The sequence below is a fragment of the Brevibacillus sedimenti genome, assembly GCF_020923495.1.
Taxonomy (GTDB): Bacteria; Bacillota; Bacilli; order Brevibacillales; family Brevibacillaceae; genus Brevibacillus; species Brevibacillus aydinogluensis.
This window is the reverse complement of record NZ_CP064048.1, coordinates 1287501-1342545: the sequence shown is the minus strand read 5'-3', so window position 1 is coordinate 1342545 and position 55045 is coordinate 1287501. Positions and strand designations below refer to the sequence as shown.

Below are 55045 nucleotides of genomic sequence, written 5' to 3'. Positions count from 1 at the left end.
ACCAGCGCGGCGAACAGGATCACGAACAGCAGTTTGCTGCGGGGGTCGGTACGGTGGAGAAACGATTGTCCCGGCACGTACTGGCCGATCGCAATATGCTGCAGCATGGCCTATCGCTCCTTTGTCACGGACAGCCGGGCCAACAGTTGTTCGATCAGCGCTTCCTCCCGATAGAGGGACGAAGGCAGCCGCTCCGCTTCCGGCAGCCGTTGGTTCAATTGCGTGACCAGCGCCACTGTCTCCGGCACGTCCAGCGCCAGTTCCCGCAGCCGAACGGCGTTCGCGAACACCTCATCCGGGCTGCCTTCCAGCACGGCCTGTCCCTCTGCCATGACAATCAGCCGGTCGGCGTAGCGGGCCGCTTCCTCCATGCTGTGCGTGACCAGTACGGTGGTGAGCCGTTGTTCGCGATGAATCCGGTATATGCCTTCCAAAATCGCCTTGCGCCCGGCGGGATCAAGCCCTGCCGTGGGTTCGTCCAATACCAGCACCTTGGGCTGCATCGCCAATACGCCGGCAATCGCCACACGCCGCATCTGCCCGCCGCTCAGCTGAAACGGGGAGCGGTCCTTGACCCAATCATAGTCGAGTCCCACGATTTCGAGCGCCTCCCGGACCCGAATCTCCACCAACTCCGGCGGCATGTCAAAGTTGAGCGGCCCAAACGCCACATCCTTGGCCACTGTTTCTTCAAACAACTGGTACTCCGGGTACTGAAAGACGAGACCGATGTCGCGCCGGCGGGCATGGGGCATTTTTTCCCGCGGGGTCACCTTGACGTCCCCCAGGGTAATCGTCCCCGACGTCGGCTGCAGCAGACCGTTGAGGTGCTGGATCAGTGTGGACTTGCCCGACCCCGTCTGGCCGATAATGCCCACAAACGAGCCCGACGGAATCGTCAGCGAGACGTCGCGCAGCGCCAGCCGTTCAAACGGCGTTCCTCTTGCGTAGATGTGGCTTACCTGGTCAAAAGTAATCTGCATAGGTGCTCCACCAGCTCCTCTTGGTGCAGTACAAACGGAAGCTGTACCCCCTCGTCCGCCAGCGCACGGCGAAGCCGGACGGCAAACGGCACGTCCAAACCCAACTCCTGCAGACGCTCCGGCTGGGCAAACACCTCGGAAGGGGAACCGTCCAACTCGATCCGCCCGCCGCTCATGACGATGACCCGGTCGGAAAAGACGGCTTCCTCGGGAAAATGGGTGATATTTACCACCGTAATTCCCTCTTCCCGGTTGAGCCTGCGGGCCAAGGCCAGCACATCACGCCGTCCTTGGGGGTCCAGCATCGCTGTCGCCTCGTCCAGAATAATCACGGATGGGCGCATCGCCATGATGCCGGCAATCGCCACCCGCTGCTTCTGACCGCCTGACAGGTGGTGGGGTTGGTCGTGCAGGTGGCGCTCCATCCCGACGGCCGCCAGCGCCTCGTCCACACGGCGGCGCATCTCGTCCGGCTGCACGCCCATGTTTTCCAGGCCAAATGCCACATCATCCTCCACGGTGGCCCCCACAATCTGATTGTCCGGATTTTGAAACACCATGCCGACGTGGCGGCGCACTTCCCAGAGCAACTCGCCGTCCCTGGTGTCCATGCCGCTGACGATCACAGCTCCCTCGTTTGGAAGCAGGAGACCGTTTGACAGCTTGGCCAGCGTCGACTTGCCCGAGCCGTTGGGACCGAGTACGGAGACAAAAGTGCCTTTGGCAATCTCCACGTCGATCCCGTTCAGCACCGGTGCGGCAGCTCCTACCTCGCTCTCGTAGGCAAAAGAGACGCCCTGGAAAGCCAGCAGTTGTTCCTCCTTCATGAGGCGCTCACATCCTCCCAGCCTTGGACAGGGAATTGAACAAGAAAAGAAAAAAGGGCATGAATCAGAGTCCAGCCTAAGACCAGAGTCTGTCCCCACCCTTTTTCACAATCAATCTGTGTTATTACACGAATTCGATGTACGCCATCGGTGCTGCGTCGCCGCGGCGAGGACCTGTCTTCAGAATACGGGTGTAACCGCCGTTGCGCTCTTTGTAACGAGGCGCGATCTCATCGAACAGCTTTTGAACCGCATCGCGGCCTTCTTCATTCGCTACTTCCTTGCGAACGAAAGCAGCGACTTGACGGCGAGCATGCAGGTCACCGCGCTTGGCCAGCGTAATCATTTGCTCAGCGATGGAGCGCAGTTCTTTCGCCTTCATCTCAGTAGTTTCAATGCGCTCGTTAATGATCAGGTCGGTTACCAAGTCGCGGAACAGCGCTTTGCGCGCTGCGCTACGACGACCCAATTTACGGTATGCCATGTTCTTACCTCCTTTTTCACACTGACATCGCTCAGCTGTGGCTTTCGCGAGCCAGATCTGAAATCCCCTCTCCAGAGGGAATACCCGTGAGGACGGAGTTCAGGCGCATTCAGCCTGCCCTAGTCGTCGCTGCGCAGGGACAAGCCCAACTCAGCCAGCTTTTCCTGCACTTCTTCCAGGGATTTGCGGCCCAGGTTGCGCACTTTCATCATGTCCTCTTCGGTCTTCTGCGTCAGCTCTTGCACGGTATTGATACCGGCACGCTTCAAGCAGTTGTAGGAACGGACAGAGAGGTCGAGCTCTTCGATGGTCATCTCGAGCACTTTCTCCTTCTTGTCCTCTTCCTTTTCCACCATGATTTCCGCATCTTTCGCCTCATCGGTCAAGCCGACAAACAGGTTGAGATGCTCCGTCATGATTTTGGCGCCGAGACTAACGGCTTCTTCCGGACTGATGCTGCCGTTTGTCCATACTTCAAGCGTCAACTTGTCATAGTTGGTCATTTGCCCGACGCGGGTATTTTCCACTTGATAGTTGACACGCTTGATCGGCGTATAAATCGAATCAATCGGAATCACACCGATCGGTTGGTCTTCCGATTTGTTACCATCTGCTTGAACATATCCACGTCCACGTCCAGCTGTCATACGAATATGCAGACGACCGCCATTTGCTAACGTTGCAATGTGAAGATCAGGGTTCAAGATCTCCACATCGCTGTCGGCGCGGATATCTCCCGCTTTGACGACGCCTTCGCCCTCTGCGTCAATCTCGATGACTTTTTCTTCATCGGAATGAATCTTCAGTGCCAGGCCCTTGATGTTCAGGATAATCTCCGTCACATCTTCCACAACGCCTTCAACCGTAGAGAACTCGTGAAGGACCCCGTCAATTTGAACGGTGCGCACTGCCGCGCCTGGCAAAGACGAGAGGAGAATCCGTCTCAGCGAGTTGCCAAGAGTGGTACCGTATCCGCGCTCCAGAGGTTCAACAACGAACTTCCCGTACGAGTTGTCGTCGCTTACTTCCACAACCTCGATCTTCGGTTTTTCTATTTCTATCATTAAACAAACCCTCCTTCAAAACGTCGAAATTCTTGGGTGGGCTGATCCAGCCCACTCAGGAATTTCCCCGGCGGTTTACCGTTTGCGTGCATGACAAGCCATTGAATCAGAATTTACCATTCTAGTATGGACATGTTCTGAACGATATAAACCCGTTACACGCGGCGACGTTTTGGCGGACGGCAACCGTTGTGCGGAATCGGTGTCACGTCTTTGATCATGTTTACTTCCAGACCTGCTGCTTGCAGGGAACGGATCGCAGCTTCACGGCCTGCGCCCGGTCCTTTTACCAGCACTTCGCAAGAACGCATGCCGTGCTCCATTGCTGCGCGCGCAGCGGCTTCAGCAGCCATTTGCGCAGCGAACGGCGTGCTCTTGCGGGAGCCCTTGAAGCCGAGGGCACCAGCACTGGACCAGGAAATTGCGTTGCCGTGCGGATCAGTGATGGTTACGATCGTGTTGTTAAACGTGGAGCGGATGTGTGCTACGCCGACTTCCACGTTTTTGCGATCACGACGACGGGTACGAGTAGCAGTCGCTTGTTTTCTTTTCGCCATGTCCAATTACCCTCCTTTACTTCTTCTTGTTCGCTACAGTACGGCGCGGGCCTTTGCGCGTACGAGCGTTGGTTTTCGTGCGTTGACCGCGAACCGGCAGGCCACGGCGGTGACGGATGCCGCGGTAGCAACCGATTTCCATCAGACGCTTGATGTGCAGGGAGACCTCACGGCGAAGGTCGCCTTCCACTTTCAGGTTCTTGTCGATGTAATCGCGCAGTTTGCTGACTTCTTCTTCGGTCAGGTCACGAACGCGAGTATCCGGATTTACGCCAGTAGCGGCCAGAATTTTTTGGGACGTGGGACGGCCAATACCAAAGATATAGGTAAGAGCGATTTCCACGCGCTTTTCGCGAGGCAAGTCAACGCCTGCAATACGTGCCATGTGTTAAAAGCACCTCCTTGATTACCCTTGTTTTTGCTTATGCTTAGGATTTTCACAAATAACCATTACGTTGCCTTTCCGACGGATAACCTTGCACTTTTCGCAAATCGGTTTAACCGAAGGTCTCACTTTCATGGTTCTTGCCTCCCTCTTCTAGGGGTTTCGCTTATTTGTAGCGGTACGTAATGCGTCCGCGTGTCAAGTCGTACGGCGACAGTTCAACCGTTACCTTATCCCCAGGCAGAATGCGGATAAAGTGCATGCGAATCTTTCCGGAGACGTGAGCGAGCACCTTGTGCCCATTCTCTAATTCTACCCGAAACATCGCATTCGGCAAAGGCTCGATTACCGTACCTTCCACTTCAATCACATCGTCTTTTGCCATGGCAAGCTCTCCTTTCCTCTGTCTTCAGTCAGACCATGAGTTTTTGCGTTTGGCTCACACAACGAACTTAACGTCGACACGTTGGACGACAATTCCGAAGCGAAGCTGGGCATCGGCTACGCCCGCGTTAAAATCTCATAGCCTTCTTCCGTTATCGCGATGGTGTGTTCAAAATGAGCACAATTCTTTCGATCCACTGTCACAACCGTCCAATTGTCCTCCAAAGTGCGGACATAACGTTCGCCGGCGTTGACCATTGGTTCGACTGCCAACACCATTCCCGGTTTCAACCGTGGACCGCGTCCAGGCGGACCGTAGTTGGGAACCTGAGGGTCTTCGTGCAAGTTTTGCCCGATCCCATGCCCCACATACTCGCGAACGAGCGTGAAGCCGGCAGCCTCTGCGTGGATCTGTATCGCGTGGGAAATGTCAGACAGCCGCGCACCAGGCATGGCTTTCTCCAGCCCTTTGTACAGCGACTCTTCCGTCACTCGCAGCAAACGCTGATCTTCTTCCGAAATGTTGCCGACCGGATACGTCCAAGCGGAGTCTCCATGATACCCTTGGAACTGGGCACCGATGTCGATGCTGATGATGTCTCCTTCTTGCAACGTCCGTTTTCCTGGGATCCCGTGTACGAGTTCTTCATTGACTGAAGTACAGATACTTCCTGGAAAGCCACCGTAGCCTTTGAACGATGGAATGGCTCCCATGCTGCGGATAAAGGTTTCGGCGAGTTCGTCCAGTTGCTTTGTCGTCACGCCAGGCTTGATGGCCTTGGCCAGCTCTTGATGGGTGAGTGCGACGATCCGACCAGCTTCGCGCATAACCTCAAGCTCTGCTTTCGACTTCAGGATGATCATGCTCTCTTACCCTCGCAACACAGACGTAATTTCCGCGAATACGACCTGGATATCCTGTTCACCATTGATGTTTCGCAGGAGGCCTTGCTCAACGTAGTAGTCGATGAGCGGTTGTGTTTGGGCGATGTTGACATCGAGGCGCTGTGCCACCACTTCCGGCTTGTCGTCATCGCGTTGGAACAGCTTGCCGCCATCCTTGTCGCACACGCCTGCTTCCTTTGGCGGATTGAACAGCGTGTGGTAGCTCGCTCCGCAAATCGGGCAGATCCAGCGACCGGTCAGACGTTCGATCAGCAACTCCCGGCGAACGTTGATATTGATCACATGGTCGATCTCGCGGCCCAGCTCCTTCAAAGTAGCCGTCAATGCCTCCGCCTGCGGCACTGTGCGCGGAAACCCGTCGAGCAGGAATCCCTTTGCACAATCATCCATTGCCAGGCGCTCCCGCACGATCCCGATGACGATCTCATCGGGGACGAGCAGCCCTTTATCCATGTAGGATTTGGCTTCAAGTCCGAGCGGCGTCTCGTTTTTGACCGCTGCCCGGAACATGTCGCCAGTCGAGATGTGCGGGATGCCAAACTCTTTTACGATTCGTTCCGCCTGCGTACCTTTACCGGCCCCAGGCAAACCCATCAGAATTATATTCACGTCCATTCCCTCCGTCCCGTGCAAAAAGCTTCAACGCGGCATCACGCAGACACCAATCGGGCTGAAGAAAGCTTTTCAACACCTCGGTTACTTGATGAACCCTTGGTAGTGGCGCTTGATCATCTGGCTTTCGATCTGCTTCATCGTATCGAGTGCAACCCCGATCACGATCAGCAGCGACGTACCGCCGATGTAAATCGACTGCGGCAGGTTGGCCAGCTTGCTGAAGAAGAATGGCATGATGGAAATCACCATCAGGAACAGAGCGCCCGCCAGTGTCAAACGGTTCAACGTACGGGTAATGTACACCTCAGTGTTTTTACCGGGTCGGATACCAGGAATGTAACCGCCATTTTTCTTCATGTTCTCCGCCAGTTGTACAGGATTAATCTGTACAAAGGTGTAGAAGTAGGTGAACCCGATGATCAAGAACGCGTAGAGCGTCATCCCAAACGGTGCGCTGGGTTGGAAATGCGTGTAAATCCAGTTGGCGATTCCCGTTCCTGATGGATCCACCCAGAACTGTGCAATGGTTGAGGGGAAAATCACCAGCGAGACGGCGAAGATTACCGGAATCACACCGGCCGAGTTAATCTTCAGCGGGATGTGCGTGGATTGACCACCGTACATTTTGCGGCCGACCACGCGTTTGGCGTACTGTACCGGAATCTTGCGCACACCTTGCTGCATGAAAATGACCCCGACGATAATGGCGATGATCACCAGCAGAATGAGCAGTACCTTCACGATACTAAAGAACAAATTTTGGCTTGGATCGCTGAACTGGGACGTGTAAATCGTCGTGACGCCGGTCGGGATGTTGGCCACGATCCCGGCCACGATGATGATCGAAATCCCGTTGCCGATCCCTTTCTCCGTAATTTGTTCGCCCATCCACATCAAAAATGCAGTCCCTGCTGTAAGGGTGATGGCAATCAATGCATAACTGCCAATGGACGTGTCATTCAGCAAACCAGGCGCCATGTTGTTAAAACCGATGGTCATCCCCACCGATTGGATGAGGGCGAGGACCACCGTGAAGTAACGGGTCACCGTCGCAATCTTGCGGCGGCCCACTTCCCCTTCACGGGCCCACTGCGTAAACTTCGGCACCACATCCATGGACAGGAGCTGCATGATGATCGATGCCGTGATGTACGGCATGATCCCCATCGCAAAAATCGAGAAGTTTTGCAGCGCCCCGCCGGAGAAGGTGTTCAACAACCCCAGCAGGTGGTTCGTGTTCTGCTGAAACAACTCGACATTCACGTTGGGGACAGGAACGAAGCTCCCGATTCGGAAGACGACCAGCATCATCAGTGTAAACAGAACCTTACGACGCAGGTCGCCTATCTTAAAAATGTTAGTGAGCGAGGCTAACATTAGATCACCTCGGCTGTTCCACCGACTTGAGCGATCTTCTCAGCAGCTGCAGCGGAGAACTTGTGAGCTTTTACGGTCAGCTTCACGTTCAGTTCGCCGTTGGCAAGAACTTTTACACCGTCACGCAGAGCGGAAATAACGCCAGTTTCTTTCAGCAGTTCAGGCGTCACCACAGTGCCTTCTTCAAAACGGTTCAGCGCGTCCAGGCTCACAATCGCGTATTCCTTGCGATTGATGTTGGTGAAACCGCGCTTAGGCAGACGACGGTACAGCGGGTTTTGACCACCCTCGAAACCAGGGCGAACACCACCGCCGGAACGAGCGTTTTGACCTTTGTGACCTTTGCCGGCGGTTTTGCCGGTACCGCTACCGATACCGCGACCGACGCGTTTACGAGTGTGACGGGATCCTTCTGCAGGTTTCAGTTCATGCAATTTCATTCCTTGCACCTCCTAACCTTTTAAAAATGGTGATTACGCTTCTACTTCTTTTACTTCAACCAGGTGCTTCACTTTGAAGATCATCCCGCGGATTGCCGGATTGTCTTCCTTCACAACAGTTTGGTGAATTTTGCGGAGACCCAGTGCTTTGACGGTATCCTTTTGATCGACGGTGCGTCCGATCAGACTGCGCTTGAGGGTGATTTGCAGTTTTGCCATGTTCATTCCCTCCTTATTAACCCAGCAACTCGTCAACAGTCTTACCGCGCAGTTTTGCGACTTCTTCCGCTGTTTTCAGGCGGCTGAGGCCTTCCAGCGTAGCGTTGACCATGTTGATGGGGTTGTTGGAACCGAGAGACTTGCTCAATACGTCGCCTACACCAGCAAGCTCCAGTACCGCGCGGACAGGACCGCCGGCGATAACTCCGGTACCCTCGGAAGCCGGCTTGATCAGCACTTTGCCGGAGCCGAAATGGCACAGGACTTCGTGCGGAATCGTCGTTCCTTTCAGCGGTACGCGGATCAGTTTTTTCTTAGCGTCTTCAATCGCCTTGCGAATGGCGTCCGGAACTTCTTGCGCTTTCCCCATACCGGCGCCTACATGACCGTTGCGGTCGCCGACAACAACCAGGGCGCTGAAGCTCATGCGACGGCCACCCTTAACCGTTTTCGCAACGCGGTTAACGGCGACTACTTTTTCTTCCAGCTCTAATTTGCTAGGGTCGATACGCATTCCTTACCCTCCTTGTTGTTAGAATTGCAGGCCAGCTTCGCGAGCTGCTTCTGCCAGTGCTTTGATGCGTCCATGATAGATGTAACCGCCACGGTCAAAGACCACTTCGGTCAGGCCTTTTTCCTTAGCGCGTTTTGCGATCAGCGCGCCAACTGCTGCAGCAGCTTCCACGTTTGCGCCGTTTTTCAGGCCCAGCTCTTTATCCAGCGAGGATGCAGCTGCCAGTGTGTGACCGGCCACATCGTCAATCAGTTGAGCGTAGATGTGCTTGGAAGAACGGAATACGTTCAGGCGCGGACGTGCAGCAGAACCTACGACGCGCTTGCGGATACGCAGATGGCGTTTTTTCCGAGCTTTGTTTTTATCAGGTTTCGTAAACATTACGCGGCCTCCCTTCTCATGAAACTACGAAGCTTATTTACCCTTTTTGCCTTCTTTGCGGCGAACCACTTCATCGCTGTACTTGATCCCTTTGCCTTTGTACGGTTCAGGTTTGCGGATCGAGCGGATTTCGGCAGCAACTTGGCCTACGCGCTCCTTGTCGATGCCTTTTACCACCAGCGTGGTTTGGTTCGGTACTTCGATTTCGATCCCCTCTTCAGGAGTGATCTCTACCGGATGGGAGAAACCGAGAGAAAGAGTTACGCCCTTGCCGGACTTCGCGGCACGGTAACCGACACCCACCAGCTCCAGCGTACGGGAGAAGCCTTCGGATACGCCCGTTACCATGTTGGCGATCAGTGCACGCGTCGTACCGTGCAGGGAACGGTGCAGTTTGTTGTCGCTAGGACGTTCAACGATAACTTCATTATCGTTGATGTTAATTTTCATATCTGGATGGAATTTACGAACAAGTGTACCCTTAGGGCCCTTTACCGTCAGCTCGGAACCGTTCAGAGTGAGGGTAACGCCTGCAGGGACCACGATCGGTTTTTTACCGACACGAGACATGTGGTGCACCTCCTGTGCTTTTCAATCAGTAATTACCAAACGTAAGCGAGAACCTCGCCACCCACGTGTGCTTGACGTGCTTGTTTGTCGGTCATCACGCCGGCAGACGTGGAGATCAGGGCAATACCCAGACCGCCGAGAACTTTCGGGATCTCGTTGCTTTTCGCGTACACGCGCAGACCCGGTTTGGAGATACGCTTCAGACCAGTGATAACGCGCTCGTTGTTCGGGCCGTATTTCAGGAACACACGGATAATCCCTTGTTTGTTGTCTTCAATGAATTCCGCATCGCGAATGAATCCTTCTTCTTTCAGGATGCGAGCGATTTCCTTCTTGATGGTGGACGCCGGAATTTCCACTTTCTCGTGGCGAACCATGTTGGCATTGCGAATGCGGGTAAGCATATCAGCGATTGGATCAGTCATAACCATGAGAGAGAACCTCCTTCCCGTTTCAAATTACCAGCTTGCTTTTTTCACGCCAGGGATTTGGCCTTTGTAAGCAAGTTCACGGAAGCAAATACGGCAGAGCTTGAATTTGCGCAACACGGAGTGAGGACGGCCGCAGCGCTCGCAACGGGTGTAAGCGCGAACCTTAAATTTCGGTTTCCGTTGTTGCTTGACGATCATCGATTTCTTTGCCACATTCTTCCCTCCTTACGATGGGGTTTATTTACGGAATGGCATACCCATTTGAGTCAGCAGTTCACGTGCCTCTTCGTCCGTTTTGGCGGAAGTGACGATGACGATGTCCATCCCGCGTACCTTGTCGATCTTGTCGTACTCGATCTCCGGGAAGATCAGCTGTTCTTTCAGACCGAGGGTGTAGTTGCCGCGACCGTCAAACGCTTTGGAGGAAACGCCGCGGAAGTCGCGCACGCGCGGAAGTGCAACGTTCATCAGTTTGTCGAGGAAGTGATACATGCGTTCGCCGCGCAGAGTTACTTTCGCGCCGATTGCCATGCCTTCACGCAGTTTGAAACCGGCGATGGATTTTTTCGCACGGGTTACAACCGGTTTTTGACCAGCGATGGTTTGCAGGTCTTCTACTGCGGAATCCAGCGCCTTGGCGTTGCCTACCGCTTCACCCACGCCCATGTTGATGATTACTTTTTCCACTTTCGGAACCTGCATGACGGACGAGTAGTTAAACTTGCTCATCAGGCCAGGCACGATTTCTTTCAGGTATTTTTCTTTCAATCTTGCTGCCATCTAGGACATCCTCCTTTCCGATCTGACTACTTGTCGATAACTTCGCCAGATTTTTTCGCGTACCGAACTTTTTTGCCGTTTTCCAGTACCTTGTAACCGATGCGAGTAGGTTTGCCAGACTTCGGATCGATCAGAGATACGTTGGAAACGTGAATCGGAGCTTCTTGAGTTACAATGCCGCCTTGCGGATTGGTTTGAGACGGACGGGTGTGTTTTTTCACGAGGTTGATACCTTCAACCAGAACGCGCTCTTTCTTCGGATATGCAGCGAGAACGCGACCTTTTTTGCCTTTGTCTTTGCCCGCAATTACGATGACAGTATCGCCTTTCTTTACGTGCATCGCGTGGTGCACCTCCTATCGAACAAACTACCTGAGTATTTCCGTTCAGATTAGATAACCTCTGGAGCCAGAGAGATGATCTTCATGAAATCTTTCTCGCGGAGTTCACGAGCAACCGGTCCAAAGATACGGGTTCCGCGAGGAGATTTGTCATCACGGATGATAACCGCTGCATTTTCGTCAAAACGGATGTAGGAACCGTCCGGACGGCGAACGCCACGTACGCTGCGTACCACAACCGCTTTTACTACTTGACCTTTCTTGACAACGCCGCCGGGTGTAGCGGATTTAACGGAGCACACGATTACGTCACCGATGTTCGCCGTTTTGCGACCGGAACCACCCAGAACCTTGATGCACATGAGTTCTTTTGCACCGGAGTTGTCAGCAACAGCCAATCTCGTCTGAGTTTGGATCATTTACTGTTCCTCCTTTCGGATGTGTTTACCCGAAAATCTAGCTTATACAATTACTGCCTCTTCGACGATGCGTACCAAGCGGAAGCGCTTGTCTTTGGACAGCGGACGAGTTTCCATGATTTCCACGATGTCGCCCACTTTTGCCGTGTTGTTCTCGTCGTGAGCCTTGAACTTTTTGGAGTATTTCACGCGCTTGCCGTACAGCGGGTGCTTTTTGTAGGTCTCAACCAAAACCACAATGGTTTTATCCATTTTGTCGGAAACGACACGACCTACCATCGTTCTACGCATATTGCGTTGTGCGGTCATTGTTCAAACCTCCTTCCTTTCTTAGCCGATTCCCAATTCTCTTTGGCGCAGGATGGTTTTCGCACGAGCGATATCCTTACGTACTTGCTTGATGCGAGCTGTGTTTTCGAGTTGACCGGTAGCCAACTGGAAACGAAGGTTGAACAATTCTTCTTTCAAAGAGGCAATGCTTTGTTCGATCTCGGCAGTGGTCAAATTGCGGAACTCATTAGCCTTCATGTGCGTCACCACCCACTTCTTCACGCTTCACGAACTTGCACTTGATCGGCAGTTTGTGCATAGCCAAGCGCATTGCTTCGCGAGCGGTTTCTTCAGGTACGCCGGCAAGTTCGAACATGATCTTGCCAGGCTTCACTACCGCTACCCAGTGCTCAGGAGAACCTTTACCGGAACCCATCCGTACTTCCAGCGGCTTTTGCGTTACTGGCTTGTCAGGGAAGATTTTGATCCATACTTTACCGCCACGGCGGATGTAACGAGTCATCGCGATACGGGCAGCCTCGATTTGACGGTTGGTCACCCATGCCGGCTCCAGAGCTTGCAGACCGTATTCACCGAATGCAACCGTGGTTCCGCCTTTTGCGTTACCGTGCAATTTACCACGATGTTGTTTGCGGTGTTTCACGCGTTTCGGCATCAACATGATTACTTGCCTCCTTCCTCAGTAGCGGCGTTCTTTTTCGTCGGAAGGACTTCTCCGCGATAGATCCACACTTTTACGCCGATACGACCATAGGTGGTGTGAGCTTCAGCCGTGCCGTAGTCAATGTCAGCGCGCAGCGTGTGAAGCGGAACGGTACCTTCGCTGTAACCTTCGGAACGTGCGATGTCAGCACCGCCAAGACGACCGCTGACCAGTGTTTTGATCCCTTTCGCGCCTGCACGCATGGTGCGGGAGATGGCTTGCTTTTGCGCGCGACGGAAAGAAATGCGGTTTTCCAGTTGACGAGCGATATTTTCAGCTACCAGGGTAGCATCCAGATCCGGTTTTTTCACTTCGTTGATGTTGATGTGAACGCGCTTGCGAGGGTCGATCATTTTCGACAGCTCTTTGCGCAACACTTCAACTTCTGCACCGCCTTTACCGATTACCATGCCAGGCTTAGCGGTGTGAATCGTTACGTTCACGCGGTTCGCTGCGCGTTCGATTTCAATGGTGGATACAGCAGCATCTTTCAGACGCCCTTTAATGTATTTGCGGATTTTCAGGTCTTCGTGCAAGAGCGTAGCGAAGTCCTTGTCAGCGTACCATTTGGACTCCCAGTCGCGAATAATGCCAATGCGAAGACCAACCGGGCTTACCTTTTGACCCACACGTAATCCCTCCTTATTTCTCGTTTAGTACGACAGTGATGTGGCTCGTGCGTTTGTTGATGCGGGTAGCACGGCCCTGAGCACGCGGACGGAACCGTTTCAAGGTTGGACCTTGGTCAACGAAGATCTTGCCAACTACCAGATTGTTCGGGTCCATCTCGTAGTTGTGCTCAGCGTTGGCGATAGCCGATTTCAGGAGTTTCTCAACAACAGGAGAAGCTGCTTTCGGCGTGTGCTTCAGGATCGCCAGTGCTTCCCCCACCTGCTTGCCTCGAATCAAGTCAACCACCAGGCGAACTTTACGAGGAGCGATGCGAATATAGCGAGCAACTGCTTTAGCTTCCATCTTTGTACCTCCTCTCTGTCAAGAGAAAATTAGCGCTTCTTGGATTTCTTGTCGTTGTCGACGTGACCCTTGAAGGTACGAGTTGGTGCAAATTCACCCAGTTTATGACCAACCATGTCTTCCGTTACGTATACCGGTACATGCTTGCGGCCATCGTACACGGCAAACGTGTGTCCGACGAAATCCGGGAAGATGGTCGAACGGCGAGACCAGGTTTTAATCACGCGCTTCTCGTTTTTCTCGTTCAGCTCAACAACTTTTTTCATCAAGTGGTCATCCACGAAAGGACCTTTCTTCAAGCTGCGTCCCATAAGTGAACCTCCCTTCGCCAAAGGCGTTCGGTTAATTGTCTAAAGCCGACCTTACTTCTTGCGGCGGCGAATAATGTACTGATCGGATTTGTTTTTCTTCTTGCGGGTTTTGAGACCCAGAGTAGGTTTACCCCAAGGAGTAACAGGTGCTTTGCGACCGATCGGAGCGCGACCTTCACCACCACCGTGCGGGTGATCGTTCGGGTTCATTACGCTACCGCGAACAGTCGGACGGATACCCAGCCAGCGGGCACGACCTGCTTTACCGATGTTGATCAGCTCATGGTCGAGGTTGCCGACTTGACCGATGGTTGCGCGGCAGTTGTTGTGAATGCGGCGAGTCTCACCGGAAGAGAGACGTACGATAACGAAATCGCCGTCACGGCCGAGCAGTTGAGCGGATGCGCCGGCTGCACGAACCAGTTGGCCGCCTTTGCCAGGTTTCAGCTCGATGTTGTGGATCGTCGTACCAACCGGAATGTTTTCCAGCGGCAGAGCGTTACCGATTTTGATGTCGGCATCCGGACCGGAGATGATCTCGTCGCCTACTTTCAGACCCAGCGGCGCGATGATGTAGCGCTTTTCACCGTCCAGGTAGTTGATCAGCGCGATATTGGCAGAACGGTTCGGGTCGTACTCGATGGAAGCTACACGGCCTACGATGCCGTCTTTGTTGCGTTTGAAGTCGATGATGCGATATTTGCGTTTATGACCGCCACCTTGATGACGAACGGTGATTTTCCCTTGGTTGTTGCGGCCTGCTTTTTTGGTCAGGGGCGCCAACAGGGATTTTTCAGGAGTCGACTTGGTGATCTCCTCGAAAGTAGAAACCGTCATTTGGCGACGACCAGGAGAAGTCGGTTTAAACTTTTTGATACCCATGTAAATTCCCTCCTTTTCTGTAGCCGTCGGGGTTATACACCTTCGTAGAACGTCAGCTCTTTGCTGTCTTCAGTCAGCTTAACGATCGCCTTTTTCCACTCGGAGGTGTAACCGGAGTATTTGCCATAGCGCTTCGGTTTCGCAGGAACACGCATGGTGTTGACTGCCGCAACTTTCACGCCAAACACTTTCTCCACCGCTTGCTTGATCTCGGTTTTGTTCGCTTTGAGAGGTACTTCAAAAACGTACTTCTTCTCAGCCATCATGTCGGTGGTGCGCTCCGTAATGACAGGGCGCTTGATGATGTCGTGAAGGCTCTTCATTAGGCGAGCACCTCCTCTACTTTCGCAACCGCATCTTTCGTTACGATTACTTTATCGTGCGCCACCAGGTCGAGAACGTTAATGCCAGCAGCATCTACGAACTTCGCACCCGGGATGTTGCGGGAAGAGAGCGCTACGTTTTGATCGAATTCGGAGGTTACGATCAGCACTTTGCGATCTACTTTCAGGTTGTTCAGGACAGCCTTCATATCCTTGGTTTTCGGAGCCGGGATATTCAGCGCGTCCAGAACCAGCAGTTCGTTGTTTTGCACTTTCGCGGACAGCGCGGATTTCAGCGCCAGACGACGAACTTTGCGATTCAGTTTGTAGCCGTATTTACGCGGAGTCGGACCAAACACAACACCGCCGCCTTTCCATTGCGGAGCGCGAATGGAACCTTGGCGTGCACGGCCTGTACCTTTTTGGCGCCACGGTTTGCGGCCACCACCTCTTACTTCAGAACGGTTCTTCACATCGTGAGTGCCCTGGCGTTGGGAAGCTTGCTGCATCACGATTGCGTCGAAGAGCACAGCGTTGTTGGGCTCGATGCCGAACACGCTATCAGCCAGCTCGATTTCGCCCACTTGAGAACCAGCTTGGTTGTAAAGAGCTACTTTTGGCATGTCAGTTCCTCCTTTCCTTACTTGTTCTTCTTGACTGCCGTGGATACTACAACGTAGCTGTTTTTCGGGCCAGGCACGGAGCCTTTCACCAGAATCAGGTTGCGATCCGCATCTACCTTAACGATCTCCAGGTTTTGGATGGTTACGTTGTCGCCACCCATTTGACCCGGCAGGGTTTGACCCTTGAATACGCGGTTCGGAGCGATCGCACCGAGGGAACCAGGTCCACGATGGTAACGGGAACCGTGAGACATCGGACCGCGGGCTTGGTTGTGGCGCTTGATGGCACCTTGGAAACCTTTCCCTTTGGTTACTCCGGCAACGTCTACGAATTCTCCTTCGGCAAAAATGTCAGCTTTCAGTTCTTGACCAACCTCGTAATCTGCGAGGTTTACTCCGCGAATTTCGCGAATGAAGCGCTTAGGTGCAGTGTTTGCTTTCGCTGCATGTCCTTTTTCCGGTTTATTCGCACGCTGTTCTTTCTTGTCTTCGAAGCCGAGTTGGATCGCTTCATAGCCATCGTTCTCTTGATCCTTCTTTTGCAGAACGACGCAAGGACCAGCTTCGATAACCGTAACAGCGATTGCTGCTCCGTTCGGACTAAAAACTTGCGTCATGCCAAGTTTTTTCCCTAAGATTCCTTTGGTCATGTGTGCCACCTCCTGTACTTATCTCCAAAAAAACAATCATGTTGTATCAAGTCCCTGCCGATGCGCAGGGGTGCCGTTTACGGGGTTTGAAGACTTGGTATTTCGCGTTCGTTAAGACAACGCCCGCGCGTGTATCACATTTACTACCTTACAGTTTGATCTCGATGTCCACACCGGACGGCAGATCCAGGCGCATCAGCGCATCAACCGTTTGCGGCGTCGGATTCAGAATGTCGATCAAACGCTTGTGCGTACGCATTTCAAACTGTTCACGAGAGTCTTTGTACTTGTGAACAGCGCGGAGAATCGTGTACACTGCTTTTTCCGTCGGAAGCGGAATCGGACCGGATACGCTGGCACCGGAACGCTTCGCGGTGTCTACGATTTTCTCAGCAGACTGATCGAGGATTTTGTGATCGTACGCCTTTAAACGAATACGAATCTTTTGTTTTGCCATTTTAGTCCCTCCTTTTTCGCCCATTTTATAAACGGACATTTCTCCGTGGAAATATCCTGCACCCCGGTCATGGCAAAGGGGCCGGGTGTGTCAGCAACCTCCCACATCATCGCAAGTCCATGACCAACATTCAATATTGTACTAAAATGCACTGGGCAACGCAAGTTTTTTCTTGCTGCACAAGGGTTTTCCTGCTGTTCCCCCGCTTCCACCTGCGTGCCGATGCATTCTCGTACCATGTGAGCCCGGAGAGCGGCTCACTTTGCCTATCTTACCCAAAGTCCCCGTGCGATTGCAAGCGGGATCGGCTGGCAAATGAAATTCAGCATCGTCCATGGCGGGATCGGTTTTTATTTTTTCTTTGCCGGAATGAAAGGACTGCACGGCCAAAGCATCGCTGTATTGAGCTACATCGCCCCCCTCACGTCTTTAGTGATCTCGGCGCTGGTTATCGGTGAGCAGATGACCGTGCAGCAGCTTGTCGGTGCCGTCCTGTTATTAGGGGCAATCTGGATTGGAGAATCCGGCAGAGCGAAAGGGATTGAAACTCCTATAAAACTAAGAAGGGCAATTCGGATTTGGCTGCTCATGTGCTCCCTCTTCTTTATTTATTGAGGAAACGCGTTATACTGAAGGATGTACACGCATGTGTGCTGCTGCCATCTTGAACGGCAACACGCAAAGGAGGTAATCCGATGTTCCAACCGTTACAGACACCTTATGAGCTGATCGGCGGAGCGGAAACGCTGTCCCGCCTGGTGGATACGTTTTACGATTTGGTCAAGGAGCATCCCGATCTGGCCCCCCTGTTTCCGGAGGACTTTACCGAGATCAAGGAAAAGCAGTATATGTTTCTGACCCAGTTTCTCGGGGGCCGACGCTGTACAGCGACCGATACGGCCATCCGATGATGCGCGCCCGCCACATGCGCTTTCCGATTACGCCGAAGCGGGCGGAGGCGTGGCTCGCCTGCATGAGCGAAGCGATGGATCGCATTGGTCTGGAAGGAGAGGTGCGCCATCACATTTTCGAACGCCTCAGACTGACAGCCTACCACATGGTCAATCAATGGGAACCAGACGACAAACAAGCGTAGCAAATGCTCATACGCTTGCGTCGTCTTGTGTTGTTAGGTAAATGAAAAAACCCGACAGCCTACGCTGTCGGGTTTGTTTGTGAGTGGAATTACTCGATGATGGAGGATACTACGCCAGCACCAACGGTACGGCCACCTTCGCGGATAGCGAAGCGAGTACCTTGCTCCATCGCAACCGGTGCGATCAGTTCAACGGTGAACTCGGTGTTGTCGCCCGGCATTACCATTTCAACGCCTTCCGGCAGTTGGATGATACCGGTAACGTCAGTGGTGCGGAAGTAGAATTGCGGACGGTAGTTGGAGAAGAACGGAGTGTGACGGCCGCCCTCTTCTTTGGACAGAACGTATACTTCCGCTTTGAATTTGGTGTGCGGAGTAACGGAACCCGGTTTAGCCAGAACTTGACCGCGCTCGATGTCTTTACGCTCAACACCGCGCAGCAGGGCACCGATGTTGTCACCCGCTTCAGCTTGATCCAGCAGTTTGCGGAACATTTCCACGCCGGTTACGGTAGTGGATTTGGTTTCTTCAGCCAGACCCACGATTTCTACAGGGTCACCCACTTTAACAGTACCGCGCTCTACACGACCGGTAGCAACAGTACCACGACCGGTAATGGTGAATACGTCCTCAACCGGCATCAGGAACGGTTTGTCGGTAGCGCGTTCCGGAGTCGGAATGTAGTTGTCTACAGCTTCCATCAGTTCGAGGATTTTCTTAGCCCATTCGCCAGACGGGTTGTCCAGAGCTTCTTTTGCGGAACCTTTGATAACCGGAATTTCGTCGCCCGGGAACTCGTATTGGGAGAGCAGGTCGCGAATTTCCATTTCAACCAGTTCCAGCAGCTCTTCGTCGTCAACCATGTCGCATTTGTTCATGAATACAACGATGTACGGAACGCCTACTTGGCGGGACAGCAGGATGTGCTCGCGAGTTTGCGGCATCGGACCGTCAGCAGCGGACACAACCAGGATAGCGCCGTCCATTTGAGCAGCACCGGTAATCATGTTTTTCACGTAGTCAGCGTGGCCCGGGCAGTCAACGTGAGCATAGTGACGGTTTTCCGTTTCATACTCAACGTGAGCGGTGTTGATGGTAATACCGCGCTCTTTTTCTTCCGGAGCAGCGTCGATGCTGTCATACGCCATAGCTTTGGCTTTACCTTGTTGAGCCAGAACGGTGGTGATGGCAGCAGTCAGAGTGGTTTTACCGTGGTCAACGTGACCGATCGTACCAATGTTAACGTGCGGTTTCGTACGTTCGAACTTTTCTTTTGCCATGAGAGTTGAATCCTCCTTAAATGATAAGGGTTTTATAGGGTGAAGAAAGGTTTACCCTATCAACGGTTGTCCCCTCAATATTGTAAACCTTTCTCGTTTCAAGATAAAGTCAGTCCAACCGATTATTCACCTTTGGACTTCTTGATGATTTCATCGGCAATGAACTTCGGTACTTCTTCGTAGTGGTCGATCACCATGGAGTAAGTACCGCGGCCTTGCGTACGGGATCGCAGTACGGTGGAGTAGCCGAACATCTCGGACAGCGGCACCATGGCGCGGATGACTTGCGCGTTTGCGCGAGCTTCCATACCTTCGATGCGGCCGCGGCGGGAGTTCAGGTCACCCATTACGTCACCCATGTACTCTTCCGGCACGGTTACTTCCACTTTCATGATCGGCTCGAGAAGAACCGCGTTACATTTCTTCGCCGCTTCTTTCAGCGCGAGAGAACCAGCCACTTTGAACGCCATCTCGGAGGAGTCGACGTCGTGGTAGCTACCGTCAAACAGCGTCGCTTTGATATCGACGAGCGGGAATCCGGCAAGAACACCGTTTTGCATCGCTTCTTCGATACCTGCTTGTACCGCCGGAATGTATTCCTTCGGCACTACGCCACCGACGATCTTGTTCTCGAATTCGAAGCCTTGGCCCGGCTCGAGCGGAGAGAATTCCACCCAAACGTGACCGTATTGACCGCGGCCACCGGACTGGCGAACGAATTTCCCTTCCACTTTTGCGGTGCCGCGGAAGGTTTCGCGGTAAGCAACCTGAGGTGCACCTACGTTCGCATCCACTTTGAATTCGCGCTTCAGGCGATCGACGATGATCTCCAGGTGGAGCTCACCCATACCGGCAATAATTGTTTGACCGGTTTCTTCGTTTGTATAGGTTTTGAAGGTCGGGTCTTCCTCTGCCAGTTTGGCGAGCGCCATACCCATTTTGTCCTGGTCTGCCTTGGACTTCGGCTCGATCGCAACGGAGATAACCGGCTCTGGGAAGGTCATGGACTCCAGGATAACCGGTGCCTTCTCGTCGCAGAGCGTGTCGCCGGTCGTCGTGTCTTTCAAACCAACGGCAGCGGCAATATCACCGGAGTAAACCTGGCTGATTTCCTCGCGGTGGTTTGCGTGCATCTGCAGGATACGGCCGATGCGCTCGCGCTTGCCTTTGGTGGAGTTGAGCACGTAGGAACCGGAGCTCAGTACGCCGGAGTACACGCGGAAGAAGGTCAGTTTACCCACGTACGGGTCGGTCATGATCTTGAACGCCAGAGCGGCGAACGGACCATTGTCGTCAGCCGGACGGGTCACTTCTTCCTCGGAATCAGGCAGAACGCCCTTGATCGCCGGGATGTCAACCGGGGACGGCAGATAAGCTACGACTGCGTCCAGCATCGGCTGAACCCCTTTGTTGCGGTAGGAAGAACCGCACAGTACCGGAGTGATTTTGCACTCGATGGTACCTTTGCGCAGAGCCGCCTTGATTTCATCAACAGTCAGCTCTTCGCCTTCCAGATACTTCATCATCAATTCTTCGTCCTGCTCGGCAGCTGCCTCAACAAGTTGCATATGCAGCTCTTCGCACTTGTCTTTCAGCTCGGCAGGGATTTCCGTCTCGTCGGAGGTTTTGCCCAGGTCGTCGGTGTAGATGATCGCCTTCATCGTAATCAGGTCAACCATGCCGACGAACTGGTCTTCCGCACCGATCGGATATTGGATCGGAACCGGATTTGCACCCAGACGGGTCTTGATTTGCTCGACGCACATGTCGAAGTTGGCGCCGATGATGTCCATTTTGTTTACGTAGCAGATACGAGGTACACCGTAACGGTCAGCTTGGCGCCATACCGTTTCCGTCTGCGGTTCTACGCCACCTTTCGCATCGAACACCGTAACAGCACCATCGAGTACGCGAAGAGAACGTTCAACCTCTACAGTGAAGTCTACGTGACCAGGCGTGTCGATGATGTTGATGCGGTGACCTTTCCATTGCGCTGTGGTAGCAGCAGAAGTGATGGTGATACCGCGCTCTTGTTCTTGCTCCATCCAGTCCATGGTCGCCGCACCTTCGTGCGTTTCACCAATCTTGTGAACGCGACCCGTGTAGAAAAGAATACGCTCGGTGGTAGTCGTCTTACCGGCATCGATGTGAGCCATGATACCGATGTTTCGCGTATTCGGCAGAGAGAACTCGCGAGCCATGTGGTATGCTCCTTCCATACTCGAGTGTGGGAATATACGGGTATCCAAAGCGGACACCCGCTTTGGATACTACCAGCGATAGTGTGCAAACGCTTTGTTTGCTTCAGCCATCTTGTGCGTGTCCTCACGCTTTTTCACTGCTGCACCAGTGTTGTTAGCCGCGTCGATGATTTCCGCAGCGAGACGCTGTTCCATGGTTTTCTCACCACGGGTACGCGCGTAGTTTACCAGCCAGCGCAGACCGAGAGTGGTACGGCGCTCCGGCTTCACCTCAACCGGTACTTGGTAGTTGGCACCGCCGACACGGCGAGCTTTAACTTCCAGTACGGGCATGATGTTTTTCAGCGCTTCTTCGAATACTTCCATCGGGTTGCGACCAGTGCGCTCCTCAACAATCTTGAAAGCATTGTACAGGATGTTTTGCGCAACACCGCGCTTGCCGTCGTACATCAGCTTGTTGATCAGTCGGGTAACCAGCTTGCTGTTGTAGATCGGATCAGGCAGCACGTCACGACGGGCTACAGGACCTTTACGAGGCATCGTATTCCCTCCTTCTGTTTAATTTTTTCTCACGCCTTTTCTCTCAGGCGATAATTGTTATTTTTTCGCTGCAGCTTGGCCCGGTTTCGGACGTTTGGTACCGTATTTGGAACGACCTTGCTTGCGGTTGTTCACACCGGCAGTGTCAAGCGCACCGCGGACGATGTGATAACGAACCCCCGGCAGGTCTTTTACACGGCCGCCGCGAACCAGAACCACGCTGTGTTCTTGCAGGTTGTGGCCAATACCACCAATGTAAGCTGTAACCTCAATGCCGTTGGTCAAACGCACACGCGCGTATTTACGCAGCGCGGAGTTCGGCTTCTTCGGAGTCATGGTACCCACACGAGTGCAGACACCGCGTTTTTGAGGAGAGCTTTGGTTGGTTTGGGTTTTCTTGAAGCTGTTGTACCCTTTTTGCAGAGCAGGGGACTTCGACTTCACAACCTTGTCCTTGCGACCTTTGCGCACCAATTGGTTCATTGTAGGCATGGATGTTACCTCCCTTCTTATTACCCAATCTCAAGACCACAGATCCAGGTGAGTCATTTTTGGGTCAAATAGAAAGTCTTTGCAAGCAACCCACAGGGATCGCCAACAAAAACATCGTTAACCACTCTTCTTGATCGCGGCAGTTGCCGCTCCCACCTCGATTCCGCACGCTTTGCCCAGGCGGCGCATGGAATCGACGTAGATGACTGGCACACCCTTCTCTTTGCAAAGGAGCTCAACCTTTTGGGTCAGACGGCGATCAGCGTCTGTGGCGATAAAGACCGTATCCACCTGCTGGTGTTCCACGGCTTTCATCGTCTGCTTGATGCCGATAGTCAGCTCCTTGGCCCGCTCTACTTTTTCATAAGACATGATAATCATATCCTCCAAAGTACAGATGTCAGGCACACTTGAATATAATATCAGTTGGGTGATTGAATGTCAACGCCTATGATCCGCAGATCTTTACTTTTTTGATAAACAAGGTGCCCTCCCGAGCGGAAGGGCACCTTTCTTGCGTCACGGTCTATTCTACCGAAACAGCTTCCAGCTGTTCCTGACCTCCGTTGGCCTGCGCTTCCTGTTCGGCGCGGCTCAACACCTTGATGTTGCGGTAACGCGACATGCCGGTGCCGGCCGGTACCAGTTTCCCGATAATGACGTTTTCCTTCAGGCCGAGCAGGCGGTCCACCTTGCCCTTGATCGCGGCGTCGGTGAGGACGCGCGTCGTTTCCTGGAAGGATGCGGCCGACAGGAAGGAGTCGGTTTCGAGCGACGCCTTGGTAATCCCCAACAGGACCGGACGACCCACGGCAGGCGTTTTGCCTTCCATGAGCACCTTGGCGTTTGCCTGCTCGAACTCGTGCACTTCCACGTAGGAGCCCGGCAGCAGGTCGGTGTCTCCGCTGTCGATGACGCGCAGCTTGCGCAGCATCTGACGGATCATGACCTCGACGTGCTTGTCGTTAATTTCTACCCCCTGCATCCGGTATACTTTTTGCACCTCTTGCAGGATGTAGTTGGACACACCGCGCTGGCCGCGTACTTTCAGCATTTCTTTCGGGTCAACGGAACCTTCGGTGAGCTCGTCGCCGGCACTCAGCTTGGTGCCCACGGATACTTTGATGCGGGAACCGTACGGAACGGCGTACACCTTGTTTTCCGCCTCGCCGCGCACCTCGATTTCGCGGCGGTCTTTGCCTTCGCGGATGTCGATCACTTCCCCGTCGATCTCGGAGATGACCGCTTGCCCTTTCGGATTGCGGGCTTCGAACAGCTCCTGAATCCGCGGCAAACCTTGGGTAATGTCGTCACCCGCAACCCCACCGGTGTGGAACGTCCGCATCGTCAGCTGGGTACCCGGTTCACCGATGGACTGAGCGGCGATAATGCCGACTGCTTCGCCGATCTCCACTTCGGACCCGGTCGCCAGGTTGCGGCCGTAGCAGCGTTTGCAGACGCCATGGCTGGTGCGGCAGGACAGCACGCTGCGGATATACACCTCGGTGATGCCGGCTTTTTCGATCTTGTCGGCGATCTCCTCGGTGATCTCCTGGTTGCGGCCGACGATGATTTCGCCCGTCTCCGGATGGCGCAGGGTCTCGAAGCAGGTACGGCCGATGATGCGGTCAGCCAGCTTCTCGATTTCTTCCTTGCCGTCCTTGATCGCGGAGACGCGGATGCCCTTGTCGGTGCCGCAATCCTCTTCGCGGACGATCACGTCCTGGGCCACGTCGACGAGACGGCGGGTCAGATAACCCGAGTCAGCCGTCCGCAGCGCCGTGTCGGCGAGACCTTTCCGCGCGCCGTGCGTGGAGATAAAGTACTCCAATACGGTCAGACCTTCACGGAAGTTGGACTTGATCGGCAGCTCGATAATCCGGCCGGACGGGTTGGCCATGAGACCGCGCATCCCCGCCAGCTGTGTAATCTGCGACACGTTACCGCGGGCACCGGAGTTGGCCATCATGTAGATCGCGTTGAATTTGTCCATGGACTTCATCAGGACATCGGTCACTTCATCCTTGGCCTTGGACCAGATGGAGATAACCCGGTCGTAGCGCTCGTCCTCGGTAATCAGACCGCGGCGGTACTGCGTCATGACGGTCTGTACCTTTTTGTCCGCCTCTTCCAGAATCACTTTCTTTTGCTCCGGCACGACGATGTCGGCGACAGCAATGGTGATCCCGGCCTTGGTCGAGTACATGAAGCCCAGTTCTTTGATCTTGTCGAGGATCTTGGACGTTTCTGTCGTTCCGAAGCGGCGGAAACACTCGGAGATGATCGTTCCGAGGAAGCCTTTTTTCACGGCTCCCTGGTCCGGCAGCTTCTTGATAAACTCTTTTACGTTTGTGCCTTTTTCAAAGATGAAGTACTCGTTCGGCACGCCGTTTTGCAGGTTGCCCTTGGTCGGAACGTTGATGTACGGCAGTTCCGGCGGGAAGATTTCGTTGAAAATCAGTTTCCCGACGGTCGTGACCAGAAGCGCGTTCTTCTGCTCTTCGGTAAAGCTGGTTTTGTTCAGGCTCTTGGCCGGCAGCGCGATGCGCGTATGCAGGCTGATGTAGCCGTGCTGGTACGCAGCAATAGCGTCATGCGGATCGCGGTATACCGTACCTTCGCCTTTGGCGCCCTCGCGCTCCAAGGTCAGATAATACGAACCCAGTACCATGTCCTGGGACGGTGTTACGACTGGTTTCCCGTCTTTCGGGTTCAGGATGTTTTGCGCCGCCAGCATGAGGATGCGGGCTTCCGCCTGCGCCTCTGCGGAAAGCGGCACGTGCACAGCCATCTGGTCGCCGTCGAAGTCGGCGTTGTACGCCGTACATACGAGCGGGTGCAGACGGATCGCGCGGCCTTCCACCAGTACCGGTTCGAACGCCTGGATACCAAGACGGTGCAGGGTGGGGGCGCGGTTCAGGAGCACCGGGTGTTCGCGGATGACGTCCTCGAGAACGTCCCACACTTCGGGCTGCACGCGTTCCACCTTGCGTTTGGCGCTCTTGATGTTGTGCGCGAGACCTTTGGCCACCAGTTCCTTCATCACGAACGGCTTGAACAGTTCCAGCGCCATTTCCTTCGGCAGACCGCACTGGTACATTTTCAGGTTCGGGCCGACGACAATTACGGAACGGCCGGAATAGTCCACGCGCTTACCCAGCAGGTTTTGGCGGAAACGGCCCTGTTTCCCTTTCAGCATGTGGCTGAGCGATTTCAGCGGGCGGTTGCCCGGACCGGTCACCGGACGGCCGCGGCGGCCGTTGTCGATCAGCGCATCCACCGCTTCCTGCAGCATGCGCTTTTCATTTTGCACGATGATGTCCGGAGCGCCCAGTTCCAGTAGGCGCTTCAGCCGGTTGTTGCGGTTGATCACGCGGCGGTACAGGTCGTTCAGGTCGGAGGTGGCGAAACGGCCCCCGTCCAACTGAACCATCGGACGCAGCTCCGGCGGAATGACCGGCAGCACGTCAAGCACCATCCACTCCGGACGGTTGCCGGAGTTGCGGAATGCCTCCAGCACTTCGAGGCGCTTGATCGCGCGGTTGCGCCGCTGCCCTTGTGCCGTCTTCAGCTCTTCCTTCAGCGCTTCCACTTCTTTGTCCAAGTCGATTTCCTGGAGCAGGCGCTTGATCGCTTCCGCCCCCATCATCGCCTGGAAGGAGTAGCCGTATTTTTCACGATAGTTGCGGTATTCCTTTTCGGACAGCAGCTGTTTTTTGTCCAGCGGCGTATCGCCCGGATCGGTTACCACGTAGGATGCAAAGTAGATGACTTCTTCCAGGGAACGCGGCGACATGTCGAGCACGAGGCCCATGCGGCTCGGGATCCCTTTGAAGTACCAGATGTGAGAGACGGGGGCAGCCAGTTCGATGTGCCCCATCCGCTCACGACGAACCTTGGCGCGGGTCACTTCCACGCCGCAGCGGTCGCACACGACGCCTTTGTAGCGAACGCGCTTGTACTTGCCGCAGTGGCACTCCCAATCCTTGGTCGGACCGAAAATGCGCTCACAGAACAAACCGTCCTTTTCCGGCTTCAGTGTGCGGTAGTTGATCGTCTCCGGCTTTTTCACTTCCCCGTACGACCAGGAACGGATCTTGTCCGGGGAAGCCAAGCCGATCTTCATGTATTCGAAGTTGTTCACATCAATCACAGGGCGTTACCTCCCTTTGTACCGGAATCTTACTCTTCGTCCAGGCTTCCAGCTTCAAGTACGAGGTTCAGCTTTTCACCGGTGCCCTCGTCCTCTTCTTCCATTTCACGCATTTCAATTTCCTGCTCGTCTTCGGACAGGATCTTCACGTCCATACCCAAGCTTTGCAGTTCCTTGATGAGAACCTTGAAGGACTCAGGAACACCCGGCTCCGGTACGTTTTCGCCTTTGACGATCGCTTCGTACGTTTTCACACGGCCCACGACGTCGTCGGACTTGACGGTAAGGATTTCCTGCAAGGTGTATGCTGCGCCGTACGCTTCCAGCGCCCACACCTCCATCTCCCCGAAGCGCTGGCCGCCAAACTGGGCTTTCCCGCCCAGCGGCTGCTGCGTGACGAGAGAGTAAGGACCGGTGGAACGGGCGTGAATCTTGTCGTCGACAAGGTGCGCCAGCTTCAGCATGTACACGCAACCGACCGTGACGCGGCGGTCAAACGGTTCACCCGTGCGGCCGTCGTACAGAATGGTTTTTCCGTCGCGGTCCAATCCGGCTTCTTCCAGCGTCTGGAATACGTCTTCCTGACGCGCCCCGTCGAATACCGGCGTCGCCACGTGGATGCCCAGCATCTTGGCAGCCATCCCCAAGTGGGTCTCCAGCACCTGCCCGATGTTCATCCGGGACGGTACGCCCAGCGGGTTGAGCACGATCTCGACCGGCGTGCCATCCGGCAGGAACGGCATGTCTTCCTCCGGCATGATGCGGGCGATAACCCCTTTGTTACCGTGGCGGCCCGCCATCTTGTCACCCACGGAGATTTTCCGTTTTTGGGCGATGTACACGCGCACCAGTTGGTTGACGCCCGGCGGCAGTTCGTCACCGTTTTCACGTGTAAACACCTTGACGTCGACGACGATACCGGAACCGCCGTGCGGCACGCGCAGGGAGGTGTCGCGAACTTCACGCGCCTTTTCCCCGAAGATGGCGTGCAGCAGGCGCTCTTCTGCGGTCAGCTCGGTAACCCCTTTCGGCGTCACCTTCCCGACCAGAATGTCGCCGTCTTGAATTTCTGCCCCGACGCGCACGATGCCGCGCTCGTCCAGGTTTTTCAACGCGTCTTCACCCACGTTCGGGATGTCGCGCGTGATCTCTTCCGGACCGAGCTTGGTGTCGCGTGCTTCGGACTCGTATTCTTCGATATGGATAGACGTATAGACGTCGTCTTTTACCAGTTTTTCGCTCAGGAGAATGGCGTCCTCGTAGTTGTACCCTTCCCAGGTCATGAACGCAACGATGACGTTGCGGCCCAGCGCCAGTTCGCCTTTTTCCGTGGACGGACCGTCAGCGATGATGTCGCCCTTCTCCACCCAGTCGCCTTTTCGCACGATCGGGCGCTGGTTGATGCAGGTGCCCTGGTTGGAACGGATAAACTTGTGCAGCTTGTATTTGTCGATGTCGCCTGCTACCTTCTTGCCGTCGATCTCCTTGTAGCGGCGCACCCAGATCTCGCGGGCAGTTACGCGCTCCACCTGGCCATCGTGCTTCGCCACGACCGCCACGCCGGAGTCCTGTGCTGCCTTGTGCTCCATACCGGTGCCGACAAACGGCGCCTGCGGCACGAGCAGTGGAACGGCTTGCCGCTGCATGTTGGAACCCATCAACGCGCGGTTGGCGTCGTCGTTTTCCAGGAACGGAATCAGCGCCGTTGCCACCGATACGACCTGCTTCGGAGAAACGTCCATAAAGTCAACCTTGTCGCGCGGCACGCTCAGGATCTCGCCCTTGCGACGACAGATGACCATCTCGTTGATGAAGCGGCCTTCCTCATCAAGCGGCTGGTTGGCCTGCGCCACGTTGTACACGTCTTCTTCGTCCGCCGTCAGGTAGACGATTTCGTCCAGCACGCGGCCCGTCTCCGGGTCCACTTTGCGCCGCGGCGTCTCGATGAAGCCGTAGTCGTTGATGCGGGCATAAGTGGAGAGCGAGTTGATCAGACCGATGTTCGGACCCTCAGGCGTCTCAATCGGGCACATCCGGCCGTAGTGGGAGTGGTGAACGTCACGCACTTCGAAACCGGCCCGTTCGCGGGTCAGACCGCCGGGACCGAGCGCGGACAGACGGCGCTTGTGCGTCAGCTCTGCCAGCGGGTTGGTCTGGTCCATGAACTGGGAGAGCTGGGAGCTGCCGAAGAACTCCTTGATCGCAGCAATCACCGGACGAATGTTGATCAAAGCCTGCGGCGTGATCTGGTTCTGATCCTGGATCGACATGCGCTCGCGGACTACGCGCTCCATCCGGGACAGACCGATGCGGAACTGGTTCTGCAGCAGTTCGCCCACGGAGCGGAGACGACGGTTGCCGAGGTGGTCGATGTCGTCAGTCGAACCAACGCCGTGCAGCAGGTTGATGAAGTAGTTGATCGCGGCCACGATGTCAGCCGGCGTAATGTGCTTGATGGATTTGTCCACATTGCCGTTGCCGATCACCTTGATGATCTTGCCGTCTTCGTTCGGAGAGAAGATGTTGATCGCCTGCAGGCGCAGCGTGTCTTCTTCCAGAACGCCGCCGTGGGTGCGGACATCCACAAATCCGACGCTCTCTTCCAGAGCCGGCAGGATGCGGTCCAGCAGACGGCGGTCAATCACCTGGCCTGCTTCGGCAATGATCTCGCCGGTACGGGTGTCTACGAGCGTTTCCGCCAGCCGTTGATTGTACAGGCGGTTTTTCAGGTGCAGCTTCTTGTTCATTTTGTAACGGCCGACAGAAGCCAGATCATAGCGTTTCGGATCGAAGAAGCGGGAGATGAGCAGGCTCTTCGCGTTTTCCACTGTCGGCGGCTCACCCGGACGCAGGCGCTCGTAGATCTCGATCAGCGCCTTTTCCACGGAATCGGTGTTGTCTTTTTCCAACGTGTTCTTGATATATTCGTCCTCGCCCAGAAGGTTGAGAATTTCGATATCAGAGCCAAAGCCGAGCGCACGCAAAAGGACCGTTACCGGGATTTTGCGGGTACGGTCGATGCGGACGTAAATGACGTCTTTCGCATCGGTTTCCAGCTCCAGCCATGCGCCGCGGTTTGGAATCACCGTCGCGGTAAACGTCTGTTTACCGTTTTTGTCCACTTTGGTGTTGTAATATACACTGGGGGAACGAACAAGCTGGCTTACGATGACACGCTCAGCCCCGTTGATGATGAAGGTTCCCGTTTCCGTCATGAGCGGGAAATCCCCCATGAAGACCTCTTGTTCCTTCACTTCGCCCGTCTCTTTGTTCAGCAAGCGAACCTTCACGCGCAGAGGCGCCGCATATGTGACGTCGCGTTCTTTCGACTCGTCCACGTCATATTTCGGTTCACCCAAGCTGTAATCGATGAACTCCAGCACAAGGTTTCCGGTGAAATCCTGGATCGGCGAAATATCTTGAAACATTTCGCGCAGCCCTTCGTCCAAAAACCATTGATAGGACTTCTGCTGAATCTCGATCAGATTGGGAAGGCCCAGCACTTCGTTAATGCGTGAGTACGTACGACGCTGGCGATGTCGGCCACTTTGAATCACTTTTCCTGCCAACTTATTCACCCCTCAGGTTGTGTTTTCACACAAAATAAAAATGGGTTAAAGCAGTAACACCATTTTTAACCCAGAGAAACTCTATTTTAAAAGAATTCCCATATTTTTACACCCACATTCCTCCTCTATGGAAAAAAAGAAGAAAAACGGTTGACAAAACGGGAATTGCTGAAAAATAGACTTTGATCCCATATTGACATTTTATAATGCTACCACAACGAAATATTCGAGTCAAGAGTGATTTCTACTTCACTGCTCGGTAAATATGGTACCCCTTGCTCCGTTCCACTTCCTCCACGTCGCGGTAGGTCTCCTGCAGCTTTTTCAAGGCGGATGGCGCTCCCTGCTTCTTTTGGATTACCACCCACAGTTCGCCGCCTTCCCGAAGCAGCCCGTGTCCTTCGGTAAAGATGCGGTGAACAATTTCCTTGCCGGCGCGGATCGGCGGGTTGGTGAGAATCACGTCAAACGTCTCCCCCTGAACCGCAGTGTACACATCGCTCACCCGGACCTCCACATTGCCAATGCCGTTTAGTTGAGCGTTGCGACGAGCCAGTTCCACTGCCCGTTCGTTGATGTCAATCATCGTGACCCGCCCCTGGTCTGCCAGCTTGGCGGCCACAAGTCCGATCGGTCCGTACCCGCAGCCCACGTCAAGCACGCGTGCGTCCCGATCAAGCTGCATCGTTTCAATCAACAGGACACTGCCGAAGTCCACCCGGTCGCGGGAAAAGACGCCGGCATCGGTAATGAAGCGCAGTTCGTGCCCGCGCAGGGTAAAGGTAAACTGGCGCTCGTCATGCGCAGCGCCGGGGCAGCTGGTGTAGTAATGGTCTGCCACGGTTCAACCCACCTTTCCTCATCAAATCCAGGGTCATGTGTACAGAAAATCCCCCTGCCGCAGGCAAGGGGATGTTTCCGTTTCGGAAGCCAACTTACTTGATTTCTACAGTTGCGCCAGCTTCTTCGAGTTTTGCTTTCATGGATTCGGCTTCTTCTTTGGATACGCCTTCTTTGAGTGTCTTCGGAGCGTTGTCTACCAGGTCTTTTGCTTCTTTCAGACCCAGACCGGTCAGCTCGCGAACTACTTTGATTACGTTGATTTTGGAAGCGCCGCCGCTTACCAGGTTTACAGTGAATTCAGTTTGCTCAGCAGCAGCATCAGCAGCGCCAGCACCGCCAGCAACTACAGCTACCGGAGCAGCAGCGGTTACGCCAAACTCTTCTTCGATTGCTTTAACCAGTTCGTTCAGTTCCAGAACGGACATGCCTTTAATCGCTTCAATGATTTGCTCTTTGCTCATCTTCTAATCCTCCCATTCCAGGAAATTGTATTGGCGGCGGCAGTTTACGCCGCTCGTCGAATATGAAGTCCGTTTACGCTGTTACGCGCCTTGGCCTTCTTTTTGATCGGATACTGCCTTGACAGCCAGCGCGAAGTTGCGGATCGGCGCCTGCAGCACGCTGAGGAGCATGGACAGCAGACCTTCGCGGGACGGCAGGGAAGCCAGTGCCTTGATTTGCTCCGGACCTACCACTTTGCCCTCGATGACGCCGCCTTTGATCTCGAGCTGCTCGTTTTTCTTTGCGAATTCCACCAGGACTTTCGCCGGAGCAACCGCATCATCCTTGCCAAACGCCAGAGCGTTCGGACCCGTCAGATACTGATCCAGTTCAGTCAGGTTTTCTTTCGCAGTCGCCAGGCGGGTGAGCGTGTTTTTCAACACTTGGAACTCAACGCCTGCTTCACGCAGTTGTTTGCGCAGTTCGGTCACCTGCGCTACAGTCAGGCCGCGGTAGTCAGCCACCACGGTGGTTTGGCTTTCGCGCAGTTTGGTTGCGATCTCATTTACCGCTTGTACTTTCTCTTCACGAATAACGGTTGGACGGATTTCTGCCAATGTTTACACCTCCCGTGCTCTATCCTCGAAAAAGAAGAATGCCCTCGTAGACACACGAGGGCATAATGTTCTATCGTCAAAGGAACGCAGCGGCTCCTTTTTCCGTACCATTACACGCCTCGGAGGGATATTAAGCATCGTTTGGACCAGCCAAACTCCGCACCTTCTGTCTACGGCATGACATATTCTTTTCTTCAACAGGCACTATCATAGCAACTTCCCCACGGGAAGTCAAGTTACATTATTTCACAGCGACGCGTACACCCGGACCCATCGTGGAGCTGATGGATACGTTTTTCATGTAAACGCCTTTCGCTGCTGCCGGCTTCGCACGGTTGAGCGCTTCGGTCAGCGCAGCCAGGTTTTCCGCCAGCTTCTCGGTGTCAAAGGAAACTTTACCGATCGGCGCGTGGATGTTACCGGCTTTGTCTACGCGGTACTCGATTTTACCGGCTTTGATTTCGTTGACGGCTTTGGCAACGTCGAAGGTAACGGTGCCAGTTTTCGGGTTCGGCATGAGGCCTTTCGGACCGAGTACGCGACCCAGTTTCCCTACTTCACCCATCATGTCCGGAGTAGCTACCACAACGTCAAATTCAAACCAGCCGCCTTGGATTTTGGCGATCATGTCAGCATCGCCTACGTAATCGGCGCCAGCCGCTTCTGCTTCTTTCGCTTTTTCACCTTTCGCGAACACGAGAACGCGCTGTACTTTACCGGTACCGTGCGGCAGTACCACCGCACCGCGGATTTGCTGGTCAGCACGCTTCGGGTCTACACCCAGGCGAAACGCCGCTTCCACCGTTTCGTCAAACTTGGCGGTCGCTGCTTTTTTCACCAGCTCGATCGCTTCGGTTACTTCGTATACTTTGTTTTTGTCAATCAGCTTGGCAGCTTCTTGATACTTTTTGCCTCGTTTTGCCATCTGTAAATTCTCCCTTCAATGTGGTCGTAGCGGTTTGATCCTCCCACAAACAGGGGGGGCACATTACCTGTACCCCCTCACAACTGCACCATTAGTCTTCGATCACGATACCCATGGAACGAGCCGTACCTTCGATCATGCGCATAGCCGCTTCCACGGATGCAGCATTCAGGTCAGGGCGTTTCAGTTCCGCGATCTCGCGTACTTTGTCACGCTTCAGGGTAGCGACCTTGGTTTTGTTCGGTACGCCGGAACCGGACTCGATGCCAGCAGCTTTTTTCAGCAGAACAGCAGCCGGCGGAGTCTTCGTGATGAAGGTGAAGGAACGGTCTTCATAAACGGTAATTTCTACCGGAATGATCATTCCTGCTTCGCTCTCAGTGCGAGCGTTGAATTCTTTACAGAATCCCATGATGTTCACACCAGCTTGGCCGAGAGCCGGACCTACCGGAGGTGCAGGGTTTGCTTTACCTGCCGGGATTTGTAACTTAATTACGCGGATAACCTTCTTAGCCACGTAAGACACCTCCTTACTTCACATGTGGTAAATGCGGGGGCATGCCCCCTCCCACCGTTTTGCTGAAAGCCTATTATGTAGACTTTCCATCTATAGTGAGAGTGCAAGAAACCCCAGAGTTTCGGCGGGATTGCAAATACGGCGCAGCCGTTTTGCTGCCCTTTGGGGGCACATCATCTTTTTTAAAAATCGCTACAACGATTTTTAAAACAAAATGAAATGTACCACATCACGCGATACTTTTCAAGATCATTCCTAATCCAATTTTTGAACTTGCGTAAAGTCCAATTCCACCGGTGTTTCACGTCCGAAGATATCCACCAGCACACGGACCTTCTGTCTGTCTGGGTGAATCTCGATGATTTCTCCCGTCCGGTTGGAGAACGGACCGTCCGTCACCCGCACCATGTCGCGGAGAGCGAAGTCGACTTTGACCTTGGGAATCTCGATCCCCATCTGACGAAGGATCGCATCCGCCTCTTCAGGACGCAGCGGAGTCGGTTTGGAACCGGCGCCCGTGGAACCGACAAAGCCGGTAACCCCAGGGGTGTTGCGCACGACATACCACGAGTCGTCCGTCATCACCATTTCAACAAGGACGTATCCGGGAAACACTTTTTTCGTGACGGTGCGTTTTTTGCCGTCCTTCGTCTCCACCTCTTCCTCGGTGGGGACGAGAACGCGGAAGATCTTGTCTTCCATGCCCATCGACTCGACGCGTTTCTCCAGATTGGTCTTTACCTTGTTTTCATAACCTGAGTACGTATGAACGACATACCATGCTTTTTCCATATCCACAAGGACGTTTCCGTCCGTCCCTCCTAGGCTTGCAAAATTACTTTCCTAAAATCAAATCGATCACGCGCGAGATACCCAAGTCGATGACGAAGAAGAACAGCGCAAGCAGCGTCACCGTTACAAGAACGACGATCGTGTAGCTGGTCAGTTCTTTCCGGTTGGGCCAGCGGACCTTCTTCAGTTCGGACATGACATCGCCGAAAAATTCGCCTGTCCGGCGAAATCCGGCTCCGATTCGTGCTAGGAAACCCACAGTGCCACCCCCAGACTTCGTCGCTTCCATGCGTTACTTCGTCTCGCGATGAAGGGTATGCTTCTTGTCACGGGAGCAGTATTTTTTCAGTTCCACACGCTCGGTAGTGGTGCGCTTGTTTTTCGTGGAGATATAGTTACGCTCACCACACTCGGTGCACGCCAACGTGATGTTTACTCGCATTTATTGCCACCTCCATCTCATTTCAAACCTTGCTGTTGATAGAAAGGGAACAAAATAGTACGGGAAAACCGCTACTTTTCCTGACCATTTGTGAGAATGCAGCCATTAAACACGAGAAAAAAGCGTCTATGGCTACCTAAACAAATTTATCACACCCGTCTACCCATGTCAACAAAACGGCTTGACAAGCGGAAAGTATTTTGTTCCAGAATAAAAAAAGAGATTCTCTGTATCACAGATGAATCTCTCGTCCTTCCAGATACCGTTCCAGTTTGCGCTTCACCCGCTGCAGGGCGTTGTCGATCGACTTGACGTGACGCTTCAACTCCACGGCGATCTGCTGGTACGAACGTCCGTCCAGATACAGCATCAGCACCTGCCGTTCCAGGTCGCTCAGGATTTCGCTCATTTTTCCCTCGATGTCGTCAAATTCCTCACGGTTGATGAACAGTTCTTCCGGATCGGTCACCTTGGTGCCGCAGATGACGTCCAGCAGGGTGCGGTCGGAATCTTCATCGTAGATGGGCTTGTCCAGCGAGACGTAGGAGTTGAGCGGAATATGCTTTTGGCGGGTAGCCGTTTTGATGGCGGTAATGATCTGGCGGGTAATGCACAGTTCGGCAAACGCCTTGAACGATGTGAGCTTGTCCCCTCGGAAATCACGAATCGATTTGTACAGGCCGATCATGCCTTCCTGCACAATATCTTCGCGGTCGGCCCCAATAAGAAAATAGGAACGCGCTTTGGCCCGCACGAAATTCTTGTACTTGTTGATCAAGTACTCCAAGGCCTCGGCATCATTTTCGCGAACCAGGTCGACTATCTCTTCGTCAGACATCATCTCATATTGGGAATGTTTCAACTCCTTGAGGTCAACACTCACGAATGATCCCTCCGCCAACCGGTTTCTCACAGATACGGCTATTATACATGCGGCGTAAAAAAGCGTCAACCGAATCCAAGTTATTCCCTTCTCCATTTTTCGAATATTTTCGCTATTTCCCGATCCAGGGAAATACGGGTGGAGAACCGCTCTTCATGCGTTTTTTCCACCTGCTGCTTGATCTCCTTCCCGACACTTTCCAGGTCCAGCAGAAGTTCCCTCGCCGACTTTCGCAGCGCCCCCTGGCCGAAAATGACACGCTGTGATGTGTAGTCGGACGTCGCTACATAAATTTGTCGATTTTTTTCGTAAAATTCCATGACCAACTGTTCAATTTTTTCGTCGGCCGTCTCTTTCTGCTTGGTAAAATAGATGTCCACCCGGTAGTCCTGCATCTGCCGGCCGGCACCAGGCACGTTGTAGGCGTCAAACACAATGATCACCTTGATCCCGGTAAAGCTCTGGTACTCGGCCAGCTTGGAGATAAGCAGGTCGCGCGCTTCGTCCATGCGGTCCTGGTCCTTGAGCGCGCGCAGTTCGGGCCAGGCCCCGATGATGTTGTAACCGTCCACAATCAGCAGTTGTTTGGCTTTCTTTTTCGCCATCTTACTTCACCCGTGCCGGCAGCGGACTCCTGGCGCGGTAGACTTCGTACATCAGCAGGGCGGCAGCGACAGAGGCGTTGAGCGAGGTGACGTTTCCCGCCATGGGCAGACGGTAGAGAAAATCACAGTTCTCCCTGACCAGGCGGCTCATGCCTTTGCCCTCACTGCCAATGACCACGGCCAGGGGCATGGTGTAATCGCCCTCGCGGAAGTCCTGCTTGGCACTCGCATCCGTTCCGGCAATCCAGACGCCCCGCTGTTTCAGCTCTTCCATGGTCCGAACCATGTTGGTCACCCGGGCGACGGGCACGTAGTTGATGGCCCCCGCAGACGCTTTGGCCACAGTCGCCGTCAGCCCAACGGAACGCCGCTTGGGAATGATGATGCCGTGTGCCCCGACCGCATCGGCCGTCCGCATGATCGAGCCCAGGTTGTGCGGGTCCTCCAGCTCGTCCAGCAGGAGCAAAAACGGCGGTTCGTTTCGCTCCTCCGCCCTCCGGAGAATGTCCTCCACCTCGACGTAGTCGTAAGCAGCCACCGACGCGATCACGCCCTGATGGTTGTCGGTGCCGCTGAGCTGATCCAGTTTTTTGCGATTGGCCGTGGTGACGACGACACCCTGCTCTCTGGCCAGGGAGAAAATCGGCCCCATCAGGTTTTTGTTCGTCCCTTCGGCGATCCAGATCTTGTTGATGGCGCGCCCCGACCGCAGCGCTTCAATGACCGGGTTTTTCCCGACAATCCACTCTTCACTCATGTTCAGATGCTCCTTCCACAATCGCAAAGGCCTGCTGTACGAGTTCAGCGACCCGCTCTTCTCTTCCGCACAGGTACAGGTACCCGATCAGGGCTTCAAACGCAGTAGCATGCCGGTAGTCAATGATATCGGCGTTTTTCGCGCTGGAACCGGACTTGGCGTTGCGTCCGCGCCTCACCACTGCCAGTTCTTCCTCCGACAGGGACGGCAGCAGGGCGTGCAGGATGGCGGCCTGCGCTCTGGCCGACACGTACCGGTTGGCCGCCTTGTGGAGCTGGTGCGGCTTCACCAGCCCCTTGGCGATCAAATGGTAGCGGACGCAGTGGGCGTAGGTGGCGTCGCCCAAAAAGGCCAGTACCAGCGGGTTTAACATGTTGGGGTCTCGGGACAGTTCTTCTTTCTGCATCGTGTCACCGGCCCTTTACTTGCGGCGCCAACGAACGCCCTGCGGGGTGTCTTCCAGAATGATTCCCTTTGCAGCCAGCAGGTCGCGAATCTCGTCCGCGCGGGCAAAATTGCGTGATTTGCGCGCTTCCGTCCGCTCAGCGATGAGCGCCTCCACTTCGCTGTCCAGGAGTTCCTGCTCCTGCTCCAGCTTCAGTCCCAGCACACCGGTCAGCTCCAGCAGCAGGTCGCGATATGCCGCAATCTCCTGCTGACCGACGTTTTGGTTGCGCATGTACAGGTTGGCTTCCTTCACCACGTCAAACAGCACGGTAATGGCGTTGGCCGTGTTCAGATCGTCGTCCATCTCGGTGATAAACCGCTCCCGCAGGTTGCTGATGATCCGGGCCTGCTCCTCAGCCTGGCCGTTGGGCTCCTCCGGGCGTGCTGTCTCCAGCCGGTGCAGCAGGTTGGCGTAGGCGGTCTTGATCCGGTCCAAACCGTTGGCCGCCTGTTCCAGCAAATCGTCGCTGAAATTGATCGGGTTGCGGTAGTGGCCCAGCAGCATGAAAAAGCGGATCAACTGCCCGCCGTATCGCTCGATCAGTTCCCGCGCCAGAAGGAAATTGCCGAGAGACTTGGACATCTTTTCGTTGTTGATGTTCAGCATGCCGTTGTGCAGCCAGTAACGGGCAAATACTTTGCCGGTGTAGCATTCCGACTGGGCAATTTCGTTTTCGTGATGGGGAAACACCAGGTCGGACCCGCCGGCGTGAATGTCGATCTGTTCGCCGAGGAATTTGAGCGCCATCGCGGAGCACTCGATGTGCCAGCCCGGACGTCCTTGACCCCACGGACTTTCCCAGCTGATCTCACCCGGCTTGGCCGCTTTCCACAGCGCGAAGTCCAGCGGGTTTTCCTTCTTCTCGTTTACTTCCACGCGGGCACCCGCCTGCAAATCGTCCAGCGGCTGGTGGGAGAGCTTGCCGTATTCGCTGAAGCGGCCGGTGCGGAAATAGACGTCCCCTTCGCTTTCATACGCATAGCCTTTCTCGATCAGTCCCTCGATAAAACGGATGATTTCGGGAATCGTCTGCATCACGCGCGGCTGAATGTCGGGCGGCAGCACGTTGAGAGCGCGCAGGTCTTCGTTGTAGGCCGCCATGTAACGGTCGGCCACTTCCTTGACAGTCGTGCCCTCCTCGTTGGCGACGCGGATCAGCTTGTCGTCCACATCCGTAATGTTCTGCACAAACGTGACCTGGTATCCGCGGTACTGCAAATACCGGCGCAGGGTATCAAATACGATCGCCGGGCGGGCGTTGCCGATGTGAATGTAGTTGTACACGGTCGGTCCGCATACGTACATCTTCACCTTGCCCGGCTCAAGCGGAACGAACGGTTCCTTTCGCCGGGTCAGGGTATTAGTAAACTGTATGCTCATTGCTTTTCGCTTCCTCCCTTAATGCGTTCACTTCGTTGCGAAGCTGCTCGATTTCCCGCTGCATTTGCCGAATCGTGTCAGCCAGCGGGTCGGGCAGATTGACATGATCCAGGTCGTACGAGACGCGCTTGCCGTCCTGAATGACGATGCGAGCCTTGATTCCAACCACGGTGGAGTTGGGCGGCACCTCCTGCAGCACGACGGCTCCCGCCCCGATTTTGGAGTTGTCGCCGATCTTGAACGATCCGAGCACTTTTGCGCCGGTGGCGATAATCACATTGTTGCCAACGGTGGGATGGCGCTTGCCTTTTTCCTTGCCCGTGCCGCCCAGCGTCACACCCTGGTAGATGGTGACGTTGTCGCCGATTTCACAGGTCTCGCCAATGACAACGCCCATCCCGTGGTCGATGAACAGCCGTCTGCCGATCTTCGCTCCCGGGTGAATCTCGATGCCGGTCATAAACCGGACAAACTGGGAAACGATCCGGGCCAGCGTACACCATCCGGCCTTCCACAGTTTGTGCGCAATCCGGTGACCCCAAATGGCGTGCAGTCCGGAGTAGGTCAAGACCACCTCCAACGTGCTGCGGGCCGCCGGGTCCCGCTCGAATACCGCTTGAATGTCGTCTCGCATCTGTCTGAACATAGGATGACACCTCCTGCCAGATTGCTTTCGTTGGAAGTTGGAAAAAGAAAAACCGCCCCGGCCGCCTTCGCGTACGAAGGAGGCAGAGACGGTGTTAACCGCGGTTCCACTCTGCTTAGACCGTCCCGGAAACGGCGCCTAGTGGCCGTGCTGACGATCTCGCTCATCTCCCGGTAACGGCGGGGTACCGTCTGCCCTACTTTCGCGCCCATAAGGACGAGGGTTCAGGTCACTGCTCCCAGGTGCATTTCCAAACAGCGCACGCCGGATGGCTCCCACCTGCCCATCCTCTCTGGAGACGTGGAGGCTGCTGTACTTCTCCTGTTCCTCGCATTTGTCTTTCCTTATATATTTATAATTTCATCATTCACCGTGCGTCAGGACGCGTTTGACGCGTTCCAGCACCTTGTCTTTGCCCAACAGGTAGAGCGTCACAGCCAGATCGCGCCCGTGGGCCTGACCGGTAGACGCCACGCGCACCGGCATGAACAGGGCCTTGCCTTTGTGGCCCGTTTCTTTTTGCACCTCTTTCAGCACTGCTTTGATCGTATCCGTATTATATTCGTTCAGTGCCGACAGGTGTTTGACAAACGATTCCAGCACCTCAGGCAATTGCGGTTCCTTCAATACCGCCTTCGCTTCTTCATCGTACACCACTTCGTCGAGGAAGAAAAGCGCCGCCAGCGGCACGATCTGCGCACAGTAGGACATCTGCTCCTGATAGAGAGCGACGATCTCGCGCACCCATGCCCGCTTCTCTTCGGACAGCGTCTCCTCGATAAACCCTGCCTTTTGCAGGTGCGGAATGCACATGTCGGTGATGAGATCAAGCGGCTGCCGCTTCAGGTAGTAGTTGTTCATCCAGTTCATCTTGGCCGTGTCGAAAACCGCCGGCGACTTGCTGACGCGGTCCAGGGAGAACAGCTTGATGATGTCCTCCATGGCGAAGATCTCTTCCTCCCCGCCCGGCGACCATCCGAGCAGCACCATGAAGTTGACGATCGCTTCCGGCAAAAAGCCCAGTTCACGGTACTGTTCGATAAACTGGATAATGCTCTCGTCGCGCTTCGACATCTTTTTGCCTTCCTGGTTGAGAATCAGCGCCAGGTGCGCGAACTGCGGCGGCTCCCAGCCCAACGCTTCGTAAATCATCAACTGGCGCGGAGTGTTGGACAAGTGCTCCTCGCCGCGGATGACGTGGCTGATCTCCATCAAATGGTCGTCGATCACGACCGCAAAGTTGTAAGTGGGAATGCCGTCCGGTCGACAGATGACGAAATCGCCCATCTCTTTGGTTTCAAACGTCACCTGTCCGCGAATCAGGTCGTTGACGACGTACACCTTGTCGTCCGGAACCTTGAAGTGAACAGACGGAACGCGGCCTTCCCGCTCGTACTGCTCCCGCTGTTCCGGCGTTACGTTGCGGTGTTTTTCCGAGATCCGCGGAGTCTCGCCGCGGGCAATCTGCTCTTCCCGCTCCGCGTCCAGTTCTTCCTTGGTCGCGTAGCAGTAGTACGCCTTGCCCTCGGCCAGCAGTTGATCGATGTATTTGCGGTAGATGTCCAGGCGGTCCATCTGCCGGTACGGCCCGTACGGCCCGCCGATGTCGGCACCTTCATCCCACTGGATGCCGAGCCATTTGAGATTTTTCATCTGTTCTTCGTCAGCGTTTTCCACGTTGCGTGTTTGGTCGGTATCCTCGATGCGGACGATGAACTCGCCCCCCATATGCTTGGCAAACAAATAGTTGAACAGCGCCGTGCGCGCGCCGCCGATATGTAGATGCCCCGTCGGACTGGGAGCGTATCGCGTACGGATTTTTTTCGCCATGAGAAGCACCATCCTATTCCTTGAAGGTGTAAAAAAGGCGGAAACAGGGCTGGACTGCGTTGCCCATGTTTCCGGGTCTGCATCACTGACTTTTTCGTTTCTAAGCTCTTATCTTACACCTCTGCCCGCTGCTTGACAAGCAAGCAGACGGCCTGGGCAGCAATTCCCTCTCCGCGGCCGGTAAAGCCCAGCTTTTCGGTGGTGGTTGCCTTTACATTTACCTGGGACAGCTCGTCCGCTTCCAGCACGCGGGCAATGATTTCCCGCATCTGCGGAATATACGGCGCCATTTTCGGCGCCTGGGCGATAATGGTGGCGTCCACGTTGCCCAGGCGGTATCCCCGCTCTTTAACCAGCTTCCAGACGTGTTCCATCAGTTTGACGCTGTCCGCGTCCTTGAACGCCGGATCGTGATCGGGAAAATGGCGGCCGATGTCCCCTTCGCCGATCGCCCCGAGCAGAGCGTCGGTGATCGCGTGCAGCAGCACATCGGCGTCAGAGTGGCCCAACAGCCCTTTTTCGTAGGGAATGGTCACACCACCGATAATGCAGGGGCGTCCTTCCACCAGTTGATGCACGTCAAATCCCTGTCCAATTCTCATCGCTGCTCTCCCTTTCTTCTGCGCAAAATCTCCTCGCCCAGCCACAAATCGTCCGGCGTGGTGATCTTGATGTTTTCATAACTCCCCATCATGACAGTGACGGGATGACCCAGCCACTCCACCAGCATGGCGTCGTCCGTTCCCGTTTTGCCCGCTCCAAGTGCCGCCTGATGCGCCTCCCGCAACAAGGAAACACGAAAAGCTTGTGGGGTTTGCACCGCCCACAAGCTCTCGCGTGCCGGGGTCAATTGGACTGTGCCGTTCGCCCCGATCACTTTAATGGTATCCTTCACAGGAACAGCCATGATCGTCGCCTGCTCCCGCTGGACCCGCCGAATCAACTCGCTGATCTGTTCCCTGGTCACGAAAGGACGGGCGGCATCGTGCACGAGTACATACGAGCAGTCTGGGGAAAGGGCGGCCAACCCGCTGCGCACGCTGTCCTGCCGTTCGGCACCGCCCAGCGCGACGGTCAGCTTCAACTTCTCCCGTCGGAGCCAGGCGAGCACATCGGCGTGGTCGCGCTCGCTGACCACCAGAACCACTTCGCCGATCTCCGGGTGATTGGCAAACAGGCGAACGGTGTGGGCCAAAATCGGCTCGCCGCCCAATGGCAGCCACACTTTGTTGCGCTCTGCTCCCATTCGCTTGCCGGAACCAGCTGCGACTATCACGACTCCCGTGTTCACGTCCCCATTCCTCTCCAGTCTCTACAATGCTTTTTCCAACAGCTTGGGCTTGGCGAAGATCATTCGCCCCGCCGAGGTTTGCAGCACGCTGGTGACCAGCACGTCAACGTCATTGCCGATGTAGTCGCGTCCTCCTTCGACGACGATCATCGTGCCGTCGTCCAGGTACGCCACCCCTTGGCCATGCTCCTTGCCGTCCTTGATCACCTGGACGGTCAGCTCTTCTCCGGGGAGAACCACCGGTTTGACCGCATTGGCCAGATCGTTGATGTTCAGCACCGACACGCCCTGCAGTTCGCACACCTTGTTCAGGTTGAAATCGTTGGTGACGACTTTGCCGTTCATCACCTTCGCCAGCTTGATCAGCTTGCTGTCCACTTCGGAGACCTCTTCAAAGTCTCCTTCGTAGATCTGCACCTTGACCTTCATTTCTTTCTGAATCTTGTTCAGGATATCCAGTCCGCGGCGGCCGCGGTTGCGCTTTAACACGTCAGACGAGTCAGCAATGTGCTGCAGTTCTTCCAGCACGAAACCGGGAATCACCAGCACACCTTCCAAAAAACCCGTCCGGCAGATGTCGGCAATCCGCCCGTCGATAATCACGCTGGTGTCCAAAATCTTGTACTCCACGTTGGATGGTGCACCATTGTTTTCCTTTTTGCCTTTATCCCTGCGCCCGATGGAAAAGACGGACATGATCTCGTCACGCTTCCGGAAGCCCACCTGGAAGCCCAGGTATCCGAGCAGACACGACACCATCAGCGGCAGCAGATCACCTATTACCGGAATCGGGATGTTGCTGATGGGAAGGAATAATAAAAAGGCAACAATTAGACCAATAATCAACCCCATCGCACCAAACATGACATCCACAATCGGCAGCTTGATCAGCGTCTCTTCCCCCAGCGGACGATGCGCAGCGTGTAATCGACCAGCCAGTTGGCGAGGAAGAAGAATATCACGGCGCCTAAAACGGCTCCGATATAACTCTTGTAATGCACGTCACCAAAATTGAGCAGCGTATCCAGCAAATCAAACAGGTCGGGACCAAATTTGTAACCCAGGCCGCCCCCGACCAGCACAAAAAAAGTTTTTCCCAATCGGCGAACCATGCCTTCACCTCCTCTTATTAATATAGACAGAAGTCCGCAGGAAAAACCCTGCTTCCTCAACATGGCTCACACATTTCATGTCTTCACTTATCCCCCACTATATCAAAGATAAAATCGCAGTGTCAAATAGCCAAAAATTTTAACATACATGTTAAATTTCCGTCAATGGAGAACGCCCGTTTTCCTCCGTTCCCAATTTGACAGGGGACAGATTCCCTTCTTATAATGACAGTAGCAAATTGAATGAAAAATTCTGACGATATCAACAGCCTGAAGCAGAGGTGACCCATATGGACCATCGAAACGTGGACGACTTTCAAACGCAGGTCTCGGAGCTGCTGCTCAGACACCGCAGCGTGCTGGACGTCATGTCCAAAATTCAGGAAACAGCGGCCCGCATCAACCGTTCACTGACCAAAGCCATCACCGAATGCGGCTGTGTCGAAGTGGTTGCCAGGAAGCAGTCTTATGATCCCGGTAAAAGTTTGCAGGAAAACAAATCGCTCTTGGACACTCATTTTACCGGCCCCTTGTGCGAGCATTGCCGCGACGTGCTGACGGCAGAGCTTGGCAAAAACCTCTTCTACCTCACCGCGCTTTGCAACATTACCGACATCAGGCTGGAAGACGTCATCCGGCAGGAGTCGGAGCGTCTCAATACCCTCGGGGTATTCAATCTGTCATAGACTCCCAATTTGTATTACGATTGTACGCAAAGAAAAGTTGCAACTTCAACAAAAAAACCCGCTTTTGCGAGCGGGTTTTTTTCGGCAGTCTTACCGAAAATTCGACAAGACAAGCTGGACGGTCTGCATCCAAACAAACCGGGATGCGTCCGCGAGGCGTTATTCAAATGGCAGCGACTCTTCTTCGTTTTCCTTTTTCTTACGCAGTTTTTTCACCAACAGGTCAACGTTTTTTTTTATTCCGTACAGGGCGTAAATGGCAAGCGGCAGGAAGACGATTTTGGGAAACTGCTGCGGATACTTGATCGCCACGACCACGACAATCGCCACAATGATCGGCGTGATCCAATACGCGGATTTCGGAATGCCCACCTTTTTGAAGTTTGGATACTTGATGGTGGACACCATCAAAAAGGCCAGCAGCAGCATGCCAGCTGCCAGCATCGCCACGTTGAACACCTGGTGGTACAGGGCCAGCGTCGCCAGCACCCCGCCCGCAGCCGTGATTGGCAGACCGACGAAGTAGCCGGGCACGCCTGCCTGGACGTTGAAGCGCGCCAGCCTGAGTGCCCCGCAAATCGGGAAGATGGCCGTCACGATAATGCCGAACAGGTGCAAATCCTGCAATGCTACCACATACATGATAAACGCCGGGGCTACCCCGAACGTAATGACGTCGGAAAGGGAATCCAGCTCCTTGCCAAACTCGCTCTGCACGTTCAGCATGCGGGCCACCCGTCCATCCAATCCGTCCATCAGCATCCCGACGATGACGGTAATCGCCGCGTATTCCACGTACTGGTCGCCCTGAAACGCGAGAATGATGGCGACGATTCCCAAAAACAAGTTACTTATGGTTAGCATGTTCGGCAACGATTTCACGAACATAGACTACCTCCTGGTTTGGTTCGCAAAGGAGACACGAAACGTCTGTCCATTGCCGGCAAGTCCCCTTGGCAAAGTTCAATGCAATCATGCCTGCCTGTATCCTATTCTACCTTAAATATGCCTGTCAATGAACACCTGCTCCTGGATCCGCTTTAACCCATCCTTGATCGCCCGCGCCCTCACTTCGCCGATGCCGTCCACCTCGTCCAGCTCCTCAATGGTGGCCATCATGATCCGCGGCAGATTGTGAAAATGATCCACCAGGTTTGTGATGATCGTCATCGGCAGGCGGGGAATCTTGTTGAGAATGCGGTACCCGCGCGGCGACACCGACTCCTCCAGCATGCTGGTGCTGCTGGGATAGCCAAGGATTCGCAAAAATGAACTGATTTCCAACATTTCATCGCCGCTTAATTTCTTCATGTCCCTGAGCGCTTGTTCCGGTGACAGGTTGGGATCGCGGCAGTAATCGCGAACAAGCATGCGGGCTTCCTCTTCGATATTGGCGACCAGCTCATCCACCTGCATGCTGACAAGCCGCCCTTCCGTCCCCAATTCATAAATATACTTGGTAATTTCCGCCTTGATGCGTAAAACCATCTCGATCCGCTGCAAAACAGAGGTGACTTCGTGCAGCGTCACCAATTCTTCAAACTCCATTGCGCCCAGGTTGGTCAGCGACTGATCCAGTACGGCCTTGTACTTTTCCAGCGTGGAAAGGGCCTGATTTGCCTTGGCCAAAATTACGCTGATTTCGTTCAAGACGTAGCGGAAATGGCCTTGATACAGCGTGATCACGTTACGCCGTTGGGAGATGGCGATGACCAGGTGATTCGTCTGAATGGCCGTCCGCTGCGCCGTACGATGCCGCGTTCCCGTCTCGCTCGAAGGGATGGAGGCGGGGGAATCAACTGGGCGTTGGCGAACAAAATTCGCTTGGCGTCTTCACTAACTATGATCGCCCCATCCATCTTGGCCAATTCATACAAATGAGCGGGCGTGAAGTCACTATTAATGGAAAAGCCCCCGTCCACGATGCCTTTCATCTCCGGACCGTATCCGACGACGATCAGGCCGCCCGTTTTCGCACGCAGCACGTTTTCCAGCCCCTCGCGAAGCGGCGTGCCGGGAGCGACGAGGCGCAATACATCGCTGAACTGCGGTTCTCTTTTATTTGTCTCGAACATAGGTTGCCTTTACCCCCTTAGCACCTCGTCCAAAGCATCGGCTATGTTGCTGATGCCGATTACGTCTATGCCGGTCGGGACTTCCAAGCCGCGGATGTTCTTTTCCGGAATGATCACCCGCTTGAACCCCAGCTTGTGGGCTTCCCTGACCCGCTGTTCGATCCGGGAAACGCCGCGCACTTCGCCCGTCAGCCCCACTTCACCGATGACGACGTCATGTGGATTGGTCGGCTGATCGCGGAAGCTGCTGGCGATGCTGACGGCAATCGCCAAGTCGACGGCCGGCTCATCCAGCCGCACGCCGCCAGCCACGTTGACGTACGCATCCTGGTTTTGCAGCATCAGTCCCATGCGCTTTTCCAGCACAGCCATAATCATGGCCACGCGCTGATGATCCACCCCGGTCGCCATCCGGCGGGGTGTTACAAAGCTGGTGGGGGCCACCAGCGCCTGCAGTTCCACCAGCACCGGCCGCGTCCCTTCCATGCTGGCCACCACCGTGGAACCAGCGACGCCGATGGGCCGTTCCGCGAGAAAGATTTCCGACGGATTGCCCACTTCTGCCAAGCCACGATCTTTCATCTCAAAAATCCCGATCTCGTTGGTGGAGCCAAAGCGGTTTTTCACCGCCCGCAAGATGCGGAAGGTGTTGTGCCGCTCCCCTTCAAAGTAAAGCACGGCATCCACCATGTGCTCCAGCATGCGGGGGCCGGCGATGGAACCTTCCTTGGTCACGTGGCCGACGATGAAGGTGGCGATGCCCTTGCCCTTGGCAATGCGCATCAGCTGGGCAGTCGCCTCCCGCACCTGCGCCACGCTGCCCGCCGCAGACTGAACGGCGGGGTGAAACACGGTTTGTATCGAGTCAATAATCAACACATGCGGATCTATATGATTAATATGCTGTTCGATCAGTTCCAAGTCGTTTTCCGCCAACACGTACATGGGCGGAGTATTCATCCCGAGGCGGTCGGCCCGCAGCTTGATCTGCTTCGCCGACTCCTCGCCGGAGACGTACAGTACTTTTAACCCCTGATGGGCGAGCGCAAACGACGTCTGCAGCAGCAGGGTTGATTTGCCAATCCCGGGATCCCCGCCGACAAGAATCAGCGACCCGGGAACAAGTCCGCCGCCCAATACGCGGTTCAATTCGCCGAGCCTCGTATCCATCCGCGGTTCTTCCTCGCTCGCCACCTGCGTCAGCGGCATGGCTTCCGTACGCTGCCTGCCAACCGTCAGCTCGTACCGGTGAGACGATTTGACCGCCACTTCTTCGACCATCGTGTTCCACTTGTTGCAACCCGGGCATTTGCCCATCCATTTGGGCGATTCATAGCCACATTCTTGACACGCGTATTTCGTTTTATACTTTGACATTACCGTACCTCATTTGGGAATTCTCCTATACATGTTTATCATACATGGGTGCACAAAAAAAGAATACCTCCTGTTTTGGAGGCATTCTTTCCTTATTGAATTACGACGTGGTCTTTTCCAACCGCTTCACGACCAGTTTGTCGTCTTCTGCGTCGATGGTGACCGTGTCGCCTTTGTGGATGGTGCCCTTCAGCAGTTCTTCGGACAATTTGTCCTCGATGTGACGCTGGATGGCGCGGCGGAGCGGGCGGGCGCCGTACGCCGGATCGAAGCCCTCTTTGGCCAGCACTTTCTTGGCCGCATCGGTCAGTTGGAAATCGATCTCTTGTTCTCTCAGGCGCTTGCGCAGTTCTTCCGTCATCAGGGTGACGATTTGCTCGATGTGCTCCTGCTCCAGCGAGTGGAAGACGATCACTTCGTCGATCCGGTTCAGGAATTCCGGACGGAAGCTTCTCTTCAACTCGTCCATCACTTTGTCTTTCATGTCCTGATACTTTTTCTCGGTATCGCCGGTGGTGAAGCCGAGCGTCGTGTTTTTCTTGATCATGTTGGCGCCCACGTTGGAGGTCATGATCACCACCGTGTTGCGGAAGTCCACCGTGCGCCCCTTGGAGTCGGTCAGACGGCCGTCATCCAGCACTTGCAGCAGGATGTTGAAGACATCCGGGTGCGCTTTTTCGATCTCATCCAGCAGGATGACCGAGTACGGTCTGCGGCGCACTTTTTCGGTGAGCTGGCCGCCTTCGTCGTAGCCGATGTATCCCGGAGGCGCGCCGACAAGACGGGCGGTCGAATGCTTCTCCATGTACTCGGACATGTCGATGCGGATCATCGCGTCTTCGTCGCCGAACAGGGCTTCCGCCACCGCGCGAGCCAATTCCGTTTTCCCGACACCGGTCGGGCCAAGGAAAATAAACGAACCGATCGGCCGTTTCGGGTCCTTCAGACCGGCGCGGGCGCGGCGGATCGCACGGGAGATGGACTTGACCGCTTCGTCCTGGCCGATGACGCGGTCGTGCAAAATCTCCTCCATCTTCAGCAGGCGCTCCGTCTCTTCTTCCTTCAATTTGACCACGGGGATGCCGGTCCAGTTGGCCACCACATGAGCGATGTCCTCCGGCGTCACTTCCATGTTCAGCTTGCCCTGACGCTCTTTCCAATCTTTTTTCGTCTTCTCCAGCTCTTCGCGCAGCTTCTGCTCCTGGTCGCGCAGCGCAGCCGCTTCTTCAAACTCCTGGGATTGGACAGCTGCATCCTTTTCCTTGCGCACCTCTTCCAGGCGGCTTTCCAGCTCTTTCAGATTCGGCGGCACGGTAAAGGATTGCAGACGCACTTTGGACGCCGCCTCGTCGATCAGGTCGATCGCCTTGTCCGGCAGGAAGCGGTCGGTAATGTAGCGGTCAGACAGCTTCACCGCCTGTTCGATCGCCTCGTCCGTGATCTTGACGCGGTGGTGCGCTTCGTAGCGGTCGCGCAGCCCGTGCAGGATCTTGATCGCATCCTCCACGGTCGGTTCATCCACTTGAATCGGTTGGAAACGGCGCTCCAGGGCCGCGTCTTTTTCGATGTATTTGCGGTATTCGTCCAGCGTGGTCGCACCGACGCACTGCAGTTCACCGCGGGCCAACGCCGGCTTGAGGATGTTGGACGCGTCAATCGCGCCTTCTGCACCGCCTGCCCCGATCAGGGTGTGCAGCTCGTCGATGAACAGGATGATGTTGCCCGCCTGGCGGATTTCATCCATGATCTTTTTCAACCGGTCTTCAAATTCACCGCGGTACTTGGTACCCGCCACCACGGTGCCCATGTCCAGGGTCATGACGCGCTTGTCGCGCAGCGTCTCGGGAATTTCGTTGTTCACAATCTTTTGCGCCAGGCCTTCGGCGATCGCCGTTTTCCCAACGCCGGGCTCCCCGATCAGCACGGGGTTGTTCTTCGTCCGTCGGCTGAGCACCTGGATCACGCGCTCAATCTCCTTCTGCCGGCCGATCACCGGGTCCAGGCCGCCTTCGCGGGCAATCGCCGTCAAGTCGCGGGCCAGGCTGTCCAAGGTTGGCGTGTTGGCCGACGGATTGCCGCCGGACGCCTGATGGGCGTTCATCATTTCAGAGCTGCCCAAAAGCTGCAGCACTTGCTGACGGGCTTTGTTCAGGCTGACGCCCAGGTTGTTCATGATCCGCGCGGCGATCCCCTCCCCTTCACGGATCAGACCGAGCAGGATGTGCTCCGTACCGACGTAGGTGTGACCCAGCTTGCGTGCTTCGTCCATGGACAGTTCAATGACCTTTTTGGCACGGGGGGTGTAGTTGGGCGTGTAGTTGCCTCCGTTTTGTTCCGTGCCGCGGCCGATCAGCGACTCCACTTCGCTTTGAATCTTGTCGAGACCAAGTCCCAGCGATTGCAATGCCTTGGCGGCGATGCCTTCGCCTTCCCTGATCAGCCCGAGAAGCACGTGCTCTGTGCCGATGTCCTTGTGACCCAGGCGGACGGCTTCCTCCAACGCCAGCGCCAACACTTTTTGAGCTCGTTCGGTAAAACGTCCAAACATCATATCGCGTACACCTCCAACCAGTATGTTCTCTCTATGGGAAAAGCCAATTTGTAATGCTGTTGCTCAACTGCCTGTGTTCTCAGTGGGCGGAGAGGCGCTCCCGAATCAGCCGGGCCCGCCGTTCGTCCCGTTGTTCCGGCGTCAGTTTCTGCCCGGCGCGATGCTGCAGGAACCCGGGCTGCGTCGTCACCAGCAGCTCATTCAACAACTGGTGCGACACGTTTTTGATCAGGCCCAGATCAAGGCCCAGTCGAACGTCGGAGAGGCGCTGTGACGCTTCCTTTGATTCCATCGTTCGCGCGTACCGCAAAATACCGTAGGAACGGTAGATACGATCCTCCAGGTCGACGCGGGAGTGCTCCATCAGATAGCGGCGGGCAACGCGCTCCTGTTCGATAATTTGCCGGGCGACACTGTACAAGTTGGACAAGATGTCCGCTTCCGACATCCCCAGCGTCACCTGATTGGACAGCTGGAACAGGTTGCCCAGCGCTTCACTGCCTTCGCCGTAGATGCCCCGGACGACCAGTCCTACCTGATTGATCGCCTGCAAAATGCGATTGATCTGCTGGGTCATCACCAGGGCTGGCAGATGCAGCATGACCGAGGCGCGGATGCCGGTGCCGACGTTGGTCGGACAGCTCGTCAGATACCCCCGCTTCTCGTCAAACGCGTACGTCAGCTGCGTTTCAAACACGTCGTCAATCTTGGTGCCGACCTCCCATGCTTCATTCAACTGAAAGCCGGGCAGCAGCACCTGAATGCGGATGTGGTCCTCCTCGTTTACCATGATGCTGACGGATTCATCCTCGCTGAGCAGGACAGCCCCTTTGCGGGATTCTTCGGCAAGGTGGGGACTGATCAGGTGTTTTTCTACCAGCACGCGTTTCTCCAGCGGGCTCAGCTGGTCCATCTGGAGCAGCTGCACCGGGTATCGGCTTTTCATCGCTTCGCTTCTGCTCACCTCCGCCACTTTCCTCACGACCTCTTCCGCCTGGGAATCGGTGGCGAGCAGCGGGAACGGATGCTGCCGCAGGTTGCGGGCAATGCGCAGCCGCGTGCTGATGACGATGTCGGAATCGGGTCCCTCCCCTTTCATCCAGTTGCTCCACGGGTTTTGCATGAACTTCTGTTGGGACATATCCGCCTCACCTCCCCCTGCTTACGATTGCGCGATTTTTTGTTCCAGCGCCCGGATGCGGTCGCGAATTTCGGCCGCCTTTTCAAACTCTTCGCTGGCGATGTAGTGCTGCAGCGTGCTTTTTAGCTGTTCCAGCTCTTTGCGCAGCTTGAGTTGACCGCCAGTTCGCTCCGGCACTTTCCCTATATGCTGGGTATTGCCGTGAATCCGGCGAAAGAGCGGATCCAACCGGTCGCCCAAAAACGTGTAGCAGTCGCTGCAACCGAACCGGCCGCTTTTGCTGAATTGGGCGTAGGTGAGCCCGCAGGTTTCGCAGCGCAGCGGCTTCTGTACCGGTTCCTGCGATTTTTTGGTCATTGGATCAAAGTGCAACAGCCCCGAAAGGAGATTGTTGATGCTGAAGTTGTGAAAACCGGCAAAGACATCCCCTTTTTCCTGAGCACAGTGCTCACAGATATGATATTCCGTTTTTTTGCCGTTGACGATTTTGGTCAGATGCAGCGTCGCCGGTCGTTTCCCGCATTCTTCACAGTTCATCAGATCGTCCCTCCTAACCGGTCCGGGTTGGCTTGGTGAAAGTCCCTACCGCAGCAAAATGGCAGCTATCATCTGTTTTAATATGTTGGCCCGCAGTCGGTCGCGGATTTCCGCCTCCACCGTCAGCACATTGCGCGAGGTGGCGATTTTCATCAAAGCCGCTTCCCGGTTGTTGATCAACCCTTCCTCCAGCAAGCGGTCAACAATCGCATGACCCACTCCCTGAGAGATGCTCTCGCCAATCAGCTCCTCGGTCAACAGCTCCTGCAACCGGGCTTTGCTGACGATCTTCACTTTACGGATGCGGATGTAGCCGCCCCCGCCGCGCTTGCTCTCGACGATGTATCCTTTTTCGACCGTAAAGCGGGTGTTGATGACGTAATTGATCTGTGACGGCACACACTGAAATAGGTCGGCAAGCTCGCTGCGCTGTATCTCGACGGAGCCGTTCGGACTCTCTTGAATGATGCGCTTTAGATGCTGCTCAATAATGTCCGAGATGTTCCGCAAGTCGTCGCCTCCTGTTCCACTGTGTTTGATCTGTTTGATCTTGACTTTGACTATCTTTGACTTTGATTATAATGGCTTTATGGCACGGATGCAAGAGGGGAATACAGTTTCTAGTGTAGGCAAAATGGCTGTCGTTGAAACCAAAACAAAAGCCATCCCCAAACGGAAGGTTTAGGGATGGTTTCAGACTGAAGACAAACCGTTCATTGGATAAACGTCCATAAGAAAATGATTTCCAGGCCGGAAGGCCTGCCCATTCATCAACCGAAGCAAAAGACAATGTCCGTCGCATGGCAGGATGGGCCAAGCGAGCTCCTTTGACGACCCACTCAGCGGAAAAACGAAGACGCGGGGATCAACAGGGGACACAAGTCTCACTTCCGCGAAACACCCAGATGTTTGTCCCCTGCCCGCGTCTCGTTTTGGAGCGGACTTTATCCGCTTCTGCGCTGGGCGTCAAGCGAGCGAGCGGGCCCGATCTCCCATGCGCCGCGAACTTTGTCTACACGCTGAAACCATCCCCAACGGAAGGTTTAGGGATGGTTGCTGTTAACTGTTGTCGCGGCCGGCAGGTGATCCGGCAGCTGCGAGAATGCGGTAATGATCACATCGGCTCCGTCCAGTTCCCCCTGTTTGGCAAAACCGAAGTCGCAGCCCACGGTAAACAGGCCGTTCGCTTTGCCCGCTTCCACATCGGAATGCCGGTCTCCTACCATGACGGCCTGTTTCACATCGTAATCACGCAGCAGTTTGGCCACGAGATCCCGTTTGGAACGCGTGTGAAAGCGGCCCGCGGAGTACAGGTCGGTAAACAGCGGCGTCAGCCCGTAATGATCGCAGATGGCTTCAATGTATTGTTCCTGCCCGTTGCTGGCGACAAACAGGGCCACGTTCTCGGCATGCAGCTTCGTAAGCACTTCGCGGACACCCGGGTAGAGATCGGTGACGTTCTGCCGCAGCAGGGCCAGTTCGTTTTCCAAAAGCAGCCGATCGGCCATCTGTTTGGTATCTTCGCTGACCCCCGGCAGCAATTTTGCCCAGAGTTGCTCAATCGTCATGCCCAAGACATTGACCAATTCCCGCTCGCCAGGGGTGGGGCCGTCCCACAGACCTTTTTCGCGAAGCTGTTCAAACGTCCGCTGAAACGCAGGTGTCGACAGCTTCTCCGTCTGCAACAAGGTTCCGTCCATGTCAAACAAAACAGCGTACGGTATGCTCATGGCTCCCTCCATTGTTCCTGTCCGGTTACTCTGTCTCTTTGTCTTCCCCAAACAGGGTTGTCATGTCGTTGTGAATGAAATCAGCGATGCGTTCTGCAGCATCCGGTTTGGCTATTTTTTGTGCCATTCTTTTCATGTATTCTACCTTCGTCGGATTGTGCAGCAATTCCTCGATAAAATAAATCAACTGCTCGGACACGTTGGCGTGAACGGCACAGCCGTTGTTGAGCAAAAAGTGGCTGTTTCGTTCCTCCTGGCCCGGCAGGGGGTTGTAAATAATCATCGGCACCTGTTTGCTCATTACTTCCGCCGTCGTCAGTCCCCCGGATTTGGTGACGATCAGATCGGCGATTTCCAGGTACTCGTGAAAGTTATTGATAAACCGCAGCGGCATCACCTCGTGTCGGTAGGTGCGTGCGGATACCTTGCGATACAGCTTGTCGTTGGTACCGGTGAGGATAAAGGTCTTCAGCGGCAGGTTGATCGCTTCCAGTCCGTCCAGAACCTGTTCCATGGAACCGAGTCCCAGACCGCCTCCGGAAAGGACGACGCAGCGCGTCCCAGGCGCAATCTGCAGCTTCTGCCGGATGAGCTCCTTGTCCAACGGTTGGCGGAACTTGCGCATGATCGGAATCCCCAGCGGGATGAACTTCCGATGATCGTGCCGGTAGATGTCCACCAAATAGTACAACTGTTCATGCGCGATAAAGTAATAATTGATGTGATGATTGATCCATGACGGGTGTATGGTATAGTCGGTAATGATCGTGTAGATGGGCTCTCGCCAGCCATTTCTCCCTTTCAAAACGGACAGCATACAGCTTGCGAACGGGTGTGTGGCGATAAACGCATCAGGCTGTACGCTGTTGATCAACTTTTTCAGCTTGTTGGCGAGCAGCTTGTTCATCCATAAGTTCATATCAAAAAAACGGATTTTTTCCGTATTGTGGTATATCCGTCCCCACATCTTGGGAGATAGCCGCAGCAGGTTCATGTAGCTTTCCAGCAAAATCTTGTGAAACGTCGGACTGATGTATTCCAACGTATCAATGATCATAGACGTGTAACCCTTCTCGGCCAGACTTTCCTGCATTGCCCGAGCTGCCTGATTATGACCGTTGCCGATGGAAGCAGAAAAGATCAGAATTTTTTTCATGATAAATTCTCCTTCATTCCTCACTCTTACCTACTCCAAC

The 55045-nt window shown here is 54.8% G+C and carries 67 protein-coding genes, 3 pseudogenes and 2 other annotated features (1 of these 72 running past the window's edge); of the genes and pseudogenes, 3 read left to right on the top strand and 67 right to left on the bottom strand.

What is annotated here, in order from left to right:
• The 33 genes from IRT44_RS06515 to rpsJ form a co-directional block, all read right to left on the bottom strand.
• Window positions 1-107: the beginning of an energy-coupling factor transporter transmembrane component T family protein gene (locus tag IRT44_RS06515; RefSeq protein ID WP_171567183.1), read on the bottom strand. 691 nt of this gene lie to the left of the window's left edge; the window shows 107 of its 798 coding nt (coding positions 1-107); the start codon lies at window positions 105-107; its stop codon lies off the left edge, out of view.
• 3 nt (window positions 108-110) lie between these two features.
• Window positions 111-983 (bottom strand): energy-coupling factor transporter ATPase, encoded by an 873-nt coding sequence (locus IRT44_RS06510; RefSeq protein WP_230077640.1) that lies wholly within the window; start codon window positions 981-983, stop codon window positions 111-113.
• Window positions 959-1810: an energy-coupling factor transporter ATPase gene (locus tag IRT44_RS06505; protein ID WP_230077639.1), complete on the bottom strand. Its 852-nt coding sequence runs from the start codon at window positions 1808-1810 to the stop codon at window positions 959-961. Before IRT44_RS06505 ends, IRT44_RS06510 begins: the two co-directional genes overlap by 25 nt.
• A gap of 124 nt (window positions 1811-1934) precedes the next feature.
• Entirely contained in the window at window positions 1935-2294 is a 360-nt protein-coding gene (rplQ, locus tag IRT44_RS06500) for a 50S ribosomal protein L17 (protein WP_171567180.1), read from the bottom strand.
• A gap of 119 nt (window positions 2295-2413) precedes the next feature.
• Window positions 2414-3358, bottom strand: a complete 945-nt coding sequence (locus tag IRT44_RS06495; protein ID WP_029101045.1) for a DNA-directed RNA polymerase subunit alpha — start codon at window positions 3356-3358, stop codon at window positions 2414-2416.
• 155 nt (window positions 3359-3513) lie between these two features.
• Window positions 3514-3915 carry a 30S ribosomal protein S11 gene (gene rpsK, locus IRT44_RS06490; RefSeq protein WP_171567179.1) on the bottom strand — a complete coding sequence of 134 codons (402 nt, stop codon included), beginning with the start codon at window positions 3913-3915 and terminating at the stop codon, window positions 3514-3516.
• A 16-nt stretch (window positions 3916-3931) separates the two neighbouring features.
• Window positions 3932-4300 carry a 30S ribosomal protein S13 gene (gene rpsM / locus IRT44_RS06485; protein ID WP_171567178.1) on the bottom strand — a complete coding sequence of 123 codons (369 nt, stop codon included), beginning with the start codon at window positions 4298-4300 and terminating at the stop codon, window positions 3932-3934.
• Window positions 4301-4321: 21 nt separating this feature from the next.
• Window positions 4322-4435: a 50S ribosomal protein L36 gene (gene rpmJ / locus IRT44_RS06480; RefSeq protein WP_003333770.1), complete on the bottom strand. Its 114-nt coding sequence runs from the start codon at window positions 4433-4435 to the stop codon at window positions 4322-4324.
• A 31-nt stretch (window positions 4436-4466) separates the two neighbouring features.
• Window positions 4467-4685, bottom strand: coding sequence for a translation initiation factor IF-1 (infA, locus tag IRT44_RS06475; protein WP_003333772.1), 219 nt, complete (start codon window positions 4683-4685; stop codon window positions 4467-4469).
• Between the two features lie 116 nt (window positions 4686-4801).
• Window positions 4802-5548, bottom strand: a complete 747-nt coding sequence (gene map, locus IRT44_RS06470) for a type I methionyl aminopeptidase (RefSeq protein ID WP_171567177.1) — start codon at window positions 5546-5548, stop codon at window positions 4802-4804.
• 6 nt (window positions 5549-5554) lie between these two features.
• Window positions 5555-6199, bottom strand: coding sequence for an adenylate kinase (locus tag IRT44_RS06465; protein WP_171567176.1), 645 nt, complete (start codon window positions 6197-6199; stop codon window positions 5555-5557).
• Window positions 6200-6286: 87 nt separating this feature from the next.
• Complete coding sequence (gene secY / locus IRT44_RS06460) at window positions 6287-7582, bottom strand: preprotein translocase subunit SecY (protein ID WP_171567175.1); 1296 nt, start codon at window positions 7580-7582, stop codon at window positions 6287-6289.
• Entirely contained in the window at window positions 7582-8022 is a 441-nt protein-coding gene (rplO, locus tag IRT44_RS06455; protein WP_171567174.1) for a 50S ribosomal protein L15, read from the bottom strand. The genes secY and rplO overlap by 1 nt, the downstream gene beginning before the upstream one ends.
• Before the next feature lie 33 nt (window positions 8023-8055).
• Window positions 8056-8241: a 50S ribosomal protein L30 gene (rpmD, locus tag IRT44_RS06450; protein ID WP_029101052.1), complete on the bottom strand. Its 186-nt coding sequence runs from the start codon at window positions 8239-8241 to the stop codon at window positions 8056-8058.
• A gap of 16 nt (window positions 8242-8257) precedes the next feature.
• Window positions 8258-8755 (bottom strand): 30S ribosomal protein S5, encoded by a 498-nt coding sequence (gene rpsE / locus IRT44_RS06445; RefSeq protein WP_065067638.1) that lies wholly within the window; start codon window positions 8753-8755, stop codon window positions 8258-8260.
• Window positions 8756-8773: 18 nt separating this feature from the next.
• Entirely contained in the window at window positions 8774-9136 is a 363-nt protein-coding gene (gene rplR, locus IRT44_RS06440) for a 50S ribosomal protein L18 (protein WP_065067637.1), read from the bottom strand.
• Between the two features lie 33 nt (window positions 9137-9169).
• Window positions 9170-9706 carry a 50S ribosomal protein L6 gene (gene rplF / locus IRT44_RS06435; protein ID WP_171567173.1) on the bottom strand — a complete coding sequence of 179 codons (537 nt, stop codon included), beginning with the start codon at window positions 9704-9706 and terminating at the stop codon, window positions 9170-9172.
• A gap of 32 nt (window positions 9707-9738) precedes the next feature.
• Window positions 9739-10137, bottom strand: a complete 399-nt coding sequence (gene rpsH, locus IRT44_RS06430) for a 30S ribosomal protein S8 (RefSeq protein WP_171567172.1) — start codon at window positions 10135-10137, stop codon at window positions 9739-9741.
• A gap of 27 nt (window positions 10138-10164) precedes the next feature.
• Window positions 10165-10350, bottom strand: a complete 186-nt coding sequence (locus IRT44_RS06425) for a type Z 30S ribosomal protein S14 (protein ID WP_171567171.1) — start codon at window positions 10348-10350, stop codon at window positions 10165-10167.
• Between the two features lie 24 nt (window positions 10351-10374).
• Window positions 10375-10917: a 50S ribosomal protein L5 gene (gene rplE, locus IRT44_RS06420; RefSeq protein ID WP_171567170.1), complete on the bottom strand. Its 543-nt coding sequence runs from the start codon at window positions 10915-10917 to the stop codon at window positions 10375-10377.
• Window positions 10918-10943: 26 nt separating this feature from the next.
• Window positions 10944-11258 (bottom strand): 50S ribosomal protein L24, encoded by a 315-nt coding sequence (rplX, locus tag IRT44_RS06415; protein ID WP_171567169.1) that lies wholly within the window; start codon window positions 11256-11258, stop codon window positions 10944-10946.
• Between the two features lie 50 nt (window positions 11259-11308).
• Window positions 11309-11677, bottom strand: a complete 369-nt coding sequence (gene rplN, locus IRT44_RS06410) for a 50S ribosomal protein L14 (RefSeq protein ID WP_171567168.1) — start codon at window positions 11675-11677, stop codon at window positions 11309-11311.
• Window positions 11678-11719: 42 nt separating this feature from the next.
• Entirely contained in the window at window positions 11720-11986 is a 267-nt protein-coding gene (gene rpsQ, locus IRT44_RS06405) for a 30S ribosomal protein S17 (RefSeq protein ID WP_029101060.1), read from the bottom strand.
• A gap of 21 nt (window positions 11987-12007) precedes the next feature.
• Window positions 12008-12205 (bottom strand): 50S ribosomal protein L29, encoded by a 198-nt coding sequence (gene rpmC / locus IRT44_RS06400; protein ID WP_171567167.1) that lies wholly within the window; start codon window positions 12203-12205, stop codon window positions 12008-12010.
• Window positions 12195-12629, bottom strand: a complete 435-nt coding sequence (gene rplP / locus IRT44_RS06395) for a 50S ribosomal protein L16 (protein ID WP_171567166.1) — start codon at window positions 12627-12629, stop codon at window positions 12195-12197. Before rplP ends, rpmC begins: the two co-directional genes overlap by 11 nt.
• Window positions 12630-12631: 2 nt before the next feature.
• Window positions 12632-13300, bottom strand: coding sequence for a 30S ribosomal protein S3 (rpsC, locus tag IRT44_RS06390; RefSeq protein WP_171567165.1), 669 nt, complete (start codon window positions 13298-13300; stop codon window positions 12632-12634).
• Between the two features lie 13 nt (window positions 13301-13313).
• Complete coding sequence (gene rplV / locus IRT44_RS06385; RefSeq protein WP_171567164.1) at window positions 13314-13646, bottom strand: 50S ribosomal protein L22; 333 nt, start codon at window positions 13644-13646, stop codon at window positions 13314-13316.
• A 29-nt stretch (window positions 13647-13675) separates the two neighbouring features.
• Window positions 13676-13957: a 30S ribosomal protein S19 gene (rpsS, locus tag IRT44_RS06380; RefSeq protein WP_171567163.1), complete on the bottom strand. Its 282-nt coding sequence runs from the start codon at window positions 13955-13957 to the stop codon at window positions 13676-13678.
• A gap of 51 nt (window positions 13958-14008) precedes the next feature.
• Entirely contained in the window at window positions 14009-14839 is an 831-nt protein-coding gene (rplB, locus tag IRT44_RS06375) for a 50S ribosomal protein L2 (RefSeq protein ID WP_171567162.1), read from the bottom strand.
• 32 nt (window positions 14840-14871) lie between these two features.
• On the bottom strand, window positions 14872-15162 hold the full coding sequence (rplW, locus tag IRT44_RS06370) for a 50S ribosomal protein L23 (RefSeq protein WP_029101067.1): 291 nt from the start codon (window positions 15160-15162) through the stop codon (window positions 14872-14874).
• The gene (rplD, locus tag IRT44_RS06365) at window positions 15162-15785 is read right to left on the bottom strand and encodes a 50S ribosomal protein L4 (protein ID WP_171567161.1); all 624 of its coding nucleotides are present in this window, start codon (window positions 15783-15785) and stop codon (window positions 15162-15164) included. Before rplD ends, rplW begins: the two co-directional genes overlap by 1 nt.
• Before the next feature lie 17 nt (window positions 15786-15802).
• A complete protein-coding gene (rplC, locus tag IRT44_RS06360; RefSeq protein ID WP_171567160.1) occupies window positions 15803-16435 on the bottom strand; it encodes a 50S ribosomal protein L3 in 633 nt (210 codons plus the stop codon).
• 148 nt (window positions 16436-16583) lie between these two features.
• On the bottom strand, window positions 16584-16892 hold the full coding sequence (gene rpsJ, locus IRT44_RS06355) for a 30S ribosomal protein S10 (protein WP_029101070.1): 309 nt from the start codon (window positions 16890-16892) through the stop codon (window positions 16584-16586).
• A gap of 291 nt (window positions 16893-17183) precedes the next feature.
• Between rpsJ and IRT44_RS06350 the strand changes: the two genes are divergently transcribed.
• Both IRT44_RS06350 and IRT44_RS06345 read left to right on the top strand, forming a co-directional pair.
• Window positions 17184-17507 (top strand): EamA family transporter, encoded by a 324-nt coding sequence (locus IRT44_RS06350; RefSeq protein WP_326838949.1) that lies wholly within the window; start codon window positions 17184-17186, stop codon window positions 17505-17507.
• Window positions 17508-17587: 80 nt separating this feature from the next.
• A pseudogene (locus IRT44_RS06345) lies at window positions 17588-17988 on the top strand (globin).
• Between the two features lie 89 nt (window positions 17989-18077).
• Here the strand turns inward: IRT44_RS06345 and tuf are convergent.
• The 25 genes and pseudogenes from tuf to IRT44_RS06220 form a co-directional block, all read right to left on the bottom strand.
• Complete coding sequence (tuf, locus tag IRT44_RS06340) at window positions 18078-19268, bottom strand: elongation factor Tu (protein WP_171567158.1); 1191 nt, start codon at window positions 19266-19268, stop codon at window positions 18078-18080.
• Between the two features lie 122 nt (window positions 19269-19390).
• Entirely contained in the window at window positions 19391-21469 is a 2079-nt protein-coding gene (gene fusA, locus IRT44_RS06335; RefSeq protein WP_230077637.1) for an elongation factor G, read from the bottom strand.
• 69 nt (window positions 21470-21538) lie between these two features.
• Entirely contained in the window at window positions 21539-22009 is a 471-nt protein-coding gene (rpsG, locus tag IRT44_RS06330) for a 30S ribosomal protein S7 (protein WP_029101075.1), read from the bottom strand.
• Window positions 22010-22066: 57 nt separating this feature from the next.
• Complete coding sequence (rpsL, locus tag IRT44_RS06325) at window positions 22067-22501, bottom strand: 30S ribosomal protein S12 (protein WP_029101076.1); 435 nt, start codon at window positions 22499-22501, stop codon at window positions 22067-22069.
• Window positions 22502-22618: 117 nt separating this feature from the next.
• On the bottom strand, window positions 22619-22873 hold the full coding sequence (locus IRT44_RS06320; RefSeq protein WP_171567156.1) for a 50S ribosomal protein L7ae-like protein: 255 nt from the start codon (window positions 22871-22873) through the stop codon (window positions 22619-22621).
• Between the two features lie 154 nt (window positions 22874-23027).
• Window positions 23028-26654, bottom strand: coding sequence for a DNA-directed RNA polymerase subunit beta' (gene rpoC, locus IRT44_RS06315; RefSeq protein ID WP_171567155.1), 3627 nt, complete (start codon window positions 26652-26654; stop codon window positions 23028-23030).
• Between the two features lie 29 nt (window positions 26655-26683).
• Window positions 26684-30223, bottom strand: coding sequence for a DNA-directed RNA polymerase subunit beta (gene rpoB / locus IRT44_RS06310; RefSeq protein WP_171567154.1), 3540 nt, complete (start codon window positions 30221-30223; stop codon window positions 26684-26686).
• A gap of 244 nt (window positions 30224-30467) precedes the next feature.
• Window positions 30468-31064 carry a class I SAM-dependent methyltransferase gene (locus IRT44_RS06305; protein WP_171567153.1) on the bottom strand — a complete coding sequence of 199 codons (597 nt, stop codon included), beginning with the start codon at window positions 31062-31064 and terminating at the stop codon, window positions 30468-30470.
• Between the two features lie 94 nt (window positions 31065-31158).
• Window positions 31159-31527 (bottom strand): 50S ribosomal protein L7/L12, encoded by a 369-nt coding sequence (gene rplL / locus IRT44_RS06300; RefSeq protein WP_171567152.1) that lies wholly within the window; start codon window positions 31525-31527, stop codon window positions 31159-31161.
• Window positions 31528-31608: 81 nt separating this feature from the next.
• Window positions 31609-32124, bottom strand: a complete 516-nt coding sequence (gene rplJ, locus IRT44_RS06295; RefSeq protein ID WP_029101082.1) for a 50S ribosomal protein L10 — start codon at window positions 32122-32124, stop codon at window positions 31609-31611.
• 25 nt (window positions 32125-32149) lie between these two features.
• Window positions 32150-32318 (bottom strand) — a sequence feature (ribosomal protein L10 leader region).
• 47 nt (window positions 32319-32365) lie between these two features.
• On the bottom strand, window positions 32366-33049 hold the full coding sequence (gene rplA / locus IRT44_RS06290; RefSeq protein ID WP_171567151.1) for a 50S ribosomal protein L1: 684 nt from the start codon (window positions 33047-33049) through the stop codon (window positions 32366-32368).
• Window positions 33050-33140: 91 nt separating this feature from the next.
• Window positions 33141-33566 (bottom strand): 50S ribosomal protein L11, encoded by a 426-nt coding sequence (rplK, locus tag IRT44_RS06285; RefSeq protein WP_029101084.1) that lies wholly within the window; start codon window positions 33564-33566, stop codon window positions 33141-33143.
• A 255-nt stretch (window positions 33567-33821) separates the two neighbouring features.
• A complete protein-coding gene (gene nusG / locus IRT44_RS06280; protein ID WP_029101085.1) occupies window positions 33822-34358 on the bottom strand; it encodes a transcription termination/antitermination protein NusG in 537 nt (178 codons plus the stop codon).
• A gap of 43 nt (window positions 34359-34401) precedes the next feature.
• Entirely contained in the window at window positions 34402-34617 is a 216-nt protein-coding gene (gene secE / locus IRT44_RS06275) for a preprotein translocase subunit SecE (protein WP_029101086.1), read from the bottom strand.
• Window positions 34618-34650: 33 nt separating this feature from the next.
• Window positions 34651-34800, bottom strand: coding sequence for a 50S ribosomal protein L33 (gene rpmG / locus IRT44_RS06270; protein WP_029101087.1), 150 nt, complete (start codon window positions 34798-34800; stop codon window positions 34651-34653).
• 232 nt (window positions 34801-35032) lie between these two features.
• Entirely contained in the window at window positions 35033-35683 is a 651-nt protein-coding gene (gene sigH / locus IRT44_RS06265) for an RNA polymerase sporulation sigma factor SigH (protein WP_171567149.1), read from the bottom strand.
• An 80-nt stretch (window positions 35684-35763) separates the two neighbouring features.
• Window positions 35764-36288 carry an NYN domain-containing protein gene (locus IRT44_RS06260; protein ID WP_212133365.1) on the bottom strand — a complete coding sequence of 175 codons (525 nt, stop codon included), beginning with the start codon at window positions 36286-36288 and terminating at the stop codon, window positions 35764-35766.
• 1 nt (window position 36289) lies between these two features.
• Window positions 36290-37045 carry a 23S rRNA (guanosine(2251)-2'-O)-methyltransferase RlmB gene (rlmB, locus tag IRT44_RS06255; protein WP_171567147.1) on the bottom strand — a complete coding sequence of 252 codons (756 nt, stop codon included), beginning with the start codon at window positions 37043-37045 and terminating at the stop codon, window positions 36290-36292.
• Complete coding sequence (locus IRT44_RS06250) at window positions 37038-37451, bottom strand: Mini-ribonuclease 3 (protein WP_212133368.1); 414 nt, start codon at window positions 37449-37451, stop codon at window positions 37038-37040. The genes rlmB and IRT44_RS06250 overlap by 8 nt, the downstream gene beginning before the upstream one ends.
• 15 nt (window positions 37452-37466) lie before the next feature.
• Window positions 37467-38873: a cysteine--tRNA ligase gene (cysS, locus tag IRT44_RS06245; RefSeq protein WP_212133370.1), complete on the bottom strand. Its 1407-nt coding sequence runs from the start codon at window positions 38871-38873 to the stop codon at window positions 37467-37469.
• A complete protein-coding gene (gene cysE / locus IRT44_RS06240; protein ID WP_171567144.1) occupies window positions 38854-39519 on the bottom strand; it encodes a serine O-acetyltransferase in 666 nt (221 codons plus the stop codon). The genes cysS and cysE overlap by 20 nt, the downstream gene beginning before the upstream one ends.
• A gap of 81 nt (window positions 39520-39600) precedes the next feature.
• Window positions 39601-39857 (bottom strand) — a binding site (T-box leader).
• A 25-nt stretch (window positions 39858-39882) separates the two neighbouring features.
• Complete coding sequence (gltX, locus tag IRT44_RS06235; protein WP_171567143.1) at window positions 39883-41349, bottom strand: glutamate--tRNA ligase; 1467 nt, start codon at window positions 41347-41349, stop codon at window positions 39883-39885.
• A gap of 113 nt (window positions 41350-41462) precedes the next feature.
• A complete protein-coding gene (ispF, locus tag IRT44_RS06230) occupies window positions 41463-41951 on the bottom strand; it encodes a 2-C-methyl-D-erythritol 2,4-cyclodiphosphate synthase (protein WP_212133372.1) in 489 nt (162 codons plus the stop codon).
• Window positions 41948-42640, bottom strand: coding sequence for a 2-C-methyl-D-erythritol 4-phosphate cytidylyltransferase (gene ispD, locus IRT44_RS06225; RefSeq protein ID WP_230077636.1), 693 nt, complete (start codon window positions 42638-42640; stop codon window positions 41948-41950). Before ispD ends, ispF begins: the two co-directional genes overlap by 4 nt.
• A 21-nt stretch (window positions 42641-42661) precedes the next feature.
• A pseudogene (locus IRT44_RS06220) lies at window positions 42662-43752 on the bottom strand (PIN/TRAM domain-containing protein).
• A gap of 290 nt (window positions 43753-44042) precedes the next feature.
• Here IRT44_RS06220 and IRT44_RS06215 point away from each other — a divergent pair.
• A complete protein-coding gene (locus IRT44_RS06215) occupies window positions 44043-44438 on the top strand; it encodes a nucleoside triphosphate pyrophosphohydrolase family protein (RefSeq protein WP_171567139.1) in 396 nt (131 codons plus the stop codon).
• A gap of 159 nt (window positions 44439-44597) precedes the next feature.
• Here the strand turns inward: IRT44_RS06215 and pssA are convergent, their stop codons facing one another.
• From pssA to IRT44_RS06170, 9 genes and pseudogenes are all read right to left on the bottom strand, one after another.
• On the bottom strand, window positions 44598-45326 hold the full coding sequence (gene pssA, locus IRT44_RS06210) for a CDP-diacylglycerol--serine O-phosphatidyltransferase (protein WP_171567138.1): 729 nt from the start codon (window positions 45324-45326) through the stop codon (window positions 44598-44600).
• Window positions 45327-45437: 111 nt separating this feature from the next.
• A pseudogene (disA, locus tag IRT44_RS06205) lies at window positions 45438-46513 on the bottom strand (DNA integrity scanning diadenylate cyclase DisA).
• A 9-nt stretch (window positions 46514-46522) separates the two neighbouring features.
• Window positions 46523-47890 carry a DNA repair protein RadA gene (gene radA, locus IRT44_RS06200; RefSeq protein ID WP_171567136.1) on the bottom strand — a complete coding sequence of 456 codons (1368 nt, stop codon included), beginning with the start codon at window positions 47888-47890 and terminating at the stop codon, window positions 46523-46525.
• A gap of 100 nt (window positions 47891-47990) precedes the next feature.
• Window positions 47991-50441 (bottom strand): ATP-dependent Clp protease ATP-binding subunit, encoded by a 2451-nt coding sequence (locus IRT44_RS06195; protein WP_171567135.1) that lies wholly within the window; start codon window positions 50439-50441, stop codon window positions 47991-47993.
• Window positions 50442-50520: 79 nt separating this feature from the next.
• A complete protein-coding gene (locus IRT44_RS06190) occupies window positions 50521-51582 on the bottom strand; it encodes a protein-arginine kinase McsB (RefSeq protein ID WP_171567134.1) in 1062 nt (353 codons plus the stop codon).
• Between the two features lie 21 nt (window positions 51583-51603).
• A complete protein-coding gene (locus tag IRT44_RS06185) occupies window positions 51604-52119 on the bottom strand; it encodes a protein-arginine kinase activator protein McsA (protein WP_171567133.1) in 516 nt (171 codons plus the stop codon).
• Between the two features lie 45 nt (window positions 52120-52164).
• A complete protein-coding gene (locus tag IRT44_RS06180; protein ID WP_230077635.1) occupies window positions 52165-52629 on the bottom strand; it encodes a CtsR family transcriptional regulator in 465 nt (154 codons plus the stop codon).
• A 533-nt stretch (window positions 52630-53162) separates the two neighbouring features.
• Window positions 53163-53849, bottom strand: a complete 687-nt coding sequence (locus IRT44_RS06175) for an HAD-IA family hydrolase (RefSeq protein WP_171567131.1) — start codon at window positions 53847-53849, stop codon at window positions 53163-53165.
• 25 nt (window positions 53850-53874) lie between these two features.
• Window positions 53875-55005 (bottom strand): MGDG synthase family glycosyltransferase, encoded by a 1131-nt coding sequence (locus IRT44_RS06170; RefSeq protein ID WP_171567130.1) that lies wholly within the window; start codon window positions 55003-55005, stop codon window positions 53875-53877.
• Window positions 55006-55045: the final 40 nt, after the last annotated feature.

Excerpts from the sequence above, each read along its gene's own strand:
- rpmJ (WP_003333770.1), bottom strand. The coding sequence starts at position 4,435 with ATGAAAGTGAGACCTTCGGTTAAACCGATTTGCGAAAAGTGCAAGGTT.
- rplF (WP_171567173.1), bottom strand. The coding sequence starts at position 9,706 with ATGTCTCGTGTCGGTAAAAAACCGATCGTGGTCCCTGCAGGCGTTACC.
- radA (WP_171567136.1), bottom strand. The coding sequence starts at position 47,890 with ATGTCAAAGTATAAAACGAAATACGCGTGTCAAGAATGTGGCTATGAA.
- rplQ (WP_171567180.1), bottom strand. The coding sequence starts at position 2,294 with ATGGCATACCGTAAATTGGGTCGTCGTAGCGCAGCGCGCAAAGCGCTG.
- rplB (WP_171567162.1), bottom strand. The coding sequence starts at position 14,839 with ATGGGTATCAAAAAGTTTAAACCGACTTCTCCTGGTCGTCGCCAAATG.
- cysS (WP_212133370.1), bottom strand. The coding sequence starts at position 38,873 with ATGAGCATACAGTTTACTAATACCCTGACCCGGCGAAAGGAACCGTTC.
- infA (WP_003333772.1), bottom strand. The coding sequence starts at position 4,685 with ATGGCAAAAGACGATGTGATTGAAGTGGAAGGTACGGTAATCGAGCCT.
- rlmB (WP_171567147.1), bottom strand. The coding sequence starts at position 37,045 with ATGAGTGAAGAGTGGATTGTCGGGAAAAACCCGGTCATTGAAGCGCTG.
- IRT44_RS06510 (WP_230077640.1), bottom strand. The coding sequence starts at position 983 with ATGCAGATTACTTTTGACCAGGTAAGCCACATCTACGCAAGAGGAACG.
- fusA (WP_230077637.1), bottom strand. The coding sequence starts at position 21,469 with ATGGCTCGCGAGTTCTCTCTGCCGAATACGCGAAACATCGGTATCATG.
- rplD (WP_171567161.1), bottom strand. The coding sequence starts at position 15,785 with ATGCCAAAAGTAGCTCTTTACAACCAAGCTGGTTCTCAAGTGGGCGAA.
- rplV (WP_171567164.1), bottom strand. The coding sequence starts at position 13,646 with ATGGAAGCTAAAGCAGTTGCTCGCTATATTCGCATCGCTCCTCGTAAA.
- rpsG (WP_029101075.1), bottom strand. The coding sequence starts at position 22,009 with ATGCCTCGTAAAGGTCCTGTAGCCCGTCGTGACGTGCTGCCTGATCCG.
- IRT44_RS06170 (WP_171567130.1), bottom strand. The coding sequence starts at position 55,005 with ATGAAAAAAATTCTGATCTTTTCTGCTTCCATCGGCAACGGTCATAAT.
- rpsE (WP_065067638.1), bottom strand. The coding sequence starts at position 8,755 with ATGCGTATCGACCCTAGCAAATTAGAGCTGGAAGAAAAAGTAGTCGCC.
- gltX (WP_171567143.1), bottom strand. The coding sequence starts at position 41,349 with ATGGCGAAAAAAATCCGTACGCGATACGCTCCCAGTCCGACGGGGCAT.
- IRT44_RS06195 (WP_171567135.1), bottom strand. The coding sequence starts at position 50,441 with ATGATGTTTGGACGTTTTACCGAACGAGCTCAAAAAGTGTTGGCGCTG.
- rpmC (WP_171567167.1), bottom strand. The coding sequence starts at position 12,205 with ATGAAGGCTAATGAGTTCCGCAATTTGACCACTGCCGAGATCGAACAA.
- rplE (WP_171567170.1), bottom strand. The coding sequence starts at position 10,917 with ATGGCAGCAAGATTGAAAGAAAAATACCTGAAAGAAATCGTGCCTGGC.
- map (WP_171567177.1), bottom strand. The coding sequence starts at position 5,548 with ATGATCATCCTGAAGTCGAAAGCAGAGCTTGAGGTTATGCGCGAAGCT.
- ispF (WP_212133372.1), bottom strand. The coding sequence starts at position 41,951 with ATGAGAATTGGACAGGGATTTGACGTGCATCAACTGGTGGAAGGACGC.
- rpmG (WP_029101087.1), bottom strand. The coding sequence starts at position 34,800 with ATGCGAGTAAACATCACGTTGGCGTGCACCGAGTGTGGTGAGCGTAAC.
- IRT44_RS06215 (WP_171567139.1), top strand. The coding sequence starts at position 44,043 with ATGGACCATCGAAACGTGGACGACTTTCAAACGCAGGTCTCGGAGCTG.
- cysE (WP_171567144.1), bottom strand. The coding sequence starts at position 39,519 with ATGTTCAGACAGATGCGAGACGACATTCAAGCGGTATTCGAGCGGGAC.
- rpsK (WP_171567179.1), bottom strand. The coding sequence starts at position 3,915 with ATGGCGAAAAGAAAACAAGCGACTGCTACTCGTACCCGTCGTCGTGAT.
- rplP (WP_171567166.1), bottom strand. The coding sequence starts at position 12,629 with ATGTTGATGCCGAAACGCGTGAAACACCGCAAACAACATCGTGGTAAA.
- rpsQ (WP_029101060.1), bottom strand. The coding sequence starts at position 11,986 with ATGACCGCACAACGCAATATGCGTAGAACGATGGTAGGTCGTGTCGTT.
- IRT44_RS06190 (WP_171567134.1), bottom strand. The coding sequence starts at position 51,582 with ATGTCCCAACAGAAGTTCATGCAAAACCCGTGGAGCAACTGGATGAAA.
- tuf (WP_171567158.1), bottom strand. The coding sequence starts at position 19,268 with ATGGCAAAAGAAAAGTTCGAACGTACGAAACCGCACGTTAACATTGGT.
- rpsJ (WP_029101070.1), bottom strand. The coding sequence starts at position 16,892 with ATGGCAAAACAAAAGATTCGTATTCGTTTAAAGGCGTACGATCACAAA.
- rplN (WP_171567168.1), bottom strand. The coding sequence starts at position 11,677 with ATGATCCAAACTCAGACGAGATTGGCTGTTGCTGACAACTCCGGTGCA.
- rplC (WP_171567160.1), bottom strand. The coding sequence starts at position 16,435 with ATGACCAAAGGAATCTTAGGGAAAAAACTTGGCATGACGCAAGTTTTT.
- rpsH (WP_171567172.1), bottom strand. The coding sequence starts at position 10,137 with ATGGTTATGACTGATCCAATCGCTGATATGCTTACCCGCATTCGCAAT.
- IRT44_RS06505 (WP_230077639.1), bottom strand. The coding sequence starts at position 1,810 with ATGAAGGAGGAACAACTGCTGGCTTTCCAGGGCGTCTCTTTTGCCTAC.
- rplW (WP_029101067.1), bottom strand. The coding sequence starts at position 15,162 with ATGAAGAGCCTTCACGACATCATCAAGCGCCCTGTCATTACGGAGCGC.
- pssA (WP_171567138.1), bottom strand. The coding sequence starts at position 45,326 with ATGTTCGTGAAATCGTTGCCGAACATGCTAACCATAAGTAACTTGTTT.
- IRT44_RS06320 (WP_171567156.1), bottom strand. The coding sequence starts at position 22,873 with ATGTCTTATGAAAAAGTAGAGCGGGCCAAGGAGCTGACTATCGGCATC.
- nusG (WP_029101085.1), bottom strand. The coding sequence starts at position 34,358 with ATGGAAAAAGCATGGTATGTCGTTCATACGTACTCAGGTTATGAAAAC.
- rplX (WP_171567169.1), bottom strand. The coding sequence starts at position 11,258 with ATGCACGTAAAGAAAGGCGATACTGTCATCGTAATTGCGGGCAAAGAC.
- secY (WP_171567175.1), bottom strand. The coding sequence starts at position 7,582 with ATGTTAGCCTCGCTCACTAACATTTTTAAGATAGGCGACCTGCGTCGT.
- rplL (WP_171567152.1), bottom strand. The coding sequence starts at position 31,527 with ATGAGCAAAGAGCAAATCATTGAAGCGATTAAAGGCATGTCCGTTCTG.
- IRT44_RS06495 (WP_029101045.1), bottom strand. The coding sequence starts at position 3,358 with ATGATAGAAATAGAAAAACCGAAGATCGAGGTTGTGGAAGTAAGCGAC.
- IRT44_RS06250 (WP_212133368.1), bottom strand. The coding sequence starts at position 37,451 with ATGCAGAAAGAAGAACTGTCCCGAGACCCCAACATGTTAAACCCGCTG.
- rplA (WP_171567151.1), bottom strand. The coding sequence starts at position 33,049 with ATGGCAAAACGAGGCAAAAAGTATCAAGAAGCTGCCAAGCTGATTGAC.
- IRT44_RS06260 (WP_212133365.1), bottom strand. The coding sequence starts at position 36,288 with ATGGCGAAAAAGAAAGCCAAACAACTGCTGATTGTGGACGGTTACAAC.
- rplR (WP_065067637.1), bottom strand. The coding sequence starts at position 9,136 with ATGTTTACGAAACCTGATAAAAACAAAGCTCGGAAAAAACGCCATCTG.
- IRT44_RS06175 (WP_171567131.1), bottom strand. The coding sequence starts at position 53,849 with ATGAGCATACCGTACGCTGTTTTGTTTGACATGGACGGAACCTTGTTG.
- rpsM (WP_171567178.1), bottom strand. The coding sequence starts at position 4,300 with ATGGCACGTATTGCAGGCGTTGACTTGCCTCGCGAAAAGCGCGTGGAA.
- rpsS (WP_171567163.1), bottom strand. The coding sequence starts at position 13,957 with ATGGGACGCAGCTTGAAGAAAGGTCCTTTCGTGGATGACCACTTGATG.
- rplO (WP_171567174.1), bottom strand. The coding sequence starts at position 8,022 with ATGAAATTGCATGAACTGAAACCTGCAGAAGGATCCCGTCACACTCGT.
- rpsL (WP_029101076.1), bottom strand. The coding sequence starts at position 22,501 with ATGCCTACAATGAACCAATTGGTGCGCAAAGGTCGCAAGGACAAGGTT.
- IRT44_RS06185 (WP_171567133.1), bottom strand. The coding sequence starts at position 52,119 with ATGAACTGTGAAGAATGCGGGAAACGACCGGCGACGCTGCATCTGACC.
- rpmD (WP_029101052.1), bottom strand. The coding sequence starts at position 8,241 with ATGGCAAAACTGCAAATCACCCTCAAGCGCAGTCTGATCGGACGCACC.